Source organism: Variovorax sp. 05L425, assembly GCF_056397705.1.
The window spans coordinates 1-43,756 of sequence record NZ_JBFTNY010000037.1 but is presented as its reverse complement, the minus strand read 5'-3'; the positions used below and the strand labels follow the sequence as shown (position 1 = coordinate 43,756).

Below are 43,756 nucleotides of genomic sequence, written 5' to 3'. Positions count from 1 at the left end.
CCGGTCGTGAACACATGCAGGTTGATGCCCGCTGCCAATTGCAGCGTGCCGCAGATGAAATCGCTGGCCGGCGTCGCCGCGTAGATCAGGCCCTTCTGGCGCACCTTCTCGCCCGGCGAGATCACGCCCGAGATCGGCGCGCTGCCCGACTTCACGATCGAGCCCATCGCCTTCTCGACGATGTTGGACAGGCCGCCCTTCTTGTTGCCCGGCGTGGTGTTGGCGCTGCGGTCCACGCGGCCCTTGTCCAGGTAGGCGTCGTACCAGGCCATCTCGCGGATCATGGCGTCGGCCACTTCGGGCGTGGTGGCGCGCGAGGTGAGCTGGTCGATGCCGTCGCGCACCTCGGTGACTTCCGAGAACATCACGGTGGCGCCTGCGCGCACGAGTAGGTCRGTGCAGAAGCCGACGGCCGGATTGGCGGTGACGCCGGAGAAGGCATCGCTGCCGCCGCACTGCACGCCGACCACCAGTTCGCTGGCCGGCACGGTCTCGCGGCGACGGGCGTTCAGGCGCTCGAGATGCTCTTCGGCCTGCCGCATGATCGAATCGATCATCGACATGAACCCGACGTGCGCATCGTCCTGCAGGCAGACCACATCCAGCTTGCTGTCTGCACTGTCGCCGACATCGGCCACGTTGCGTTCGTCGATCAGCGGGATGGTGCCCGGCGGCATCAGCCGCTCGGGCTGCAGCTTCTCGCAACCCAGGCTCACGACCATCACCTCGCCGCCGAAGTTCGGGTTGAGGCTGATGTTGCGCAGCGTGCGGATCGGAATGATGGCATCGGGCGCGTCGATGGCGACGCCGCAGCCGTAGGTGTGCTCCAGCGCCACGACGTCGTCGACATTCGGAAACTTCGGCAGCAGTTCGGCCTTGATGCGTTGCACCGCGAACTCGGTGACGCCCGCCACGCACTGCACGGTCTGCGTGATCGCGAGAATGTTGCGCGAGCCGACCGAACCGTCCGGATTGCGAAAGCCTTCGAAGGTGTAGCCCTCCAGCGGCGGCATCTCAGGGGGCTTGATGGTGGCGATCGGCAAGCCTTCGAGTTCGCGCGCCGCGGGCATCTTGAGCAGTCGCTCGTGCACCCAACTGCCGGCGGCGATGTCCTTCAGCGCATACCCGATGGTGACGTTATAGCGACGGACTTCGCCGCCTTCGGGGATGTCCACCAGCGCGACCTTGTGCGCCTGAGGGACCTTCTCGCGCAGTGTCAGTCCGGAAGGGAAAACGGTGCCGGCGGGCAAGCCGCCGTCATTGGCCACGATCGCGACGTTGTCGCGATCGTGCATGGTGATGTAGAGCGGTGGACGATCGGTCGTGGATGACATGTAGGTTCTCGATCAACTGTCGAGCATGATGCTCTCGACCCAGTTGGGTCCGCGGCCGGCGGGATATTCGGCGAGGGCTTGCAGCGAGCCGGCCTGCGTGTCGATCTCGTACAGGCGCAGTTGGTGCGAACGCTGGCCGGCTGCGATCAGAAAGCGGCCGTCGGGCGTGATGTTGAAGCCGCGCGGCTGCGATTCGGTCGGCACGTGGCCGATGAGCGTGAGCGCACCGCTCGCGGCGTCGACCTTGAAGGCGGCGATCGTGTCGGAGCGTCGTTCGCTGCTGTAGAGAAAGCGGCCGTCGGGCGTGAGGTGCAGGTCGGACGCCCACGGGTCACCGCTGAAGCCGGGCGGCAATGAACTGATGGTCTGCAGCGTGCGCAGCGTGCCGGTGGCCGAATCGAACGCGAGAACGTCGATGGCTGCATCAAGCTCGTTGAGCAGGTAGACGAAGCGCGAGTCGCCGCTGAAGACGAAATGGCGGGGGCTGGCCGACGCATGCGGTTGCAGCGTCGGCGGTGTGTTGGGGGTCAGTTGACCGGTGGCTGCATCGAAGCGAAGCTGCACGACGACGCCGGCGCCCAGCGTGCTCGCGAAGACGAAGCGGTTCGACGGATCAGCCTGGATCGCATGCGCGTTCGGGCCGGTCGGCAGCACTTGCTGCGTCGCCTGCACGACGCCGTTCGCGTCGATGGCGTTGACGGCTATCTGGTTGCCGCCGTAAGAGGCGCTGAACAGATAGCGGCCTTCGCGATCGGTCGTGATGTACGCCATGCTGTGCGGCAGCGCCGCGGCGCCGAGCGACGTGAGCCGGCCACTCTTGGGATCGATCGCGAAGCTCAATGCCTCGCGAGGTTCCGATCGCCGCGCCGCATAGAGGCGGCGGCGATCGGGGCTCAATGCGAGCGGCATCACCTCCCCGCCGACCGGCACGTTCTGCACCGGAACGAGCGCCCGTTGGCGCGGGTCCAGGTGCAGCACGCTGATGTCGCCGCTCTCGGCGTTGGAAACGTAGACGCAGAACATCGTCAGAACACCGGGTGGCCGTTGATGATCGCCGGCAGCCAGGTCGAGAACGAAGGCACATACGTGACCAGCGTGATCGCGATGAAGATCGCCAGGTAGTAGGGCCACGCTGTCTTGGTGGCCTCCCCGATGGAGATCTTCCCGATGGCGCAACCGATGAACTGCACGGTGCCCACCGGCGGGTGCACGAGGCCCAGCGCGCAGTTGAGCAGCAGCATCATCCCGAACTGCACCGGGCCCACGCCCATCTGGATGGCCAGCGGCAAGAACAGCGGCGTGGTGATCAGGATGTGCGCGGCCATGTCCAGGAACACACCCAGGAAGATCTGGATGATGTTAATGTACAGCAGCATGATCCACGGCGTCGTGGTCGCAGCCAGCAGCGCGGCTTCGATCGTGTCGGGGATCTCCAGGTACGCCATCTGGTAGCGCAGCATGTTCGACACGCCGATCAGCAGCAGGATCACGCCCGTCGTCTTCGAGGCCTTGGCCAGCGACTTGAGCAGCTTCTGCCTCGTCATCGTGCGATAGACGATGACGGTCAGGATCAGCGAATAGGTCACTGCGATCGCCGCAGCCTCGGTGGCCGTGGTGATGCCCTCCATCACGCAGAACAGGATGATGAAGATCACCATCAGCCCCGGAATCGCCGCGATGAAGGTGCGCACCACGGTGCCCCAGCCCGGAAAGCGCTCGACCATCGTGCTGCCGTCTGCACGCTTCGGATAGCCGTACTTGGCGGCTTGCCAGTAGGCTGCGACCAGCATGCAGACCATGATCCAGAAGACCGGGATCAGGCCCGCGAACATCAGGTCGCCGATCGACACGCCCTTGATGACGTGCCCGGCGATCTCGCCCACCGCGGCTTGCGCTGCGAAGGCGTAGATGATCATGTTGTGCGACGTCGGCATCAGCGCGCCCGAGAGCGATGCGTGCGTGGTGACGTTGACCGCGTAGGCAGCGCTGTAGCCCTCTTTCTTCATGACCGGGATCAGCACGCCGCCCATGGCCGAGGTGTCGGCGACCGGCGAGCCCGAGACGCCGCCGAACAGCGTCGACGCCACCACGTTGGCCAGGCCGAGACCACCCTTCCAGTGGCCGACGAGACTGCGCGCGAAGGCGACGATCTTGTCCGCGATGCCGCCGTGCAGCATCAGCTCGCCCGAGAAGATGAAGAAGGGGATGGCCAGGAACGAGAACACGTTCATGCCCGAGACCATCATCTGGATCGCCGTCTCGAAGGGCAGGCCCTCGTAGGCAAAGGTCAGGAGGCAGCTCAACCCGATCGCGAAGGCGACGGGCATCCCGAGGACCAGGAAGACCAGGAAACCGAGAGACAGCAGCGTCAATGCCATGATGGGACGACCTCGTGGCCGGAAAATTGGGAAACGAGGTGCTCGAGGGAGAACAGCGTGATGAGCACGCCTGCGGCGAGAACCGGCAAGTAGCGAACCGCTTCGGACATGCCGAGCGTGGGAATGGTGGTGTCACGTGTGGACACAGCCATTTCCACGCCGCCGAAGAACAGGGCAACGGCGAAGGCGATGGTCAGGACGTAGACGACGACCTTGCACCAGAACTGCCCCTTGGGGGGCAGGGCCTTCACCAGCGAATCCAGGCCGATGTGCCCGGCGTCCCGCACTCCTGCGGAAGCGCCGAACATGGCGACCGAGACCACCAGCAGCAGTGCCACTTGTTCTACATAAGCGGGTGCGTCATTGAAGGCGTAGCGAAGCACCACGCCGTAGACGACCACGCTCAGCAGGCCCACCAGGCAGATGCACGCGAAGTACATCGCCCAGCGCGACAGCCTCGCGTTCAGTTGGGTTAGCAAGGTCATCGCGGAAACGTCACTTGGTGTCGACGATTTCCTGTACCAGCGCCTTCAGCTCGGGCGTGGTGGCGAACTTGTCCCAGACAGGCTTCTCGACCGCGACAAACCCCTTGCGGTCGATCTCGGATGCCGGGACGATCTTTGCGCCGCCCTTGATGACTGCTGCCTTGGCGTCCTTCTCACGCGGTTCCCAGAGCTTCACGTAGTAGGGGATGGATTCCTTGGCGGCCTTGCGGATCTGGGCTTGCTCTTCCTTCGGCAGGGTGTCCCAGATCTTCTTGGAGAACACCAGCACTTCGGGCGTCATCACGTGCATGGTTTCGGAGTACACGGGAGCGGCCTCGAAGTGCTTGGCCTCTTCGTACGACGGGTAGTTGTTCTCGGCGGCATCCACCAGGCCGGTCTTGAGGCCGGTGTAGACCTCGGCGATCGGCATCGGCGTCGGCGATGCGCCGGTTGCGCTCACCAGGCTCACCATCAGGTCGGAAGGTTGCACGCGAATCTTCACGCCCTTCATGTCGGCCACGTTCTTGATCGGCTTCTTGGCATACACGGAGCGCGCCCCGCTTTCGTAGAAGGCGAGGCCGACGAATCCGGCTTTGTCGAAGGCGGCGAGGATCTTGTCGCCGGTCGGGCCGTACATCACCTTGCGGAAATGGTCGATGTCGCGGAACAGGAAGGGCAGCGACGGAATGACCGACTCGGGCACGATGCCGTGGAACGAGGCGCTGCTGACGCGCACCATGTCGAGCGCGCCGATCTTGACCTGTTCAACCGTGTCCTTCTCGGAGCCCAGCGAGCTGTCGGCAAAGATCTTGATCTTGTCCTTGCCGTCGGTTGCTGCCGACAGCTGGTCGCTCATGTACTTGACCGCCATGTTGGTCGGGAAATCCTTCGCGTGGACTTCCGCGGAACGGAAATCGCGTGCCTGCGCGTGCACGGCGGCGAGCGAAAGAACGGCGGTGGCGATGACGCTGAGAAGCTTGCGGTTTGGAGTCTTCATGTCTCTTCCTCTGTTTGTGATCAAGGGCTGGAAAAAATGCGAACTTGCGGGTTTCTGGCTTACTGACTTACTTACTCGAAATCAAAAGGGTCCCTGGGCGGTGAAGCCGCCGCCCTGGTAGATGGCGTTCGGATCGGTGGGCGCGACCGGAGGCTGCGCCTCGACCTTGTCGCGGAACACCTCGGAGCTGTCCTTCGGCACGAAGCCGAGCCTTGCGGCTGCAGCGCTGTTGTCCCACCACACGTCACGGTTGGCCGACACGCCGTAGACGACGAGGTGCCCCACGTCAGGCGTGAAGAGCGACTTCTCGATCAGGTTGGTGAGGTCACCGTAGCTGAGCCAGGTGCTCATCATTCGGCGATTGGCGGGTTCCGGGAACGAGGAGCCGATGCGGATGCTCACGGTCTCGATGGCCCAGCGGTCGAAGTAGAACTGCGCCACGTCCTCGCCGAAGGACTTCGACAGGCCGTAGTAGCCGTCGGGCCGGCGCAGTGCGTGCGTGTCGAGGTGCTCGGTCTGCTTGTAGAAGCCGATCACGTGGTTGGAACTGGCGAAAACGACGCGCTTCACGCCGTGCTTGCGCGCTGCCTCGTAGATGTGGAAGACACCCTTGATGTTGGCTTCGAGGATCTCCTCGAAAGGCCGCTCGACCGAGACGCCGCCCAGGTGAACGATGGCGTCGCAGCCGGCGACGAGCGCATCGACGGCGGCCTTGTCTGCCAGGTTGCAGGGGACGGTTTCCTCGAAGGAACCTTGCGCGGTTGCGAGCGTAGCGACGTCAGACAAGCGCAGTACGTCGGCGTAGGGGCGAAGCCGCTCGCGCAGCACTTTGCCCAGACCGCCGGCGGCGCCGGTCAGCAACAGGCGACCGAGTTTGGGTGAGGGCCTGGATTCAGGGCCGGAATTCGTTTGCATGGAAGCGTCCTCAGCGGATTTGCGTGAATTGAAATCGGGAACGATTGCGCGGTGAACGAGACCTGCACGGGTAGCGCCGGTTGTCGAATTGCGCAATGATCATGAGTTTGAGGAGATGTAACTTATATGTTGTCGTACAACGCAATCGGATTATGATCGTGCCATGCAACCGTTGACTCCGGGTAATCCCTTGGTTCAGGCTTCGCCTGTCACATCGGTCGGCAGTGCGGGCACTGTCTTGCCCGGTGACGCCTTCGTGGGGCGACCACGGCAGCGATCCCGCGGCTTGGCGCACACGCTGGTTGAAGACCTCACGGTGAAGATTCGCGACGGCGCGCTGCGTCCGGGCGACAAGCTTCCGACAGAGTCCGAAATCATGCAGGCCTTCGGCGTCAGTCGCACCGTGGTCCGAGAGGCGTTGTCGAAATTGCAGGCGGCCGGCTTGGTCGAGACCCATCACGGCGTCGGCACCTTCGTGCTGCAGCCCCGTGCGGGCGGGATGTTCCGCCTTGAGCCGGGCGACGTCGCGACTTCGGTGGACGTCCTGGCGGTGCTCGAATTCCGCATCAGTCTCGAGACGGAATCTGCCGGCCTGGCAGCGACACGTCGCACGGATGAGCAACTGCTCGCGATGCGCGAGGCGCTCGACGAATTTCAAACCAACATGGCGCAGGCGGGCAACACCGTCCCGGCTGACTTCCGCTTTCATCTGCAGATCGCGCAGGCGACGGGCAACCCGTACTTCGCGGACATCATGGCGCACCTGGGGACCGCGATCATCCCGCGAACCCGCATCAACGCCATCCGCAAGCATGAGCAGGGCGGGGAATACCTGAGCCGCGTCAATCGGGAGCACGAGGAGATCTACGCGGCGATTGCCCGCCAGGACCCCGACTCTGCACGCGCGGCCATGCGCATCCACCTGACCAATAGCCGAGAGCGCCTGCGCATCGCCCAGGAGGCCGCGAAGAGCGGTGCAGAAGGCGCGCAAGCGGAGAGCCCGGCCCCCCTCTGAATTCCGACACGGCAAGACAAGTTCTTGCCAAGTTGTATGACAACCTGATGCGCAAATGGCCGACCGGCGAATACCGGTCGGCCATTGTCATGGGGCGTTCGCGCTCAGGGTGCCCAGTGGGTTCCGAACGGATTCGATGCGCCGATGGCCGGGAAATCGACAAAGGCCTGGCTGCAGTCGAGCACCTGATCCGGCTTGACCTTTTCCGTGGCTTCACCGTTGAGCACGATCCGGTTGGCGGTCGACGCGAAGATCGGCAGGTTGACGCCGTCCAGCGTCAGGTTGGCGTCCGATGCGGTCACCGCGATCTGCGACGGCGTGTCCGCAACCACATCCTTCATCGTCATGACCAGCGGGTAGGCGGGCAGGTAGCCTGTCGGATAGGCGGTGGTCGGCGTGAAGTAGCCGCCGGTGTTCGCGGCAAAGCCTTGCAGCTTGACATTCCCTTCGCCGAGGATGCGCACATTGCTCAACTCGATGTCGTGGAAGTTCGGCACCTTCGGGCCGCCGGCCGGAAGCGCCTTGGTGCTGTAGTAGGGCGTGAACAGCAGGGCATTCTGCGCATTCTGGATACAGATGTTCTTGTACGAGATGTTGCTCACCTCGCCGCCGCGTGCGTAGTCGGACTTGATGCGCAGCCCTTCTTCCGAATTCACGAACGAGTTGTCGTAGACCTGGACGTTGGTCACGCCCGCGTTGGTCTCGCTGCCGATCGAGATGCCGTGGCCCCAGTAGATGTGGTTGTGCGCGATGACGATGCCGTAGGCGCGATCACTGCGCTTGCCGCGGTTGCCGTCGATGCCGAAGCCCACCGCGTTGGGGTTGTTGCTGCCCTTGAGGGCGATGTCGTCATCCCCGGTGCTGACGTAGTTGTAGGCAAAGACGAAGTTCTTCAGGTAACCGTCGAAGGACATCTTGCTGGCCGATGCGGTCGTGCTTCCCGTCGTCAGGGCGTTCGACTTGGCGCTCGATGCCGAGCCCGGATCGAAGGCATCGGTGTTCTTGACGTTGTCTGCGTTGAAGGTCTGGCCCGTGTACAGCGGATTGCCGTTGCCCGCTGGGTTGGCGAAGGCCGCCAGCGTCGGCGTCTGCACCTTGACGCCCCAGATCGTCAGGCCGTCCACGCCGCTCGGCACCACGTGGAAGTTGGCGCTGTTGTTCAGGCTGACCTTGTAGAGCGTCAGGTTCTTCGCGTAGTTGAACACCATCATCCGGAAGTTCGACTGCGAACCGAAACCCGTGGTGCCGTTCTGCACCATGTTGCCAAGGTAGGCCAGGTCCCACCAGGTCATGTTGCGGGTCGACGACTTCGAATCGACAACGGTCCCGCCGTTGTCGCAGGGGGTGCCGTCGGCCGCCTTGGTGCCGGCAGCGAAGTTGACGTAGGTGTTGGAGCAGCTCAGGTCGACCTTCATCATCGGATAGAGCGGGTTGGATGTCACGATCTCCGCATAGGCGCGGCTGTCGATGCTGCCTTCGCCGACGACGGCCGAGTTGACCGTGTAGTCGCCGCCGATCAGCGGGAGGCAGTTGCCCGAACTGCCCGCCTTCGTTGCGCTGACCGCGGTGTTCGCGCAATAGGTGGTAGGCAAGCCGGTCGTTGCGTTCTTGGGCATGTAGGCCATGACGTCGCGCGTCGCGTACAAGGTGGCGCCCTTGTCGATCCACAGCGTCACGCCCGAGGGCAGCGTCAGCGGTCCCGAGATGAAGCCATTGCCGGGGCCGCTCTTGTTGGCGACCAGGCGGACGGCGAACTGGGGTGCCTTGTACTGGGGCTTGGCGAGTTCTTCACCCGATGCGCCAGAGATATTGATGTTCGGCAGCGCGGCGGTCTTCTGGTCGGCGGTTGCCGTGGCGTCGGCCGCCAGGATGGAAGCGCCGACAGCTGTATTGACTGCGGCGCCACAGGCATCGAGGGCGGCCTGGATGCGTGCCTGGTCAGGATTGGCCGTGGCGACGTTGACGGCAACAGCCACGCCCGGGGTGGACGGGTCGGCCTCCGGCGGCAGGGCGCCGTCCGGACGACGGACGAGCGTGTTGCTCGCTTCCAGCGTGGCGCAGACCTGCGCGTCGGTCGGCAGGGTCGGTTCGGCGGGCAGGTCGGCGTCGAAGGTCGTGGTGCCGACCTGGAAGACCTTGGGCTTGGTCGGATTCGCCGTTTGCGACGAGTCGACGGATTGAGCGGCCGTGGGCGTGGTCGCGGGGCTGCTCGCGGACGGCAAGAATGCACCGCCGCTGCTGCCGCCTCCGCCGCAGGCCGCAAGCACGGCCGCCGCTGCGAGCGGCAGCATCCAACGTGTGATCGGCTGCAGGGCGGCCGTCTTTGATTTTTGCAATGTCATGGGGCTACCTTTTGAAGAAGGCCGGCCTGAGCGCGTTCGGCGGTCCGCGTCGAATCGACGCGGCGCTTCCCGGCACTGACCAGCGGGGACGGAACGCTTTGTCTCAACGCGGGTCGGTGACGGTCGTGTTGTAGGCCTTGCCTGCAATCAACGTGTTCGTGAGCGTGATGTCGTGCACGTTGTAGGCGTAGATCGGACCCGGCACGGTGGCACTCGCAGGACCCGCCGCCATGGGGCTGCCGAAATCGCAGTCGACGATGCTCACCCCCTGGATGGCAGGCACGGCAGGTGCCGGAGCGGGGCCGTTGTAGTCGAAGGCCACCGGGCCCTGTGCCACGATGGCCTGGAAGCATGAACCGGTGCTGCCGGCCAGCGTCACGTTCTTCGCGACGACGTTGGAGATGTTGATGTTCTGCAGCAATGCCGGACGCGTGCGGATGGCATCCTTCGACGGCTGGTAGTCGCAGTCGAAAGTGATGATCCCGCCCTGCGAGGCCGAGGGGTTGCTGTTCGCCGGTGTGCTCACCCCGATGGGGACATTGCCGTTGATGGGGCTTCCCGGCAGCAGGCTGCTGCCGTAACCCGCGCCAGTGAGACTGACGCCGTTGGGGAGCGTCACGCCGTCCACATAGAAGTCCTTGACGAAGCCGCCCCGGTTCATGTTGGTCTTGATCCGGATCGCGATGTTGAGCGAGTTCGTGGCCCAGAACTCATTGAGCATGGCGAGATTGCGGCAATAGATCTTCTCGACGCCGCCGCCCATTTCGCTGCCCAGCGTGATGCCGCCGTGGCCGCTGTTCATGGTGCAGTTCTGGATGACGTGGTTCTTCGCGGAGCCGTATTCGTTGTCGAGGTTCTTGCCCGACTTGATCGCGATGCAGTCGTCGCCGGTGTTGAACACGACGTCCTCGCACAGCACGTTGTCGCAGGCATCGGGATCGAAGCCGTCGTTGTTGGGGCCGATGCTGTTGACGGTGACCTTGCGGATCACCACGTTCGTGCAGTCGGTGGGCTTGTGCTGCCAGAAAGGCGTGTTCTGCGTCTGGTAGCCCTCCATCAGCACGTTGGTGCAGCCCAGGAATTCGACCATGCACGGCCGCAGGTAGTGGCCCTTGCCGAAGATCCGCTGCTCGATCGGCACACCGGCTTCCGACAGCGCCGGAAGGTAGTTCTGGTCTTGCTGCCATGGTGTGACCGGATTGGTCAGCAGGGTGTAGAGCGCATCGGAAATGCCCGGCGCCGCGGTGCGGAGGTCGACGTTGAGGGTGTTGTTGCTGGCCTGCGATGGGGTCGTGGTGGCATTGACAAAGCCATAGGCGCCGCTGGTGCCCTTGAAAGTCCACCAGCAGGTGCTGGTGTTGCCTGTGCCTGTGAAGGGCGTCATGGCCTGCCCGTTGAAGACGGACGTGTCGCCTTCGCCGGTGACGGCGATGTTCTTCTCGTTTCGCGCGTAGATGGGTGCGCCGAAGTTCAGGCAATCGTTTGCCTGCCAGCGGCCGTAGAACAGCTTTCCGTTGGTACCGCAATCGATCGGACCGTCCTTGGCATAGTCGGCCGGATCGGGGCTGAAGTAGATCGTGCAGTTCTGGCTCAGGTGGAAGTTGACATTGCTCTTCAGCACGATCGGGCCGGCGCAATACCACGTCCCCGATGGAACGACGACGCGGCCACCGCCGGCGGCGTTGCACGCCGCAATGGCGGCCAGGAAGGCCGGTCGCGAATCGAAAGAACTCGGCGCGTGCGTCGTGTCGGCGCCGACGCTGGGCAGCGACTTGGTCGGGTCGGTGTAGGGGCTGGGCGCCGGCACCGTGCTGCACGGCTGCGCGCCGTAGTCGGTGACCGGGAAGTCGCGGCTGGCGAACATCGATTGGTTGACGCCCTTGAGCGAGTCGATGATCTGCGTGCCGAGGCCGGCTGGCCCCCAGATCGGATCGGCTGGCGGCTCGACCGGCGCCGGATTCGTCGGCGGGGTGGTGGTGCCCGTCGGAGTTGATCCCGATGCGGGCGGGAAGAATCCCGTGCCGTTGCCACCGCCGCCGCAGGCGCTCAGCAACGTGGCGCCGGCCGACGCGCTGGCCATTGCGATGAACGCCCGTCGTCCGGGCGATCGCATGCCTTGTGGCGTGGACGGCGGCGCGATCGATTCCGTCAATTCAGTGCGAAGCTTTTTCATGGATCTCCTGTCGTTTCGTGGTGATGCGAGGTGGTGGGGAAGTGCAGCCGCAAGCCGTTCGCTTGAGCGGAAGAAGGAAGCTGACGGGGAAACGGAGGCGGCCGGCTATCGGCGGCGGGGGCCGAGAGGTGGCGATCTGAGCGGCGCGTGCCGGCTGGCGAGAAGGAATCGGCCCATTGATGTCTCCGTCTGTAGTTATTAGTTATCGGTTGTCCTACAAGTGGAGCCGATTATTTGCACAAGTCAGAAGGCTGTCAACGGGATCGACGACGAGCGGCCTGAGGGCAAACCCGGGTGTGTTTCGGGGGAAGAAGGGAGTATTTGGCGTCCCTTGTGACTTGTCCGACGATTCGGAGGGCTGGACACGGCCTTCAACAAGTTATACGATAACCGATGACGACCGGAATGACGGCTTCGCCATCGCGTCGCTCGCATCCATTCCCACCGGAGACATAAGACATGGCCCTGAATCGACGTGATCTCATGATCGGCGCCCTCGGCGGCGGCCTGATGGCCGCCGGCGGCGCGCAGGCCGCTGATACCTGGCCCTCAAAGCCCATCCGCATCGTCGTTCCCTACCCGCCGGGGGGGTCGTCGGACATCATTGCCCGCTCCGTCAGCCAGCCCCTGTCCGTGGCGCTGAAGCAGTCGGTCATCGTCGAGAACAGGGCAGGCGCCAACGGCAACCTGGGCGCCGACCTGGTCGCGAAAGCGCCCGGCGACGGCTACACGCTGCTGCTGTGCGATGTGGGGGCGCTGGCGATCAGTCCCTCGGTCTACACGAAGCTGTCCTTCGACCCGTCGAAGGACCTGCGCGGCGTGACCATGCTCGCCTATTCGCCGCACCTGCTCGTGGTGCATCCCTCGGTGCCGGCCAACAACCTCAAGGAACTGGTCGCGTTGTCGAAGAAGACGGAACTGAATTTCGCCGTGACCGCCACCGGCAGTGCGCCGCACCTCGCCGGCGTAGCGCTCGAACGCGCAAGCGGCGCGCGCTGGCAGTACGTGCCCTACAAGGGCGGCGTACAGGCCGTGCAGGACACGGTCGGCGGCCAGACCCAGGTGCTGATGAACGGCATGCTCGCGACGCTGCCTCAGGTGCAGAGCGGCAAGCTCAAGGTGCTGGGCGTCTCCAAGGCGACGCGCATGCCGCTGATCGGCGAAGTACCGACCATCGCCGAGCAGGGCGTGCCCGGCTTCGAATCCGGCACCTGGCAGGGCGTGCTCGCCCCGCGCGGCACGCCGGATGCGCTGGTACAGCGTCTCAACAAGGAACTGATCACGATCATCCGTTCCGCCGACATCCGCTCACGCCTGGCCGCACAAGGCGCGGAAGTCGTGACCATGACCCCTGCCGAGCAGGAGCAGTTCTTCGAAAAAGAGCGCTCGCGCTGGGCCAAGGTCGTTTCTGCAGCCCAGATCAAGCTCGACTGATCGGGCCTTCTTTTTTCCTCCCACCTCACTCACATGAACCCCCAAGAACTCAAATCCATCATGGGCTCCGGCCTGCTGTCGTTTCCGCTGACCGACTTCGACGCGAACGGCGATTTCGACAAGAAGGGCTACATCGAGCGCCTCGAATGGCTGGCGCCCTACGGTGCCAGCGCGCTCTTCGCCGCGGGCGGCACGGGCGAGTTCTTCTCGCTGACGGGCGACGAGTTCCCCGAAATCATCAAGGCGGCCGTCGAGACCTGCCGCGGCAAGGTGCCGATCATCGCGGGCGCGGGCGGTCCGACCCGCTTCGCCATCCAGTGCGCGCAGGCGGCCGAGAAGGCCGGTGCGCACGGCGTGCTGCTGCTGCCGCACTACCTCACCGAGGCGGGCCAGGAAGGCCTGGCCGCACACGTCGAAGCCGTGTGCAAGAGCGTGAAGTTCGGCGTGATCGTCTACAACCGCGGCGCCAGCAAGCTCTTTCCCGACACGCTCGAAAAGCTGGCCGAACGTTGCCCGAACCTGGTCGGCTTCAAGGACGGCATCGGCAACATCGAACTCATGAGTTCGATCCATCTGCGCATGGGCGACCGCTTTGCGTATCTGGGTGGTCTACCGACCGCGGAGGTCTACGCCGCGGCCTACAAGGCACTGGGCACGCCGGTGTATTCCTCGGCCGTCTTCAATTTCATTCCGAAGACCGCGATGGCGTTCTACGAGGCGGTTGCAAAGGACGACATGGCGACGCAACATCGCTTGCTCAAGGACTTTTTCATGCCCTACCTCGAGATTCGCAACAAGGGCCAGGGCTACGCCGTGAGCATCGTGAAGGCCGGCGCGAAGATCGTCGGACATGACGCCGGCCCGGTGCGCACGCCGCTGACCGATCTGAAGTCCGACGAATACGAAGCGCTCGCCGCGTTGATCGCAAAGCTCGGCCCGCAGTAAACATAACCATCAAGGTGCCTGCCATGCAGAATTTCGACAACCTCATCAACGGCGAATGGCTGGCCGGCGCCAGCTATAGCGCGAACACCAACCCGAGCAACCTGGCCGACGTGCTGGGCCAGTACACGCAGGGCGACGCGACCCACGTGGACGCTGCGGTCGCGGCTGCCACTGCAGCTTTCCCCGCCTGGTCCACCGGCGGCATCCAGGCGCGCTCCGAAGCGCTCGACAAGATCGGCAACGAGATCCTTGCGCGCAAGGAAGAACTCGGCACCCTGCTCGCCCGCGAAGAAGGCAAGACCAAGGCCGAAGGCATCGGCGAAGCCACCCGTGCCGGCCAGATCTTCAAGTTCTTCGCCGGCGAATGCCTCCGCCTGTCGGGCGAAGTGATTCCCTCGGTGCGCCCCGGCATCGGTGTCGAGATCACGCGCGAACCGGTGGGCGTTGTCGGGCTCATCACGCCTTGGAACTTCCCCATCGCGATTCCCGCATGGAAGATCGCCCCGGCGCTGGCCTTTGGCAACTGCGTGGTGCTCAAGCCCGCCGATCTGGTGCCCGGCTGCGCCTGGGCGCTGGCGGAGATCATCAGCCGCTCGGGGATCCCGGCGGGGGTGTTCAATCTGGTGATGGGTCGCGGCAGCGTGATCGGCGATGCGCTGGTCAACCACCCGGGCATCCATGCCATCAGCTTTACCGGTTCGGTCGGCGTCGGCCGTCACATTGCCGTGCAGTGCGCGACAAAGCACAAGAAGGTGCAGTTGGAGATGGGCGGAAAGAACCCGCAGGTCGTGCTGGACGACGCCGACCTGAACCAGGCGGTCGAGCTCAGTGTGCAGAGCGCGTTCTATTCCACTGGCCAACGTTGCACGGCGTCCAGCCGGCTGATCGTCACCGAGGGCATCTATCCCAAGTTCATCGAGGCGATGAAGGCCCGCATGGCGAAGATCAAGGTCGGCGATGCGCTGGCGCAGGGCACCGACATCGGCCCGGTCTCCAGCGAGAGCCAGCTGCGCCAGGACCTGGACTACATCGATATCGGCCAGTCCGAAGGCGCTACGCTCGCCGCGGGCGGTGATCGGCTCAAGCTCGACACCGAAGGCTTCTACATGTCGCCGGCGCTGTTCAGCGAATCTGTGGCGTCGATGCGCATCAACAAGGAAGAGATCTTCGGGCCGGTGGCGAGCGTCATCCGGGTGAAGAACTACGAGGAAGCGCTGGCGACGGCCAACGACACCGAGTTCGGCCTGTCGGCGGGCATCGCGACCACGAGCCTGAAGTACGCGACGCACTTCAAGCGCCACAGCCAGGCGGGGATGGTGATGGTGAACCTGCCGACCGCGGGGGTGGACTACCACGTGCCGTTCGGCGGTCGCAAGGGATCGAGCTACGGCCCGCGCGAGCAGGGCCGCTACGCGCAGGAGTTCTTCACCACGGTGAAGACTGCCTATACGTTGGCCTGACGGGGCGGACGGATTGCGGTCTTGGGGCGGAACGCCTTGCAGACTGCGTCGTTCGTTTCCAGATAGGGGCCGCCGATCAGGTCGACGCAATAGGGCACTGCCGCGAAGATGCCCGGCACTGCCTGCGATCCGTCGGCATTCTTCAGCCCTTCGAGCGTCTCGGCGATCGATTTGGGCTGGCCCGGCAGGTTGATGATCAGGCTCCGGTCGCGGATCACCGCGACCTGCCGGGAAAGAATGGCCGTCGGCACGAAGCGCAGGCTGATCTGACGCATCTGTTCGCCGAAGCCCGGCATTTCCTTGTGGGCCACGGCGAGCGTGGCTTCCGGCGTCACGTCGCGCAGGGCCGGCCCCGTTCCGCCGGTCGTGAGGACCAGCGAACATCCTGCGTCGACCAATTCGATCAGCGCCGCGCTGACGCCGGCTTTTTCGTCGGGAATCAGGCGCGACTCGAAGGTGATGGGGTTGCGCAGCGCGCCCTGCAGCCATTCCTTCAACGCGGGCAGGCCTTTGTCTTCGTAGACGCCGCTCGATGCGCGGTCGCTGATCGAGACGATGCCGATGCGGACCGGGTCGAAAACGGGGGAAGTGGTCACGAATCTTCCTCGCGCACCTGTTCGGCAGCCTCGGCGGCGTGGTCGGCGGTGCCGTGCACGCGCAACTGCTCGCGAACGATCTGGAAGACATCCCGGTAGGCCTTGGCTTGGCGAGGCGCTTCGCCGGGCGGGCCGGCCTTGATGTCCTTGCGCGCCTGGCGCACGAGGGCACGAAGCTGCTGGGCGTCGGTGCCGGGATGGGTTTCGATCCAGCCGCCCAGGGCGTCGTCGTCGGCGATCAGGCGGTCGCGCCAGCGCTCGGCTTCGTGCAGGGCGGCGGTTTCTGCGGCGGGGGCGCGGTTTTGTTCGTCCAGCGCGGCGCGAATCGCGTCGATCGCCGAGGCATCCAGGCCGCGCATCAGCTTGCCGATGAACTGCATCTGGCGACGCTTGCCCTCGAAATTGGTGATTCGCTTGGCATCTTCGACCGCGTCCTTGAGCTTGTCGCTCAAATCAAGCTTGTCGAAGAGACCGGCGCGCAGCGTCAGCAGGTCTTCACCCAGTGCCTGGAGTTCGGCGCTTTCGCGTTTGAGATCGGTCTTGCTCGCCGCGTCGGTGCCTTTGAGCTCGCGCTTGAGCTCGAGGTCGAGTTCGCTGCCTTCGGCGACGAACTGGCCGCGGACGAAGTAGCCTTTTTTGGGTTTGCGGGACATAGATGCAATCGTTGGCCGCACCATGGAGAACGGAGGGCGCAAGTATCATAGCCAACACATGACCACACCATCTTCGCGCGCCGATTCCGGCTTCGCCTATAGCCGCTCCTTCTTCGAAAACCTGGTCGACTCGGCCTTGGCGCATGCCAGGAAGCTCGGGGCGACGGATGCCGGCGCCGAGGCCTCCGAGGGCTGCGGCCTGAGCGTCTCGGTGCGCAAGGGGGAACTCGAAAACGTCGAGCGCAACCGCGACAAGTCGCTGGGCGTCACCGTCTATGTCGGACACCGGCGCGGAAACGCCAGCACTTCCGATTTCTCCGACACGGCCGTGGCGCAGACCGTCCAGGCGGCCTACGACATCGCCCGCTTCACGGCCGAAGACCCCGTCAGCGGGCTGCCTGACGAGGCCGACATCGCCAAGGAACACCCCGACCTCGATCTGTTCCATCCCTGGGACATCACCAGCGAGCGGGCTGCCACGCTTGCGCTGGAGTGCGAAGCCGCCGCCCTGACGACGGACAAGCGCATCACCAACAGCGAAGGGGCGGGCGTCTCGGCGCAGCAGAGCCATTTCTTCAGCGCCCACACGAGGGGATTTCGCGGCGGCTACGCCAGTTCGCGCCATTCGATTTCGGTAGCACCGATCGCCGGCAAGGGCGACGACATGCAGCGTGACGCCTGGTACAGCTCCATGCGTTCCGCCGACGAACTCGCGAGCCCGCAGGCCGTCGGGCGCTATGCCGCCGAACGCGCACTGAGCCGCCTGAAGTCGCGCAAGATCAAAACGACCCAGTGCCCGGTGCTGTTCGAGTCCCCGCTGGCAGCCGGTCTGCTCGGTGGGCTGGTGCAGGCGACCAGCGGCGGTGCGTTGTACCGCAAGAGCACCTTCCTGCTCGATTCGCTGGGCAAGCCCGTGCTGCCCTCGCACATCGATGTTGTCGAGGATCCCCACGTCCTGCGCGGCAAGGGCAGTTCGCCCTTCGACGATGAAGGCGTGATCACGCGCCAGCGCAAGCTGGTCGATGCCGGGCGGTTGGAGGGGTATTTCCTGAGCACCTATTCGGCCCGCAAGCTGGGCATGAAGACCACCGGAAATGCCGGCGGGTCGCACAACCTCACGCTGACGTCCCGACTCACGCAGAAGGAGGACGATCTCGAATCGATGCTCGCCAGACTCGGCACGGGGCTGTTCGTGATCGAACTGATGGGGCAGGGCGTGAACTACGTGACCGGCGACTACTCGCGCGGCGCGAGCGGGTTCTGGGTCGAAAAGGGCAAGATCGCCTTCCCGGTGCAGGAAATCACCATCGCCGGCAACCTCAAGGAAATGTTGATGGGCATCGAGGCCGTCGGTGCCGACGCCTACAACTACGGCGCCAAGACGACCGGTTCGCTGCTCATCAACCGGATGAAGGTGGCGGGGAGCTGAGCTTGGCGCTTGGTGATGCCTGCCCAGCGGGACGGGCGACCCTGTCCGAAGGCGGCGCGAATGGCGGTATCCGCATCGAGGGCGTCACGCTGATGCGTGGCCATCAGCGGGTCTTCGAAGGTCTGACGCTGAACCTCCAGGAATCAAGAATTGGCTTGATCGGCGACAACGGCGCCGGGAAGAGTAGCCTCTTTCGCCTGATCAGCGGGCTCGACCAGCCAAAGCAGGGCCGCGTTGTCGTCCCCGGCCGCGAATCGCCGGGGCACGTCGGGCTGATGTTCCAGAACCCCGACGACCAGATCATCTTTCCGACCGTGGCCGAGGAACTGACCTTCAGCCTCACGGCGCTTGGAGAAACGCGCCAGGCGGCGCGGCAGCGGGTGCTCGACTTCCTTGCCGGGCGTGGGTTGTCGGCCTGGGCCGGGCGCGCCGTCGGCGAACTGAGCCAGGGCCAGCGGCAGCAGGTGTGTCTGCTGGCTCTGCAGATCAGTGAACCGGCCACGCTGCTCCTCGACGAACCCTTCTCGAGCCTCGATCTGCCGAGTCAGGCGCGGCTCGCCGCGCAGCTCGAAGCGTCTCCGCAGCAGATCATCGTATCGACCCATCTGCTCGAGCACGTGCATGGTTTCGAGCGTGTGCTGTGGCTGGATGAGGGTCGTGTGCGCGCCGACGGTCCGGGGCGCGAGGTCTGCGAAGCGTACGCGGCCTACGTGCGCGAGCGCGCCGAGGCGGATCGGGGCAGCCATGCGTAGCCTCTATTCGGCGCAGAGCACCTGGATGCATGCGGTCCCGGCATGGGTCAAGCTCGCGGTGCTGTCGGTCTGCGGCACGATGCTGGTGCTGGTCGAGCGGCCTGTGTACCTGTTCGCCGCCTGCGCGGTGGTGCTGTTGGTCTTCGCCTCGCTCGGGACCCCCGCGTGGCGCCGGGTGCGCATGCTGGGCGGCGTGGCCATTGCCGGGGTGCTGATCGTCATCTTTCACTGGGCGCTTGGCACAACCGTGCAAGGTGTAGTGAGCGCCTTGCGGCTCGCGAGCGCGGCCACGCTCGCGCTGATGCTCACGCTGACTACGCGCTTCGAGGACTTGCTGGCGGTGATGGAGGCCGTCATGCGCCCTTTGAAGCGTTTCGGCGTACCGACCGAGCGTGTCGCGCTCGGCTTGGGCCTGATGCTGCGCTTCGCCGAGAACTTCTACGTTCAATGGCAGCGGCTCGACGATGCCCACCGCGCCCGCACCGGCCGCGGCGGCGGTCTGCGACTGCTGGCGCCGCTGACCATCCGCACCCTCCAGACCGCAGATCGCGTGGCCGATGCCTTGGCGGCGCGACTCGGCAGGTGAGCCATCGAACTCTCTCGAAATCCACTTCCATCAAACTTTATGACCGCAACAACTCCTGCCACCTCATCTTCTCGCTCCCTCGCCTACGTCGCGCTGTTCGCAGCGCTGATGGCGGTGCTTGGCCTGATTCCGAAAATTGACCTGCCGTTTGGCGTGCCCATCACGCTGCAGTCGCTCGGTGTGATGCTGGCGGGCTGCCTGCTCGGGCCGCGCCGGGGGTTTCTCGCGATCGCGCTGTTCCTGCTCGCGGTGGCGCTGGGCCTGCCTCTGTTGCCGGGCGGGCGTGGCGGCTTCTCAGTGTTCGTCGGCGCGACGTCGGGCTTCCTGTTCGGCTGGATGTTTGGCGCTTTCATTTGCGGCCTGCTGATGCGACTGCTGGTGCCTCGCCTGCGCAGCACCACGGGTACCGGCGTGCTTGCAGTCACCTTCTTTTCTTCGGTGATCGGTGGGATCGCTGTGGTCTATGCCTTCGGTATCGTGGGACTTTCATGGGTCGCGCACATGTCGCTGTCGCAGGCGGCGTTGGCCATGCTGATCTTCATTCCTGGCGACCTGGTCAAGTGCGGCATCTGCGCCATGGTCGTGCAGACCGTGATGCGCGGCATGCCGAGTTGGAGGCTCGGGCGTGATTGACGCGAATGCGCTAGCGGACTGCGCGCCGTTTGAATACGGTGGTTGAAACGTAGTCCTTGCGCGGGCCGCGTACCGTGTGGCAGATGACGAAGGTCCCGTCGGCCAGAAAGCGGTAGTCGCTGTCGTAGACGTCGGGCGCGCACAGGTGCGTGGCCGAGCCGGCGAGCGCATCGCGATCGCGGATGAGCTCGATACGGTGGAAGAGCCTGGGCGGCTCTTCGGCGAAGAACACCAGGAAGCCGTGTGGGGCGCGCTCGAAGCGATATTCGCGGTGCGCGTCGAACCCCTTGCCGTCCGAAAGCTGGACGCGGCCTTCTTCGCGGTATCCCAGCGTGTTGGGGTCGTGACGCCTGAACTCGGCGATGCCCGTCATCGTTGCCTGGCTTTCGATGGTTCGCCTCAGATCCCAGGCACCTTCCAGCCCATCGAAGAGGGCGTCCACACCGCCCCAACGGGTCCGCAGGTCCTTGGTCACACTACGCAAGGGCGAGGCGCTGCCGGACTTTGGTGATCGTCCGGACGTAGGGCTCTGCGAACGAATCGAGCGGCGCGTCGTGCGACAACCAGCTGAAGCTGAAGATGAGCCCGTCTTCTTCCGGGCTCCCCGAGGCAACGTGGTCGAAGGTCTCAGGCAACACCCCTTGCGAGCGCAGCAGGAATAGGTGCCACAGCTGGGGATGCCGGTGCCTGTTGCCTTCGATGCCGGCTTCGCAAAAGCGGTCGATGGTCCCGAGCGAAAGTAAATCGCCGGTGTAGTTAATGCCGGACTCTTCCAGCAATTCGCGGCGCACGGCGTCTTCCGGCGCTTCGCCGGGCTCGATGGTGCCCTTGGGCAACTGCATGCCCCGGTCCTCGGGATGGTGGAAGACCAGGAGCCGGCCCCGATCGTCCACCAGGCAGGCGCAGGCCTTGAGGACGGGACGCACTGTCACGCTCAGGCGCCCGAGAGCGCGGCCTTCACGGCAGCGCTGACCTGGCCCATGTCGGCCTTGCCTGCAAGGCGCGTCTTGACCACGCCCATGACCTTGCCCATGTCGCCCGGGCCCTTGGCGCCGAGTTCGGCAACGATGGCTTTCACTTCAACGGCCACTTCGTCGGCGCTCATGCGCAGTGGCAGGTAGACCTCCAGCACCTTGATCTCGGCGGCTTCCTTGTCGGCGAGATCGGTGCGGCCGCCCTGCGTGAACGCGGCGACCGAGTCCTTGCGCTGCTTCACCAGCTTGTCGACGATCGCGACCACGGCGGCATCGTCGAGCTCCACGCGCTCGTCGACTTCCTTCTGCTTCATGGCTGCAAGCAGCAGGCGGATGGTGCCCAGGCGCTCTGAGTCCTTGGCGCGCATCGCGGTCTTCATGTCTTCGGTGATCTGGTCCTTGAGACTCATGGCTGGCTTTCGTTGGCGGTCAAAAAACAAAAAGCCGCGGCAGGTATTCCTGGCGCGGCTCGGAAGCGGCTGAACCGGACGCTGGCATGGGCCAGCGCTGCGGGTGATCAGTACAGCTTCTTGGGGAGCTGCATGCTGCGCACGCGCTTGTAGTGGCGCTTGACGGCGGCTGCCTTCTTGCGCTTGCGCTCGGCGGTCGGCTTTTCGTAGAACTCGCGGGCACGCAGGTCGGTCAGCAGGCCGAGCTTTTCGATGGTGCGCTTGAAGCGGCGCAGCGCGACGTCGAACGGCTCGTTTTCTTTTACGCGGATGGTGGTCATTTAAAAAATTGGGTCTGTTGAATTTGGCCTGGGGAAGATCGGGCCCCTGGCCGGGGTTCCTCAACTGAAAATGGAGTAGGCCGTTGAGGGGAGGCCAAAGTTAGCCGAGCATTATAGCGTCAGCTTTGTGATCCAGCGCCAGTGCCTGCGCGCAGGCATGCGCACTGGCCCAGGCCCACTGAAAGTTGTATCCGCCCAGCCAGCCGGTGACATCGACCACTTCGCCGATGAAATACAACCCAGGCTGCTTCGATTCCATGGTTTGCGACGAGAGATCGCGCGTGTCGACACCACCCGCCGTGACTTCGGCCTTTTTGTAACCTTCCGTTCCGCTTGGTGTGATTTGCCAGCGGGCGATCCGGTCGGCCAGCGCCGCCAGTGCGCGATCGGCGGCTTCATTGATGGGGCGTTGCAGGGCCGGGTCCTGGTCGACCCACGCGTCCGCAAGGCGCGAGGGCACCAGCGTGGAAAGTTCATTGCCGATTCGCTTGCGCGACCGTTGCTTGGCTTCAGTAAGGGCGCCGGCGACATCGATGCCCGGCGCGAAATCGATCGTGAGTGGTGCGCCGGCGCGCCAGTAGGTCGAAATCTGCAGCACGGCCGGACCGGACAGTCCGCGATGCGTGAAGAGCAGGTCTTCGACGAAGCTCATGCGTTCCTTCTTGCTGCCGGTTTCGATCCGCACGGGCAAGGCCAGGCCGGCCAGTCCGGCATAGGGCTCCCAACCCTCGCCACCGAAAGTGAGCGGAACCAGCGCGGGCCGTGGCGTGACCACGCGCAGGCCGAACTGCGTAGCGATCCGGTATCCGAAGTCGCTGGCGCCGATCTGGGGGATGGAAAGCCCGCCGGTAGCGATCACGAGTCGTGGCGCGCGCACCGCGCCGCGACGGGTCTCGATCTGGTAGCCGCTATCGTCGGTGTGAGCGATGGCGCCGGCGCCGCACGGTTGCCAATGCGCGACGCCTCCGGCGCTGCACTCGGCCAGCAGCATGTCGATGATCTGCTGCGACGGGCCGTCACAGAAGAGCTGACCCTTGTGCTTTTCGTGAAAGGCAATGCCGTGCCCCTGGACGAGATCGATGAACTGCTGCGGCCCATAGCGGGAAAGGGCGGAGCGGCAGAAGTTGGGGTTGTCGCCGATGAAGTGCCGCTGTGGCGCACGCACGTCCAGATCGCGATTGGTGAAGTTGGCGCGTCCGCCGCCTGAAATCCGAATCTTCTCGGCGATGCGCTCGTTGTGGTCGAGGAGCAGCACCTTCAGGCCGCGCTGGCCCGCCAGGGCGGCGCAGAACAGGCCGGCCGCGCCCGCACCGATGACGATGGCGTCGAACGAACTCAACGCCCGCCGCCTGCGATCTGAATGGATTCGATCGCCATCAAGTGCCGAAGCGGGTCACCGAAGTCCCGACCGCAGCCAGGCCCTGCAACACATCGCCCACGACGATCACGGACGGGCTCGCGAGGCCGGCGTTGGCGAGGTCCGAGCGCAGGCAGGCCAGCGTGGTCGTGATGTGCCTTTGCTGCGGCAGGCTCGCGTGCTGGATCACCGCCACCGGCGTTTCGGCGGGGAGGCCGTGAAGCAACTCGTTCTGGATGTGCGCAACGCCCGTGACGCCCATGTAGATCACGAGCGTGAGGCGCGCATCGCGCGCCGTGGTGGCGAGCTGGCGCCAGTCGGTCGGGTGCTCACCGGCTGAATGCCCCGTCTTCGCGTGGCCGGTGACGAACACCACGCCCTGTGCGTGGTCGCGGTGCGTGAGCGGCACGCCGAGCGCGGTGACAGCGGCCAGTCCGGCCGTGATGCCGTTGACGACGCGCGCCTCGATGCCGGCTTCTCGCAGGTGCTCGACCTCTTCGCCGCCGCGTCCGAAGATGAAGGGGTCGCCACCCTTGAGGCGTACGACGGTCTCGCCTTCGTGAACGGCAGTGATCATGAGCCGCTCGATGAACGCTTGCGGCGTGCTCCGGCAACCGCCGCGCTTGCCGACATGCACGATGCGTGCGCCAGGTCGCGCATAGGCCAGGATCTCTTCGTTGACAAGGTCGTCGACCAGCAGCACTGTCGCTGCCTGGATGGCCTTGACCGCCTTGATGGTGAGCAGTTCAGGATCACCGGGGCCTGCGCCGACCAGGGTGCAACTGCCGTGATGGGAAGGGGTGCTCATGGGGTCTCCGTCTCTGGCGTCTTTTGCGCCGCCTGTGCCAGCTGTGCCAATTGCACGATCTGCGCCACCTGTTGCGCGATGGCGTCCGGCACCGGCGCTTCGCCGACCAGTACGCGGCGCGTGTAGGCCGTCGTGGTTGCGATGTCGATTTCGGTGGGCAGGCCAGGCACCTCGGTTTGCGTGCCGGGCTGCTGCGCCTGCAACGCGATGTGCCGGCCGTGCACGAATCCGTCGACCTGCGCGGTGCGGCGCGGGTCGGCTGCGCTCTCGCCCTCCAGGCCGCGTGAGAGCAGGGCGGTCATGCCCATCAGTTCGAAGGCCGCAGCCATGGATTGCGAGTATTCAGGGTGCGTGTAGCTGCCGACCACCACGCACTCGCCCACGCTCGGTTGCATCAGCTTGACCACGCTGTGGCCGGGATTGCGCAGGCCGACGACACGGCGCACGTCGAGGAGTCGCTTGAGGCCGGGCGACAGCAGTTCTGTGGGCGCGAAGACGACCTCGCCATTGCCGATGGGCCGGATGGCCCGCAGCGCGGGCACATCCAGCGCTGCGAGCACGTTGGAAGCCAGGACGCGCGTCGATTCCGTGGCCGCGCCATGCACCACGACTGGCAGGCCTTCGCGCGCCAACAGCAAGGCGAGCAGCGGCGTGAGCACCGGTAGCCGACGCGCGCCGTTGTAGCTGGGCAGCACCACCAGCGGCCGGTCGGTCGCCGGAAAGCGATCGAGGCGGGCATGCGTCGCGTCGAGGAAGCCCGCCATTTCTTCCGGCGTCTCGCCCTTGATGCGCATCGCGAGGCAGAAGGCGCCCACCTCCAGATCGGTCACCGTGCCGTCGAGCACCTGGCCGAAGAGGTCGCGGGCTTGCTCACGGTCGAGCGGCTTCGCACCGCGCGCGCCGCGACCGATTTCCTTGATGTATTGGCTGATTCCCATAGGTGGCCGGATTGTCCCGCATGACTTATGCCGCAATGGGGGTGCGCTTATGCCCCGTTGCGCAGGTGGGTTTATCGCTGTCGCCGCGTGGAGGCTCATGACGCCGCCGCCAGCACCGACCCGGAGGCCGCGCGCACCATGCGTTTGAGTTCGGGAATGCAAGACCCGCAGTTGGTGCCGCATTTCAGTGCGCCCCGCAGGCCGGCGAGTCGCTCGACCTCCGAGCCGGCGGAGGATGCAAGATGCTCTCCGATGGCGGTTTGCGTGATGCCGAAGCAACTGCAGATGACTTTGCCGCGAGCCGCCACACCGCCGGGCGGTGCCGAGCCGGGCCGCAGCAGTTGCCGGCCGTAGGCTTGAGCCGGCAGCCGGTCCTGCAGCAATGCCTTGATCCAGACCTCCGCCCGGGTGTCGCCACCGAGCAGGAATCCTTCGAGGTAGGCGTCCGCGCCGTTGCGCGCCAGGCGTACCGCGCGGCGCTGTCCGCGCTTTGCATCGGCATAGCGCAGGGTGTCGGCGCTGGTGAGCGCGAGCAGCGCTTCCATGCGCGAAAGGACAGCGTCAGGCGGCGCCTCGTACGCCGCGGCGCGGAACAGCACGCCCGTGCGGTCGGGCCCCGCGCCGTCGAGCGCGGCACCGGTGCCGAAGGGCACGCAACTCGCGAACGGAAAAGACGACATCAGGCCGCGAAGTTCGGCGGCGACGACCAGCGCCGCGTCCTGCGGCAGCCATGCGGCGGCAAGCAGTGTCCAGGGCAACTCGGCCTTGAGGATCTTGACCGCCGCGTGCTTGAGCTCCGGCTGCTTCGAGTCGGGGCAGAAGCTCGCCGTCGTCAGCGCGTTCACGCCCGCAAGCCGTGTGCCGCTGCTGGACGAGCCGCTCAGGTATTCGCCGCCCCAGTGCATTGCAATGAATGCCTGGCTCAGGCCCACCTCGGCGCTGGTCGCGACGGGCACCACGATCGAGCCCCGGCGCGATGTCACGTGCACGAGATCGCCCTCGGCCAGTTGGCGGCGGGCCATGTCCTGTGGATGCATCTGCACGGTCGGCTCCGCAACGTGGCCGAAGAGCCTGCCCAGCGTGCCGGTGCGGCTCATCCCGTGCCACTGGTCGCGCAGACGGCCGGTGTTGAGCGAGAAGGGGTAGCGCGCCTCGCGGGCCTCGGTCACCGGCTTGTAGGGCGTGTCGACGAAGCGGGCGCGGCCATCGGGCGTCGGAAAGATGCCGTCCTCATAGAGCCGTGCGCTGCCCTCGGTCTCGCCTTCGCGCAGAGGCCATTGCTGCGGCGTGGCTTCGAGCATCGCGTAGCTCATGCCGGTGATGTCGAGGTCACGGCCGCGGGTGGTCTCGCGGTGTTCGTTCCAGACCGATTCGGCGTCGGCGTAGGGAAAGAGTGTGCTGCCTGTGCGCCCCAGGCGTTCCTCGAGGCGGCGCGCGAACGCCACGCCGATGCGCCAGTCGTCGCGTGCTTCGCCCGGCGCCGCCACGGCCGGCCGCACCCGGGATATGCGCCGCTCGCTGTTGGTGACGGTGCCTTCCTTCTCGCCCCAGGTGGTGGCCGGCAGCAGCAAGTCGGCAAAGTCGCAGGTGGCAGTCGTCGCGAACGCTTCCTGCACCACGACGAACTCGCAGCGCTCGAGCGCGCGGCGCACGGTCGCCTGGTCGGGCATCGATTGCGCCGGGTTGGTGCAGGCGATCCAGAGCGCGCGGATTTCGCCGTCGGCGGCGGCCTGGAACATCTCGACCGCGGTCTTGCCCGGCCGATCCGGCACGTCGTCGACGCCCCACAGCGCAGCCACCTCGGCGCGATGCTGCGGATTGGCGAGGTCGCGATGAGCGGAAAGCAGATTGGCCAAGCCGCCGACTTCGCGCCCGCCCATGGCGTTGGGCTGGCCGGTGAGCGAGAAGGGCCCGGCGCCGGGTTTGCCGATCTGCGCGGTCGCCAGGTGCAGGTTGATCAGCGCAGCGTTCTTCGCGGTGCCGGACGAGGACTGGTTCAGGCCCTGGCAATAGAGGCTCAGCGTCGCGGCGGAGGTCGCAAAAAGACGGGCTGCCTGCAACAGATCGTCCTTGGAGATGCCGCAGACTTGCGCCACGCGATCGGGCGTGCAGTCGCGTACCGTGGCCTTGAGCGCATCGAAGCCGCTGGTGTGATCGGCGATGTACCGCGCATCGGTCCAGCCTTCCCAGAGCATCAGGTGCAGCATGCCGTTGAAGAGCATCACGTCGGTGCCCGGCTGGATCGGCAGGAACAGGTCGGCTATCTCCACCGTGTCGGTGCGGCGGGGATCGGCCACGACGATCTTCATCGCCGGGTTGGCCGTCTTCGCGTCTTCGATGCGCCGGAACAAGATCGGATGCGCCCAGGCCGTGTTGCTGCCGACGATGAACAGGCACTCGGCGTGCTTCAGGTCGTCATAGCACGCGGGCGGTGCATCGGCGCCGAGCGTCTTCTTGTAGCCGGCGACCGCGCTGCTCATGCACAAGCGCGAGTTGGTGTCGATGTTGTTGGTGCCGATGAGGCCCTTGGCGAGCTTGTTGAAGACGTAGTAGTCCTCCGTCAGCAACTGTCCCGACACGTAGAAGCCCACCGCATCGGGGCCGCTTTCGCCGATCACCTGCGCAAACTTCTCCACCGCCACATCGAGCGCGCCATCCCAGCTGATGGGTTCGGGCGCACCGCCGCGCGTGGCGCGCTGCAACGGCCGCAGCAGACGCGTCTGCATGGTGACCGCGGCACTGGCCGTCAAGTGCAGTGTCGAGCCCTTGGTGCACAGGCGGCCGAAGTTTGCGGGATGCGCGGGGTCGCCGCGCACGCCGGTGATCTGCGCGCCATCGGATTCGATGATCACGCCGCAGCCCACGCCACAGTAGGGGCAGGTCGAGCGTGTTTCGTTCATGGTGGCTCCTCAGGCCTCGACGGTTCGCCTGGGACCGGCCGCGGGACGAGAGAGATCGGTGGCGTGCGATTCGAGTTCGCCCGCATCGAGGTGCACCACGCCGTCGGCAACTTTCACCGCGAAGCGCGGCGTGCAGCCTTCGTCCGGCGACTTCGCGCAGCCGTCGTCGAGACCGATGGCCCAGTTGTGCAGGGGACAGGCCACGCTGGTGCCGAACACGATGCCCTGGCTCAGCGGACCGCCCTTGTGCGGACAGCGGTCGAGCAATGCGAAGACCTGGTTCTCGGAATTGCGGAACACCGCGACATCGAGGCCCTCGGCACGGCTGACGCGACGCGCGCCGAGCACGGGGATGTCGTCGACGCGGCAGATCACTTTCCATTCACTCATGATTTCCTCTCCTTCAGGCCGTCTGCGCGGCAGCGGCAGTGGGCTCGACGACGGCCACGGGCTTGAACTGCCGCACGTCCACGGATGCCTGGCTCGACTCGAACCACGGATCGGGTTCGCCGTCCAGCGCGAACTGGAGCCGCTCCCACAGGGTCTTGCGGCCCTCCGCGTCCTCGAGGATCTTCTTCTTCACGTAGTCGAGGCCGACGCGTCCGATGTAGTGCACCGTGCGCTCCAGGTACCAGCCTTCCTCGCGGTAGAGCTGCAGGAACGCGCCCGCGTACTCCATCACTTCCTCGGACGTCTTCACCTTCACGAGGAACTGCGCGACCTCGGTCTTGATGCCTCCGTTGCCGCCCACGTAGATTTCCCAGCCCGAATCGACGCCGATCACCCCGACGTCCTTGATGCCCGATTCAGCGCAATTGCGCGGGCAGCCCGACACCGCGAGCTTCACCTTGTGCGGTGCGTACATCGCCCACAGCGCGCGCTCCAGGTCCTTGCCCATCTGCGTCGAGTCCTGCGTACCGAAGCGGCACCACTCGCTGCCCACGCAGGTCTTCACCGTGCGCAGCGACTTGGCGTAGGCAAAGCCGGACGGCATGCCGATGTCCTTCCAGACGTTCTCCAGGTCTTCCTTCTTCACGCCGAGCAGGTCGATGCGCTGGCCGCCCGTGACCTTGACGGTGGGAATCTTGTACTTGTCGGCCGCGTCGGCGATGCGGCGCAGTTCATCGGGCGTGGTGTGGCCTCCCCACATGCGCGGGATCACGGAATAGGTGCCATCGCGCTGGATGTTGGCATGGCTGCGCTCGTTGACGAAGCGGCTCTGCGGATCGTCCTTCGCCTCCTTGGGCCAGGTCGAGATCAGGTAGTAGTTGATCGCCGGGCGGCAGGTCGCGCAGCCGTTGGGCGTGCGCCAGCCGAGGTTGCGATACACCTCGTCGTGCGTGAGGTAGTGCTCCTTGCGGATCGCATCGCGCACGTCCTGGTGGCTGACGTCGGTGCAGGCGCAGACGGCCTTCTTCTTGGGCGTGGCGGAGTAGTCGCCGCCGGCCGTGAACATCAGGATCTGCTCGACCAGTCCGGTGCACGAGCCGCACGATGCGCTGGCCTTGGTGTGCTTCTTGACCTCTTCGAGCGTGAAGAGTCCCTTGTCCTTGATCGCCTTGCAGATGGTGCCCTTGCTGACGCCATTGCAGCCGCAGACCTCGGCATCGTCCGGCATCGACGCGGCCTTGCTGTGGCCTTCGTGGCCGGTGTCGCCGATGTTGGATTCGCCGAACATCAGCTTGTCGCGGATGTCGTGTACGCTGCGGCCGTCACGCAGCAACTTGAAGTACCAGCTTCCGTCGACCGTGTCGCCGTAGAGGCAGGCGCCGACCAGCTTGTCGTCCTTGATCACCAGCTTCTTGTAGACGCCACCGAAGGGATCGCTCATCACGATCTCCTCGGTGCCCTCGCCACCCATGAATTCGCCGGCGGAGAAGAGGTCGATGCCCGTGACCTTGAGCTTCGTCGAGGTCAGCGAGCCCATGTAGCGGCCGATGCCGAATTGAGCCAGGTGATTCGCCGCGACCTTGGCCTGCTCGAAAAGCGGCGCAACCAGCCCGTAGGCGATGCCGCGATGCGCCGCGCATTCGCCGACCGAGTAGATGCGCGCATCGGTCACGGTCTGCATGGTGTCGGTGACGACAATGCCGCGGTTGATGTGCAGGCGCATCTTCTCGGCCAGCTCGGTGTTGGGACGGATGCCGACGGCCATGACCACCAGGTCGGCGGCGACCTCGGTGCCGTCCTTGAAGCGAATGGCGGAGACCCTTCCTTGTTCGTTGCCCACGAGTTCCTGGGTTTGCGCGCCGATGAGGAACTTCAGGCCGCGGTCTTCGAGCGACTTCTGCAGCAGCTTGCCGGCCACGTCGTCCAGTTGCCGCTCCATGAGCCACGGCATGACGTGCACCACGGTGACGTTCATGCCGCGCAGCATGAGGCCATTGGCCGCTTCGAGACCCAGCAGTCCACCGCCGATGACGACCGCGTTCTTGTGCGTGCGAGCCGTCTCGATCATGTAGTCGGTGTCGGCGATGTCGCGATAGGCGATCACGCCTTTCAGATCCTTGCCGGGGACCGGCAGCATGAAGGGGTTGGAGCCGGTGCACATCAGCAGGCGGTCATAGGCCGCTTCGGTGCCGTCCTCGGCGCGAACGATCCGCTTGACGCGATCGACTTCTGCGACTTTCTTGCCGGCATGAAGGGTGATGTTGTTCTCGGCGTACCACTCCCAGCTGTTGAGAACGATCTCGTCGACTGTTTGCTCACCCGCGAGCACCGGCGACAGCAGGATGCGGTTGTAGTTCGGATGCGGCTCCGCGCCGAATACGGTGATGTCGTAGAGGTCGGGCTCGATCTTGAGCAGTTCCTCGATCGTGCGCACGCCGGCCATGCCGTTGCCGACCATCACGAGTTTCATTTTCTTCATGGGGTGGGACCTTTCGTGGATTCAATCAAGCGAGGGACCCAGGGCGCGCGTGGAGAATCGCGCCATGAGCTTTGAAGTGGACATTGGCTACAGCAGCCAGCGCGGGCCGCGCGAGGTCAACGAGGACTTCGCCGGCGCGGTGCATGCGCCGCAAGGCGAGGAAGCACGCGGGCTGATTGCGGCCATTGCCGACGGTGTGTCCACCGGTGGACGCGGACTCGAGGCCGCGCAGACCACCGTGATGGGACTGCTGGGTGACTACTTCGCCACGCCCGACACCTGGGAGCCGACGGCGGCGCTGGACCGGCTGATCGGAGCGCAGAACGCATGGCTTGCCGATCACAACCGCCGCCGCCAGGGTGGCGGCACCGCGCTCACCACGTTGACCGCGCTGGTGCTGCATGGACAGAGCTACACGCTCGCGCACGTCGGCGACACCCGCGCCTGGCGAGTGCGCCAGGACGGCGAGCCCATGCCGCTGACGCAGGACCATGCCTTCGAGCACCCCGACCTGCGCAGCCGGCTGACGCGCGCGATCGGTCTCGACGACCAGGTGCGCGTCGACTACGTGCAGGGCGATGTGCGCGTCGGCGACTGCTTCGTGCTCAGCTCCGACGGCGTGCACGGTGTGCTCAAGGCGCAGCATCTGGCGGCCCTCGCGCTGCAGGGCAATGCGGGAGAGGCCAGCCACGCGCTGGTTCAGGCCGCGCTGGCGGCAGGGTCGCGCGACAACGCCACTGCGCTGGTGATTCGCGTCATCGGGCTGGATGCCCGTCAACTGGACGATGAAATGGGCGACGTGCGTCGGCTGGCTCCGCCGCCGCTGCTGAAGGTGGGTGACGTGCTCGACGGTTACGTGATTACCGCGCGAGTGGCCGATACCGGCGTGCATGTGCTCTATCAGGCGCGTCGACCGGAGACCCGAGCCCTGGTCACCCTCAAGACCTTGCATCCGTCGCGGGCCGGCGATCCACAGGAGCGCGCGATGCTGGCACACGAAGCCTGGCTGGGACTTCGCGTCAACGCTCGCGCCGACAGCGGCTTCGTGCGCGTTCACGAGCGTGCGGAGGATGCCAGCGCGCTCTATACCGTGTTCGATTGGCATGGCGGCCGCACGCTCGAGCAGATGCAGAAGGACGGCCGGCGCGGCGCTGTGGCAGAGGTCGTGGCCGCGGCCATCGAAGTGACCCGCGCGCTGGGTCGGCTGCACCGCCACGGCGTGGTGCATCGCGACATCAAGCCGGGCAACCTGCACCTTGGCGACGATGGGCGCTGGCGCATCCTCGACCTGGGTGTTGCGCTGTCCGGGCGCGAGAGCGCGGCGCAGCGCGAACTGCATGCCGGCACGCCCAGCTATATCAATCCCGAGCAGTGGGAAGACGAGGGTGCCGACGCGGCAAGCGATCTGTTCGCGTTGGGCGTCACGCTCTACCAGTGGCTTGCCGGGCGCTTGCCCTATGGCGAGATCGAGCCCTATCAGGCTGCGCGCTACCGGCGCGACCCGGCCGCGCTGTCGCGTATCCGGCCGGATGTGCCGATGTGGCTCGACCATCTGGTGCGCAAGGCTGTCGCGCGCGATCCGCGGCAGCGTTTCGAGACGGCCGAGGAGTTGCTGCTCGCGCTCGAGCGGGGCGCATCTCGTCCCGTCAGTGCGCCGAGCGTCACGCCGCTGGTTCGCCGCGACCCGGCTGCGCTCTACAAGATCGCGCTGGGTGTTTCGCTGCTGCTCAATGTGTTGTTGGTGGTGTGGCTGCTCTTCTTGCCACGGACTTGATGTTGCTCGCCCCCAGGTTGGCTCACTGCGTGTAGCCGCCCACCCCCTACCGGGGGCAATACCGGCGGGCCGGCGGAGCCGGTTCCGCGGTATTTCTGGAATTGGGTTGTGCGGGGTCATGCGTTGCGGGCCTTGGGGGCTTTGGTGGTGCTGGGGCGGCGAGGTGTGACCGGCGGCTGTGCGGCATCGCGGGCGCGGCCGCCTTTTTCGGCCCAGGTGCGGGTCCAGCGGATTTGCATCACGCGCATGACGCCGAGCATGACGAGCGACAGTGCGGCGAAGAAGACGAAGCCCCAGGCATAGCTGCCGAGATATTGCTTCGACAAGCCCATCGCGTTGGGTACCAGGCCACCGCCGAGCGCGCCGATCTCGCCGATCATCGAGCCGGCCACCGCGGTGCTTGCCGGCCAGCGGAGCGGCACGAGTTGGAAGAGTGCGCCATTGCCAGCACCCAGTGCGGCGAAGCAGGTGATCAGCAGGAGCGTGGTGAGCGTCAACGATGCCGACGACGCGCCGACCAGCACCAGGCCGATCGCCACCACGAGCAGGACCAATGTCAGCGTGTTGACGCCGCCCCAGCGGTCGGAGATCCAGCCGCCGATCACGCGTACGGCGGCACCCATGAAGGCGGCCAGCATGGTCAACTGTCCGGCCTGCACCTTGCTCACGCCGAACTGGTCGTAGTAGTAGGAGGGCAGGAAGGTCGTGAGGCCGATGAAGCCGCCGAAAGTCACGCCGTAGATCAGGCTGAACACCCATCCGTCCTTCTCGAACAGGCAGGCGATGTGTTCGCGGAAGCTGGCATGGCTGTCGATGTCGGGCGGCTCCTTGGCGAACACGATCATCACGATCATCGGCACGAGGATCGCGATGGCTGCCACACCGTACACGCTCTGCCAGCCCAGCCATTGGGCGAGTGGCGGAGCCACCAGCACCGACACCGCGGTACCGACGTTGCCCGCACCCACCAGTCCCATGGCGAGGCCCTTGTGCTGCGGCGGGAACCAGCCCGACCCCAGCGAGAGCGCGACGCCGAAGCTCGCGCCCGCGATGCCCAGGAGCACCCCCATCGCGAGCAGATCGTTGAAGCTGTGCACCATGAAGAAGCCGAACAGCATCGCGACGGCAATGAGCCCCATCTCGACCAACGTCGCACGCTTGCGGCCGATGTATTGCGACAGGATGCCCAGCGGGAAGCGCATCAGCGCACCGGCAATGATCGGCACCGACAGCATCAGGCCCTTCTGCGCCGGCGAGAGGTTGAAGCTTTCGCCGATGAACGGTGCCATCGCACCGTTGAGCACCCAGATGCAGCACGAGAAGGCGAAGTACAGAAAGGCCGCGAACAACGTCGGGCCGTGGCCTGAGCGAAGGAAGGTCTTGAAGCTGGACATGGCTTTCAATGCGAAATGCCGCGGCGCGGCCGTTGGCGGGCCGTGTCGTCGGACGGGGTTGGGGCGGTGTGCCGGCAGCGAACGCTGACGGCGTGAGGGGTGTGCTCGGCGGTTGCAAGACCGGGCGGCGTGCAGGTGTCTGCCGCTTCACCAAAGCGGTGCTTCGTTACACCGCGAGCCATGTCACGCAAGAGCTGTGCCACCGCGCGACGGCGCAGCTGGCCTATGCTTCCGGTTGCTGTTTGAAGCTCGCCGTGAACCCTCTTCTTGTCGTCCTGCCCCACGAAGCCACCGACCTTGCACTGCCCGAGGTGCTGCAGCGCGCACTGGCTGGCATCGATGCTTCGGCCGTTGCACGTGCGACGTTCCTCACGATGGCGTCGCAGGCCCAGTTGCTCGCGCCTCGGGAGATCGTGATCTGCGTGAAAGTGGCGGCGCAGGATCTTTTCGATGTGCTGCAAGCCTGGTCGGGCACGCCGCCGTGTCCGCTGAGCCTCGTCTCCGCACCGCTGGATCGCCAGTCGCACGAGAAACTCGCGGCGCTCGGCGTGCACGCATGGGAGTCGATCGAGGCGCTGACTGCGCAGTCCTTCGACGCGTTGCTGGGCCGCGCGCACGCGCGCTGGCAGCGGGAGAGAGGACTGCGCACCGAACTGGATGCACTGCGCACGCGCCTGGACGAACGCAAGTGGATCGATCGCGCCAAGGGCCTCTTGATGTCCGCACGCGGCATCGATGAGGACGAGGCCTTCGGTCTGCTGCGCGGCGCGGCCATGCATGCCAACCTGCGCCTCGGCGAAGTCTCCCGATCCGTGGTCGAAGCTTCGCGATGGGCCGATGCGATCAATCGCGCCGGGCAGTTGCGCATGCTGTCGCAGCGGCTGGTCCGCGTGGCGGCGCAGGCGCTGGCGGGCATCGACGCGCGGCGCGCGCGTGTCTTGCGCACGCAATCTGCCGAGCGGGTGCAGGACAACCTGGATCATCTGGCCGCACTCGAACTGGGCGAGGCCGGTGCGCGGAGCCTGTCGGATGTGCGCCTGGCCTGGAAAGGGCTGGAGGCGGCACTCGCCGCGCGCCTCGCACCGCGAGCGTTGATGGATATCGATGAACGTGCCTGCGAACTGCTCTCTGCCGCCGAGGCCCTGACAGGTGCACTGGAGGCCTCCGGCGCGCGACGCGCGCTGCGCATCGTCAACATCTGCGGGCGCCAACGCATGCGCGCGCAACGGCTCGCAAAGGACGCGTTGCTGGCGTCGACCTTGTCGCAAGAGGCCACGCGCGATCGCCTGGCGCCGACGATGGATGCGTTCGAGTCCGCATTGCTGGAACTCGAGCGCGCGCCCTTGAGTTCACCCGAGATCCGGACCGCTTTGGCGGCCGCGCGGGACGAGTGGCTGCAACTGGTGCGCGGCGTGCGCGACGTCGAGAGCGCCGAAGGGCGCGCCGCGCTGGTGCGTTCCAGCGATGCGCTGGTCGACACCTTCGACCAACTCACTGCCTCGTACGAACACAGCCTGCAGGTCATCATGTCCTGACTCCGGCGTGAGTGCTTCGCCGCCGTGTCGACTCAGGCGGCAACCTTCTCCACGTGCGCCTGGCGCGTGTAGAGAAAGTCGATGACGGCCTTGCGCGCATGCACGTAAGCCGGGTCTTCGGCCAGTTCGACGCGATTGCGCGGGCGTGGGATGTCGACTGCCAGCACTTCGCCGACGGTCGCGGCAGGTCCGTTGGTCAGCATCACGATGCGGTCGGACAGCAGCACTGCTTCGTCTACATCGTGCGTGACCATGACGACCGTGCTGTGCGTCTTCTGCACGATGGCGAGCAACTCGTCCTGCAGCTTGGCGCGCGTCAGCGCATCGAGCGCGCCAAAGGGCTCGTCCATCAGCAGCACCTTGGGTTCCATCGACAGCGCGCGGGCGATGCCCACGCGTTGCTTCATGCCGCCGGAGATCTCGCCGGGGCGCTTTTGTGCGGCCGCACTCAGACCGACCAACGCGAGCGCCGCTTCGGTGCGTGCCTTGAGTTGCGCCTTCCCTTCGGTCGACGCGAACACACGTTCGACAGCGAGGTATACGTTCTCGTAGCAGTTCAGCCAGGGCAGCAGCGAATGATTCTGGAACACCACTGCACGCTCAGGTCCTGGACCTTTGATCTCGCGGTGGGCGCAGACCAGGGCGCCTTGCGTGGGCGCAGCGAGGCCGGCGATGAGGTTCAGCAGCGTCGACTTGCCGCAGCCCGAGTGCCCGATCAGCGTGATGAACTCGCCCTTGGCCACGCTGAGGTTGATGTCGCGCAGTGCGAGGAAGCTGCCCTTGGCCGTCTTGAATCGCTGCTCGACGCCCTGGATCTCGATGTACTTTTTGTCATCATTCATGACTTCACCTCTTCGAACGTGAATGCGGTGGCGATCTTGATGAGCGCGAACTCGAGCACGAGGCCGACGATGCCGATGACGAAGATCGCGATGATGATGTTGGCGACGTTGAGGTTGTTCCACTCGTCCCACACCCAGAAGCCGATGCCGACACCGCCGGTCAGCATCTCCGCCGCGACGATCACGAGCCACGCAGTGCCGACGGCGAGCCGCACGCCGGTCAACATGTAGGGCAGCACGGCGGGGAAAAGGATCCTGGTGAAGATCTTCCATTCGCTGAGGTCCAGCACCTTCGCGACGTTCATGTAGTCGCTCGGCACGCGCTGCACGCCCACGGCGGTGTTGATGATCATCGGCCAGATCGAGCAGATGAAGATCGTCCAGATCGCCGCCGGATTGGCACCCTTGAACACCAGCAGACCGATCGGCAGCCAAGCCAGCGGGGAGACCGGGCGCAGCAGGCTGATCAGCGGATTGAACATGCGCGAGAGGAATTCGAAGCGGCCAATCGCAAAGCCCGCAGGAATGCCCACCGCCGCCGCGAGACCGAAGCCGAGCGCGACGCGTTGCAGCGACGACAGCACGTTCCAGCCCACGCCTTGGTCGTTGGGGCCCTTGCTGTAGAACGGATCGCTGAACACCGTCACTGCCTGCTGCCAGGTTGTGAGCGGCGAAGGAAAGCCGGTGGTGCTCTTCATCGCGACCAGTTCCCATATCAGGATCAGCAGCGCGACGCCGAGTACCGGCGGCAGAACGCGCAACCACAGCGCGCTGAAGTCGCGTGGTGCGCGCGGCTCGGGTTCGGCCTGTCGGGCAAGGGCCACGGGCTTGGTCGCGACAAAGCTCTTCGCAGTGGCCGGCGCAGCGGAACGGGCATCGAGAGGGGAATGAAAGACAGCGCTCACCATGACGGCCTCCTCAGGCGTGGACCTTGAACGAATCGGCGTACTGCCTGGGGTTCTTGCCGTCCCACACGACGCCGTCGATCAGCTTGCTGGTGCGCATCGCGTCCTTGGGAAGCGGCGTGTTCGTGGCGGCCGCGGCTTGCTTGTAGATGTCGATGCGGTTGATCTGCGTCGCGACCTGCAGATAGTCGGGATGCTCCTTCAGGAGGCCCCAGCGCTTGTGTTGTGTGAGGAACCACATGCCATCCGACAGATACGGAAAGTTCACCGAGCCATCGTTGAAGAACTTCATGTAGTTCGGATCGTCCCAACTCTTGCCGAGCCCGTTGGTGTAGCGGCCCAGGATGCGTTGGTTGATGGCGTCGACGCTGGTGTTGACGTAGCTCTTGTCCGCGATGGTCTCGGCCATCTTGTTCTTGTTCTGCAGGCCGGTGTCGATCCACTTGCCGGCCTCCAGGATGGCCGCCGTCACGGCGCGCGCGGTGTTGGGGTACTTCTTGACGAAGTCGCCCGTCGTGCCGAGCACTTTTTCCGGGTGGTCCTTCCAGATGTCCTGCGTGGTCACGGCCGTGATGCCGATGCCGTCCATGATCGCGCGCTGGCCCCACGGCTCGCCGACGCAATAGCCGTCCATGTTGCCGACACGCATGTTCGCGACCATCTGGGGCGGCGGCACGGTGATGACCTTGGCGTCCTTCAGCGGATTGATGCCGTTGGCCGCCATCCAGTAGTACAGCCACATCGCGTGCGTGCCGGTGGGGAAGGTCTGCGCGAAGGTGTATTCGCCCTTGTCGGCGGCCATCACCTTGGCCAGCGAGGCGCCGTCGACGGCACCCTTGTCGGCCAGCTTCTTCGACAGTGTGATGGCCTGGCCGTTGTTGTTGAGCGTCATCAGGACGGCCATGTCCTTCTTCGGGCCGCCAATGCCCAGATGCACGCCGTAGACGAGGCCGTAGAGCACGTGGGCAAAGTCGAGCTCGCCGTTCACGAGCTTGTCGCGCACGCCGGCCCAGCTGGCTTCCTTGCTGGGCACGATCTTCACGCCGTACTTCTTGTCGGTGCCCAGTACCGAGGCCATGACGACGCTGGCGCAATCGGTGAGGGGAATGAAGCCGATCTTCACTTCCTCCTTCTCGGGCTTGTCGGAACCCTGGGCCCAGACCGCCGTGCGCAACGCGGGGTCCAGCCCCACCACGCCGGCAGCAGCGGCCTGCAACACGCGTCGGCGACTCAGTTTGGGTGTGAGCGAATCGGTCATGGGGCGAACTCCGAAAGGAAAGACAAGAAAGACAAGCGCAAAAAAAAAAAAAAGGCGTCCTCACCGCGCAAGGGCTGCTCGAAAACGAGCCCTTGCGGGTGGGGACGCCTTTGTCCGGTTCGGTGGGCCGTATCCGCCGTTGGATGCTGCCTGCCTGAAGACCTTCGTTGGTCTATGGCCAGCAGGAATGCAAGCGACGTGCCAGCGTTGACGGACGTTGAACTGCTATGAAAAACATAGCTTCAGAATCAGGCCTGGCTTTGGATTGACGCCGATAGGACATTTCGACCGGGTGCGGCACGATCATTGTGCGTTGCACCATTCCAGATCAGGCGCCGCTCACGAGGCCGCGTCGCGGGGCAGGTACTCGGCCATCGACAGCACCGATTCGGCCACCTCGACCAGACGCCGGCCCTGGTTCATGGCGGTCTGCCGCAGCATCTTGTGCGCTTCCTGCTCGCTGATGCCGCGATGTGCCATCAGGAGGCCCTTGGCGCGCTCGACGAGCTTGCGCTCATTGAGCGCTGCGCGCACGGTCTCCAGTTCGTCGCCCATCGCCTGCAGGCGGCGCGACTGCTCTTGAACCATGTCGAGGATCGAACGTTCGAGTTGGCGACCATAGAGCGCCGCGCCGCCGGGCGGCTGTGAGTGGGTCGTTGAGTCTGGCGTCGGCTCGTCGAAAAAGGCTGCGGGCGAATCGGTGTCGTCGGCCATTTTCAACAGCAGTGCTTCATGCGCCTGCAATTCGGATCGCGCCTGCGCCGTCTTGTGCGCGCAGATTCGTTGCAACTCGGCGGCGAGTTGCTCCTCGACCCCCTGCATCGCGTCGATGCGCCGGGTGCTGCAGTCGAACCAGGTCTGGCTCAGTTCGGGATCGAGCGCCACGCCCGCCGGCGCGGCACACGCAATGCGGCGCAAGCGCTCCTGTTCCGCAATCTGCTCTGGCGACTGGCTTGCGCGCCAAAGGCAGGCCAGGCTCTCGGCGGAAAACTCGACGAAGACCTGGAAGCAGCGCTCCTGCGAATCGATCAGGTGCAGCCACTGTTGCTGTCGCGTGCTGTCGTTGCACCCCGAAGCAAATGCTGCGGCGCCGCAGGCGCGCTCCTGGCCGGCGAATTCCTTGCCCTGCATGAAATTGAAGAGCGCCACGAGCACGCGCGAGACCTCCGGATCGGTCGCGCCATCGGCCGCCTCGAACACCACCGCGAGCAGTCCGGCGATGAGCTTGACGAAAGCGGCTGTCGACTCGGCAGCGTCCAACTCCAGCGCGCCGATTCGGCGGCGCAGTTCGGGGAGCGCATCCAGCCCGGGGAGCACCCAGGCAATCCGGCTGAAAAGGCGAGCGCCATTGCCGATCCGGGCGATGTCTGCTTCCAGGTGTCCGAAGCTTTGGCGCACCGCCGTCTCCAATTGCAGGCATTCGACGATCTGCTTGCTCCGCTGTGCGGCGAAGCGTTGACCTCGCGAGGCCAGCCACACGTTCGAGATACCGCGTTCGCGCTGCAAGGCATGCACCAGTCGTCCGATGCTTCCGACCAGTTCGCCGGTGCGGGTCAGTTGTTCCAGCCCGTCGATTTCGCAACGCAGGGCGGCAACCAGGAAACTCAGGCCGGATTTCATCGAAGGGCTTGCAGCAACATCCGTGCCCCGAAAACGGGCGGCACCTACACTCGCAGCATGTTTGTATTGGGTATCGAATCGTCCTGCGACGAAACCGGCGTGGCGTTGGTCGAGAGCGGCGCGAGCGGGCTGCCGCGTCTCGCAGCGCACGCGCTGCACAGCCAGATCGCGATGCACCAGGCCTACGGCGGCGTCGTTCCGGAACTGGCGAGCCGCGATCACATCCGGCGCGTGCTCCCCCTCGCGGAGACCGTCTTCGAGCAGGCCGGCCAACGGTTGGCGGATGTGGACGTCGTCGCCTATACCCGAGGGCCTGGCCTGGCGGGGGCCTTGCTGGTCGGCGCAGGAGTGGCCTGCGCGCTCGGCGCGGCGCTGGACAAGCCGGTGCTGGGCGTGCACCACCTTGAAGGGCATCTGCTGTCGCCCTTCCTCAGCGCCGATCCGCCGGAATTCCCCTTCGTCGCGCTGCTCGTGTCCGGCGGCCACACGCAACTGATGCGCGTCGACGGTGTAGGGAGGTATGAGCTTCTGGGCGAAACGATCGACGACGCGGCCGGCGAGGCCTTCGACAAAAGCGCCAAGTTGATGGGATTGCCCTATCCGGGCGGCCCGTGGCTCGCCAAGCTGGCCGAGCAGGGCGATGCCGCGGCTTTCAAGCTCCCGCGCCCTTTGTTGCACAGCGGCGACCTGGATTTTTCCTTTGCGGGGCTGAAGACAGCGGTGCTCACTCAGGCCCGCAAGCTCGGCGATGAGATCGAATCACGAAAGGCCGACCTCGCGGCGTCGACCCAGGCCGCGATCGTCGAGGTGCTGTTGAAAAAGTCGCTGGCAGCGATCGAGCAGACGGGGCTGGATCGTCTGGTGGTGGCAGGGGGTGTCGGCGCCAACCGGTCGCTGCGCGAGCAACTCAATGCCGCATGCGCCAAGCGCGGGGTGCGCGTGCACTATCCCGAATTGCACTTGTGCACCGACAACGGCGCCATGATCGCGATGGCCGCCGCGATGCGCCTCCAGGCGGGCATCCAGAGCCCGACCGAGCGCTATGCCTTCGACGTCAAGCCGCGATGGCCGCTGGCGTCGCTGAATGCCGCGTCGGAACCCGCCTAGGCGCCTTCCTGGATTGCTGCGGCAGCGGCAGCACGTCGAGCATCTTGCGCCAGAGCTGGGACCATTGCGGCCAGTCGTGACCGCCTTCGGTGGTGAAGACATGACCGGACGGAAGCGCATCGGCCAGCAGCTGGTGGTTGGCCGCGAATCGGTCGCCGAGGCCGAATCCCAGGTACAGCGGGGGGAGCGTCTCAGGGCGCGCCGGCGACGCGTACTGCTGGAGCCAGGGCCACAGCTTGCGGTCGACCTCCTGGTCGGGCGGCGGGCCCTCGGGGGCCTTCCATGCGCGCAAGCCACCGGCCTTGTGGATTTCCGCGCCGATCGGGCGCCGACCGAGATAGGGCGCCAAGGCCACGATCCCGTCGACCGTGCCCGGTTTGGCCAGTTCATGAATCAAGGCGCCGAAGCCGCCGATCGAAATGCCGACCAGCCAGATCTTCCGGTATCCGACCGCACGCTGAGGCTCGATCACGTCTTGTTGTAGCCGCTCGATGAAAGTCTGGTCGTAGTAATACGACACATCGGCGTCCACCAGCAAGGAATCCGCCGCGAGATCGCGTTCCTGCACGGCGCTGACAAAGCCCTCGCGCTCGAATTCCTCCGGCTTCAGAAATGCGCCCGGGAGGAACACCAGGAGGGTGTCCGATCGTTCATCGACGTCTGCAAGCTTCAAGTGCGTTTTCATGGTGCTTGTGTGAGCGCCTTCGGGCGGGCCGCCTGGGCAAACCGCACGCCCTAAAAGCGCGAATTGATACAAAGGCCTTGAAAAATACGTCACAGAACGTGACGTATTGCGCACCGATTGTGGGTCAGAAATACGTTAGGTCGGCAACCAAAAGTTACCGACCCGTCTATTCACCCCACTTTGCCTGCTTCGGTCCCCGGCAACCGGAAAGTCGCCGGGGGAGCCGTGAAGCGTTCCCGAAGCCGATTCGGTCGATCAGTTGATGGCGAGTTGCGCCACGTTGCTGACCGGAACCAGCTTGCCCAGCTTGAGGGTGAGCACGCCGTTTTCGAGCTTGGCTTCGCTCGCGGCAACGTCGATCTCCTGCGGCAACTCGTAGGCGGCCTTGATCTGACGCTTGGCTTCGGCTTTGCTCTCGATTCGAACCACGGCACCTTCGATGCCGATCGTCAGGTCGTCGCGCGACAGGCCTGGGACATCGAGGGTCAAGGTCCAGGTCTTTTCGTCCTGTTCGACATTGAGCGAGCGTTGTGCGCCGGAGAAGGCTTCGTTGACGAAGCGCTCCAGGCTGCGATCGTACGAACGCGGAACAAAGCGGGCGGTCCGGATGGCGGGTGCAAAAAACATGATGAAGACTCCTGAGCGAAACGATGAGGACAAGAATGTGTGTCCCGTACACTGCGCGGCGTTTCAACAAGACGAGTGCCGCATGCCACCTCATCTAGGCATCGCGAAGGGAGTTTCAAGACGATGATTTCCAGCTTTATTTGGCGACGCCGGGCCTTGAAATTCGCGGCTCTGGCGCTAGGTGCCGGCGTGCTTTCGCCGCTGCAGGCGAAGACGCAGACGCCAATCCGCCTTGCGCTGATCGAGAGCATGAGCGGCCCTTTCGCCAATACGGGTGAAGCGGTGTTCCGCAACCTGCTGTGGGCGGTCGAGCGCGTCAATGCGCGTGGCGGGGTGAGGCTGCCCGGCGGCGCGCGCCTCCTGCAACTGGATCGCTACGACAGCAAGGGACAGAACGAAGAAGCGCTGTCCGCGCTGCGCGCCGCGATGGACGACGGCGCGCGCATCGTGATGCAGGGCAACTCTTCGGCGACTGCCGCGGCGCTGATCGACGCGATCGAGAAGAACAACGAGCGCGATCCGTCGAAGCGTGTCCTCTTCCTCAACTACTCGGCCGTCGACCCCATCCTCACCAACGAGCGCTGCAGCTTCTGGCACTTCCGCTTCGACGCGCATGCCGACATGCGCGTGACCGCGCTGATGCAGGTGCTCAAGGACGACAAGGCGCTCCAGCGCGTCTACCTGATCGGCCAGGATTACAGCTTCGGCCAGGCGGTGCTGCGCGAATCACGACGACAGCTTGCCGAACTGCGGCCCGACGTGCAGATCGTTGGCGACGAGCTGCATCCGATGGGCAAAGTCAAGGATTTCGCCCCGTATGCGAGCAAGATCCTCGCCAGTGGGGCGCAGGCCGTGATCACGGGCAACTGGGGAAACGACCTCACGCTGCTCGTGAAGGCGGCGCGCGAGGCGGGCTTCAACGGCACCTTCTACACCTTCTACGGCAATGCGCTGGGGGCGCCGGCGGCGATTGGCGACGCCGGCATCGGCCGCGTCGTCGCGGTGGCCGACTGGCTGCCGAACGTGCAGACACCGCAGTCCGAGGCCTTCTACAAGTCCTTCCGCGCGCGTTTTCCCAAGCCTTCCGAGGACTACGTGCACATGCGCATGCAGTTGATGATCGAGGCGCTGGCCCAGGCGATCGAGCGTGCCGGCAGCACCGACACCGTGGCGGTCGCCCGTGCGCTTGAAAAGGCCCATGTCACGCTCGCGGGCCAGAGCGGGCACATGCGCGCTGAAGACCACCAGTTCCAGCAGACGCTGGTGGTCGGCGTGATGGACAGGCAAGGCGCGCCCGGCGTCAAGT

At 65.3% G+C, this 43,756-nt stretch carries 39 protein-coding genes; 12 read left to right on the top strand and 27 right to left on the bottom strand.

Annotation, left to right across the window (positions count from 1 at the left end):
• The 6 genes from garD to AC1DN9_RS27925 all read right to left on the bottom strand — a co-directional run.
• On the bottom strand, positions 1-1,334 hold a 1,334-nt coding region (gene garD, locus AC1DN9_RS27950; protein WP_478105375.1), incomplete at its 3' end, for a galactarate dehydratase.
• Positions 1,335-1,346: 12 nt separating this feature from the next.
• Positions 1,347-2,357 (bottom strand): lactonase family protein, encoded by a 1,011-nt coding sequence (locus AC1DN9_RS27945; protein ID WP_478105373.1) that lies wholly within the window; start codon positions 2,355-2,357, stop codon positions 1,347-1,349.
• A gap of 2 nt (positions 2,358-2,359) precedes the next feature.
• Positions 2,360-3,712 carry a TRAP transporter large permease gene (locus tag AC1DN9_RS27940; RefSeq protein ID WP_478105371.1) on the bottom strand — a complete coding sequence of 451 codons (1,353 nt, stop codon included), beginning with the start codon at positions 3,710-3,712 and terminating at the stop codon, positions 2,360-2,362.
• Positions 3,703-4,197, bottom strand: coding sequence for a TRAP transporter small permease (locus AC1DN9_RS27935; protein ID WP_478105369.1), 495 nt, complete (start codon positions 4,195-4,197; stop codon positions 3,703-3,705). Before AC1DN9_RS27935 ends, AC1DN9_RS27940 begins: the two co-directional genes overlap by 10 nt.
• 10 nt (positions 4,198-4,207) lie before the next feature.
• Positions 4,208-5,194: a TRAP transporter substrate-binding protein gene (locus tag AC1DN9_RS27930; protein ID WP_478105367.1), complete on the bottom strand. Its 987-nt coding sequence runs from the start codon at positions 5,192-5,194 to the stop codon at positions 4,208-4,210.
• A gap of 81 nt (positions 5,195-5,275) precedes the next feature.
• The gene (locus AC1DN9_RS27925; RefSeq protein ID WP_478105365.1) at positions 5,276-6,109 is read right to left on the bottom strand and encodes an NAD-dependent epimerase/dehydratase family protein; all 834 of its coding nucleotides are present in this window, start codon (positions 6,107-6,109) and stop codon (positions 5,276-5,278) included.
• 163 nt (positions 6,110-6,272) lie between these two features.
• Here AC1DN9_RS27925 and AC1DN9_RS27920 point away from each other — a divergent pair, with 163 nt between their 5' ends.
• Positions 6,273-7,124: a FadR/GntR family transcriptional regulator gene (locus AC1DN9_RS27920; protein ID WP_478105363.1), complete on the top strand. Its 852-nt coding sequence runs from the start codon at positions 6,273-6,275 to the stop codon at positions 7,122-7,124.
• A gap of 104 nt (positions 7,125-7,228) precedes the next feature.
• Here the strand turns inward: AC1DN9_RS27920 and AC1DN9_RS27915 are convergent, their stop codons facing one another.
• Positions 7,229-9,466 carry a glycoside hydrolase family 28 protein gene (locus AC1DN9_RS27915; RefSeq protein WP_478105361.1) on the bottom strand — a complete coding sequence of 746 codons (2,238 nt, stop codon included), beginning with the start codon at positions 9,464-9,466 and terminating at the stop codon, positions 7,229-7,231.
• Positions 9,467-9,569: 103 nt separating this feature from the next.
• On the bottom strand, positions 9,570-11,639 hold the full coding sequence (locus AC1DN9_RS27910; RefSeq protein WP_478105359.1) for a glycoside hydrolase family 28 protein: 2,070 nt from the start codon (positions 11,637-11,639) through the stop codon (positions 9,570-9,572).
• 459 nt (positions 11,640-12,098) lie between these two features.
• On the opposite strand from AC1DN9_RS27910, the gene AC1DN9_RS27905 reads away from it, so the two are divergent.
• From AC1DN9_RS27905 to AC1DN9_RS27895, 3 genes are read left to right on the top strand one after another with little or no spacing between them, the layout of a single operon-like run.
• Complete coding sequence (locus tag AC1DN9_RS27905) at positions 12,099-13,073, top strand: Bug family tripartite tricarboxylate transporter substrate binding protein (protein WP_478105357.1); 975 nt, start codon at positions 12,099-12,101, stop codon at positions 13,071-13,073.
• A 33-nt stretch (positions 13,074-13,106) separates the two neighbouring features.
• Positions 13,107-14,018, top strand: coding sequence for a 5-dehydro-4-deoxyglucarate dehydratase (kdgD, locus tag AC1DN9_RS27900; RefSeq protein ID WP_478105355.1), 912 nt, complete (start codon positions 13,107-13,109; stop codon positions 14,016-14,018).
• A 23-nt stretch (positions 14,019-14,041) separates the two neighbouring features.
• A complete protein-coding gene (locus AC1DN9_RS27895) occupies positions 14,042-15,478 on the top strand; it encodes an aldehyde dehydrogenase family protein (protein ID WP_478105353.1) in 1,437 nt (478 codons plus the stop codon).
• On the opposite strand, the gene mog is transcribed toward AC1DN9_RS27895, so the two are convergent.
• Both mog and yjgA read right to left on the bottom strand, forming a co-directional pair.
• Positions 15,463-16,074: a molybdopterin adenylyltransferase gene (gene mog, locus AC1DN9_RS27890; protein WP_478105351.1), complete on the bottom strand. Its 612-nt coding sequence runs from the start codon at positions 16,072-16,074 to the stop codon at positions 15,463-15,465. The genes AC1DN9_RS27895 and mog overlap by 16 nt on opposite strands.
• Positions 16,071-16,727, bottom strand: coding sequence for a ribosome biogenesis factor YjgA (gene yjgA / locus AC1DN9_RS27885; RefSeq protein WP_478105349.1), 657 nt, complete (start codon positions 16,725-16,727; stop codon positions 16,071-16,073). The genes mog and yjgA overlap by 4 nt, the downstream gene beginning before the upstream one ends.
• 58 nt (positions 16,728-16,785) lie before the next feature.
• Here yjgA and pmbA point away from each other — a divergent pair, with 58 nt between their 5' ends.
• The 4 genes from pmbA to AC1DN9_RS27865 all read left to right on the top strand — a co-directional run bounded on the left by pmbA (position 16,786) and on the right by AC1DN9_RS27865 (position 20,127).
• Positions 16,786-18,156 carry a metalloprotease PmbA gene (gene pmbA, locus AC1DN9_RS27880; RefSeq protein WP_478105347.1) on the top strand — a complete coding sequence of 457 codons (1,371 nt, stop codon included), beginning with the start codon at positions 16,786-16,788 and terminating at the stop codon, positions 18,154-18,156.
• A gap of 92 nt (positions 18,157-18,248) precedes the next feature.
• On the top strand, positions 18,249-18,908 hold the full coding sequence (locus tag AC1DN9_RS27875; protein ID WP_478105379.1) for an energy-coupling factor ABC transporter ATP-binding protein: 660 nt from the start codon (positions 18,249-18,251) through the stop codon (positions 18,906-18,908).
• Positions 18,901-19,494, top strand: coding sequence for an energy-coupling factor transporter transmembrane component T family protein (locus AC1DN9_RS27870; RefSeq protein ID WP_478105345.1), 594 nt, complete (start codon positions 18,901-18,903; stop codon positions 19,492-19,494). Before AC1DN9_RS27875 ends, AC1DN9_RS27870 begins: the two co-directional genes overlap by 8 nt.
• A gap of 39 nt (positions 19,495-19,533) precedes the next feature.
• The gene (locus AC1DN9_RS27865; RefSeq protein ID WP_478105343.1) at positions 19,534-20,127 is read left to right on the top strand and encodes a biotin transporter BioY; all 594 of its coding nucleotides are present in this window, start codon (positions 19,534-19,536) and stop codon (positions 20,125-20,127) included.
• Between the two features lie 10 nt (positions 20,128-20,137).
• Here the strand turns inward: AC1DN9_RS27865 and AC1DN9_RS27860 are convergent, their stop codons facing one another.
• The 10 genes from AC1DN9_RS27860 to nirB form a co-directional block, all read right to left on the bottom strand.
• Positions 20,138-20,602 (bottom strand): DUF6314 family protein, encoded by a 465-nt coding sequence (locus AC1DN9_RS27860; RefSeq protein WP_478105377.1) that lies wholly within the window; start codon positions 20,600-20,602, stop codon positions 20,138-20,140.
• Between the two features lies 1 nt (position 20,603).
• Positions 20,604-21,059: an NUDIX domain-containing protein gene (locus AC1DN9_RS27855; RefSeq protein WP_478105341.1), complete on the bottom strand. Its 456-nt coding sequence runs from the start codon at positions 21,057-21,059 to the stop codon at positions 20,604-20,606.
• 2 nt (positions 21,060-21,061) lie between these two features.
• Positions 21,062-21,511: a GatB/YqeY domain-containing protein gene (locus tag AC1DN9_RS27850; RefSeq protein ID WP_478105339.1), complete on the bottom strand. Its 450-nt coding sequence runs from the start codon at positions 21,509-21,511 to the stop codon at positions 21,062-21,064.
• Between the two features lie 107 nt (positions 21,512-21,618).
• Positions 21,619-21,831 carry a 30S ribosomal protein S21 gene (gene rpsU / locus AC1DN9_RS27845; RefSeq protein WP_007833691.1) on the bottom strand — a complete coding sequence of 71 codons (213 nt, stop codon included), beginning with the start codon at positions 21,829-21,831 and terminating at the stop codon, positions 21,619-21,621.
• A 100-nt stretch (positions 21,832-21,931) separates the two neighbouring features.
• On the bottom strand, positions 21,932-23,170 hold the full coding sequence (locus AC1DN9_RS27840) for a BaiN/RdsA family NAD(P)/FAD-dependent oxidoreductase (RefSeq protein WP_478105337.1): 1,239 nt from the start codon (positions 23,168-23,170) through the stop codon (positions 21,932-21,934).
• A 37-nt stretch (positions 23,171-23,207) separates the two neighbouring features.
• Positions 23,208-23,996 (bottom strand): uroporphyrinogen-III C-methyltransferase, encoded by a 789-nt coding sequence (gene cobA, locus AC1DN9_RS27835; RefSeq protein WP_478105335.1) that lies wholly within the window; start codon positions 23,994-23,996, stop codon positions 23,208-23,210.
• Positions 23,993-24,934, bottom strand: a complete 942-nt coding sequence (ybiB, locus tag AC1DN9_RS27830) for a DNA-binding protein YbiB (RefSeq protein ID WP_478105333.1) — start codon at positions 24,932-24,934, stop codon at positions 23,993-23,995. The genes cobA and ybiB overlap by 4 nt, the downstream gene beginning before the upstream one ends.
• A 95-nt stretch (positions 24,935-25,029) precedes the next feature.
• Complete coding sequence (locus AC1DN9_RS27825) at positions 25,030-27,834, bottom strand: nitrate reductase (RefSeq protein WP_478105331.1); 2,805 nt, start codon at positions 27,832-27,834, stop codon at positions 25,030-25,032.
• Positions 27,835-27,843: 9 nt separating this feature from the next.
• The gene (gene nirD, locus AC1DN9_RS27820; RefSeq protein ID WP_478105329.1) at positions 27,844-28,224 is read right to left on the bottom strand and encodes a nitrite reductase small subunit NirD; all 381 of its coding nucleotides are present in this window, start codon (positions 28,222-28,224) and stop codon (positions 27,844-27,846) included.
• A 13-nt stretch (positions 28,225-28,237) separates the two neighbouring features.
• Positions 28,238-30,703: a nitrite reductase large subunit NirB gene (gene nirB, locus AC1DN9_RS27815; protein WP_478105326.1), complete on the bottom strand. Its 2,466-nt coding sequence runs from the start codon at positions 30,701-30,703 to the stop codon at positions 28,238-28,240.
• A gap of 64 nt (positions 30,704-30,767) precedes the next feature.
• Between nirB and AC1DN9_RS27810 the strand changes: the two genes are divergently transcribed.
• The gene (locus tag AC1DN9_RS27810) at positions 30,768-32,477 is read left to right on the top strand and encodes a bifunctional protein-serine/threonine kinase/phosphatase (RefSeq protein ID WP_478105324.1); all 1,710 of its coding nucleotides are present in this window, start codon (positions 30,768-30,770) and stop codon (positions 32,475-32,477) included.
• Between the two features lie 116 nt (positions 32,478-32,593).
• On the opposite strand, the gene AC1DN9_RS27805 is transcribed toward AC1DN9_RS27810, so the two are convergent.
• Complete coding sequence (locus tag AC1DN9_RS27805; RefSeq protein WP_478105322.1) at positions 32,594-33,871, bottom strand: MFS transporter; 1,278 nt, start codon at positions 33,869-33,871, stop codon at positions 32,594-32,596.
• A gap of 254 nt (positions 33,872-34,125) precedes the next feature.
• Between AC1DN9_RS27805 and AC1DN9_RS27800 the strand changes: the two genes are divergently transcribed.
• Positions 34,126-35,406 carry an ANTAR domain-containing protein gene (locus tag AC1DN9_RS27800; protein ID WP_478105320.1) on the top strand — a complete coding sequence of 427 codons (1,281 nt, stop codon included), beginning with the start codon at positions 34,126-34,128 and terminating at the stop codon, positions 35,404-35,406.
• A 32-nt stretch (positions 35,407-35,438) separates the two neighbouring features.
• Here the strand turns inward: AC1DN9_RS27800 and AC1DN9_RS27795 are convergent, their stop codons facing one another.
• From AC1DN9_RS27795 to AC1DN9_RS27780, 4 genes are all read right to left on the bottom strand, one after another.
• Positions 35,439-36,248, bottom strand: coding sequence for an ABC transporter ATP-binding protein (locus tag AC1DN9_RS27795; protein ID WP_478105318.1), 810 nt, complete (start codon positions 36,246-36,248; stop codon positions 35,439-35,441).
• Complete coding sequence (gene ntrB, locus AC1DN9_RS27790) at positions 36,245-37,156, bottom strand: nitrate ABC transporter permease (protein ID WP_478105316.1); 912 nt, start codon at positions 37,154-37,156, stop codon at positions 36,245-36,247. Before ntrB ends, AC1DN9_RS27795 begins: the two co-directional genes overlap by 4 nt.
• A 10-nt stretch (positions 37,157-37,166) precedes the next feature.
• On the bottom strand, positions 37,167-38,411 hold the full coding sequence (locus tag AC1DN9_RS27785) for a CmpA/NrtA family ABC transporter substrate-binding protein (RefSeq protein WP_478105314.1): 1,245 nt from the start codon (positions 38,409-38,411) through the stop codon (positions 37,167-37,169).
• 339 nt (positions 38,412-38,750) lie between these two features.
• A complete protein-coding gene (locus AC1DN9_RS27780) occupies positions 38,751-40,031 on the bottom strand; it encodes a nitrate- and nitrite sensing domain-containing protein (protein ID WP_478105313.1) in 1,281 nt (426 codons plus the stop codon).
• Between the two features lie 57 nt (positions 40,032-40,088).
• Between AC1DN9_RS27780 and tsaD the strand changes: the two genes are divergently transcribed.
• Entirely contained in the window at positions 40,089-41,138 is a 1,050-nt protein-coding gene (tsaD, locus tag AC1DN9_RS27775; protein WP_478105311.1) for a tRNA (adenosine(37)-N6)-threonylcarbamoyltransferase complex transferase subunit TsaD, read from the top strand.
• Here tsaD and AC1DN9_RS27770 read toward each other — a convergent pair.
• Both AC1DN9_RS27770 and AC1DN9_RS27765 read right to left on the bottom strand, forming a co-directional pair.
• Positions 41,086-41,823, bottom strand: a complete 738-nt coding sequence (locus AC1DN9_RS27770; protein ID WP_478105309.1) for an alpha/beta hydrolase — start codon at positions 41,821-41,823, stop codon at positions 41,086-41,088. The two genes, tsaD and AC1DN9_RS27770, sit on opposite strands and share 53 nt — an antisense overlap.
• Before the next feature lie 255 nt (positions 41,824-42,078).
• On the bottom strand, positions 42,079-42,450 hold the full coding sequence (locus tag AC1DN9_RS27765) for an Hsp20/alpha crystallin family protein (protein WP_478105307.1): 372 nt from the start codon (positions 42,448-42,450) through the stop codon (positions 42,079-42,081).
• 123 nt (positions 42,451-42,573) lie between these two features.
• Between AC1DN9_RS27765 and AC1DN9_RS27760 the strand changes: the two genes are divergently transcribed.
• Positions 42,574-43,756 (top strand): branched-chain amino acid ABC transporter substrate-binding protein (locus AC1DN9_RS27760; protein WP_478105305.1); only part of this gene is annotated, 1,183 nt, incomplete at its 3' end.

Coding starts and splice junctions, on each gene's coding strand:
- ntrB (WP_478105316.1), bottom strand. CDS start 37,156: ATGGTGAGCGCTGTCTTTCATTCCCCTCTCGATGCCCGTTCCGCTGCG.
- pmbA (WP_478105347.1), top strand. CDS start 16,786: ATGACCACACCATCTTCGCGCGCCGATTCCGGCTTCGCCTATAGCCGC.
- AC1DN9_RS27785 (WP_478105314.1), bottom strand. CDS start 38,411: ATGACCGATTCGCTCACACCCAAACTGAGTCGCCGACGCGTGTTGCAG.
- rpsU (WP_007833691.1), bottom strand. CDS start 21,831: ATGACCACCATCCGCGTAAAAGAAAACGAGCCGTTCGACGTCGCGCTG.
- AC1DN9_RS27825 (WP_478105331.1), bottom strand. CDS start 27,834: ATGAACGAAACACGCTCGACCTGCCCCTACTGTGGCGTGGGCTGCGGC.
- AC1DN9_RS27850 (WP_478105339.1), bottom strand. CDS start 21,511: ATGAGTCTCAAGGACCAGATCACCGAAGACATGAAGACCGCGATGCGC.
- AC1DN9_RS27770 (WP_478105309.1), bottom strand. CDS start 41,823: ATGAAAACGCACTTGAAGCTTGCAGACGTCGATGAACGATCGGACACC.
- AC1DN9_RS27870 (WP_478105345.1), top strand. CDS start 18,901: ATGCGTAGCCTCTATTCGGCGCAGAGCACCTGGATGCATGCGGTCCCG.
- AC1DN9_RS27875 (WP_478105379.1), top strand. CDS start 18,249: ATGCGTGGCCATCAGCGGGTCTTCGAAGGTCTGACGCTGAACCTCCAG.
- AC1DN9_RS27940 (WP_478105371.1), bottom strand. CDS start 3,712: ATGGCATTGACGCTGCTGTCTCTCGGTTTCCTGGTCTTCCTGGTCCTC.
- ybiB (WP_478105333.1), bottom strand. CDS start 24,934: ATGGGAATCAGCCAATACATCAAGGAAATCGGTCGCGGCGCGCGCGGT.
- AC1DN9_RS27865 (WP_478105343.1), top strand. CDS start 19,534: ATGACCGCAACAACTCCTGCCACCTCATCTTCTCGCTCCCTCGCCTAC.
- AC1DN9_RS27935 (WP_478105369.1), bottom strand. CDS start 4,197: ATGACCTTGCTAACCCAACTGAACGCGAGGCTGTCGCGCTGGGCGATG.
- AC1DN9_RS27805 (WP_478105322.1), bottom strand. CDS start 33,871: ATGTCCAGCTTCAAGACCTTCCTTCGCTCAGGCCACGGCCCGACGTTG.
- cobA (WP_478105335.1), bottom strand. CDS start 23,996: ATGAGCACCCCTTCCCATCACGGCAGTTGCACCCTGGTCGGCGCAGGC.
- kdgD (WP_478105355.1), top strand. CDS start 13,107: ATGAACCCCCAAGAACTCAAATCCATCATGGGCTCCGGCCTGCTGTCG.
- AC1DN9_RS27930 (WP_478105367.1), bottom strand. CDS start 5,194: ATGAAGACTCCAAACCGCAAGCTTCTCAGCGTCATCGCCACCGCCGTT.
- AC1DN9_RS27915 (WP_478105361.1), bottom strand. CDS start 9,466: ATGACATTGCAAAAATCAAAGACGGCCGCCCTGCAGCCGATCACACGT.
- nirB (WP_478105326.1), bottom strand. CDS start 30,703: ATGAAGAAAATGAAACTCGTGATGGTCGGCAACGGCATGGCCGGCGTG.
- nirD (WP_478105329.1), bottom strand. CDS start 28,224: ATGAGTGAATGGAAAGTGATCTGCCGCGTCGACGACATCCCCGTGCTC.
- AC1DN9_RS27910 (WP_478105359.1), bottom strand. CDS start 11,639: ATGAAAAAGCTTCGCACTGAATTGACGGAATCGATCGCGCCGCCGTCC.
- AC1DN9_RS27945 (WP_478105373.1), bottom strand. CDS start 2,357: ATGTTCTGCGTCTACGTTTCCAACGCCGAGAGCGGCGACATCAGCGTG.
- AC1DN9_RS27925 (WP_478105365.1), bottom strand. CDS start 6,109: ATGCAAACGAATTCCGGCCCTGAATCCAGGCCCTCACCCAAACTCGGT.
- AC1DN9_RS27895 (WP_478105353.1), top strand. CDS start 14,042: ATGCAGAATTTCGACAACCTCATCAACGGCGAATGGCTGGCCGGCGCC.
- AC1DN9_RS27810 (WP_478105324.1), top strand. CDS start 30,768: ATGAGCTTTGAAGTGGACATTGGCTACAGCAGCCAGCGCGGGCCGCGC.
- AC1DN9_RS27795 (WP_478105318.1), bottom strand. CDS start 36,248: ATGAATGATGACAAAAAGTACATCGAGATCCAGGGCGTCGAGCAGCGA.
- AC1DN9_RS27920 (WP_478105363.1), top strand. CDS start 6,273: ATGCAACCGTTGACTCCGGGTAATCCCTTGGTTCAGGCTTCGCCTGTC.
- yjgA (WP_478105349.1), bottom strand. CDS start 16,727: ATGTCCCGCAAACCCAAAAAAGGCTACTTCGTCCGCGGCCAGTTCGTC.
- AC1DN9_RS27905 (WP_478105357.1), top strand. CDS start 12,099: ATGGCCCTGAATCGACGTGATCTCATGATCGGCGCCCTCGGCGGCGGC.
- tsaD (WP_478105311.1), top strand. CDS start 40,089: ATGTTTGTATTGGGTATCGAATCGTCCTGCGACGAAACCGGCGTGGCG.
- AC1DN9_RS27765 (WP_478105307.1), bottom strand. CDS start 42,450: ATGTTTTTTGCACCCGCCATCCGGACCGCCCGCTTTGTTCCGCGTTCG.
- AC1DN9_RS27780 (WP_478105313.1), bottom strand. CDS start 40,031: ATGAAATCCGGCCTGAGTTTCCTGGTTGCCGCCCTGCGTTGCGAAATC.